The sequence below is a fragment of the Bradyrhizobium sp. 25ACV genome (genome assembly GCF_054863005.1).
This window is the reverse complement of the sequence record NZ_JAVAYO010000004.1, coordinates 228226-285896: the sequence shown is the minus strand read 5'-3', so window position 1 is coordinate 285896 and position 57671 is coordinate 228226. Positions and strand designations below refer to the sequence as shown.

At 61.5% G+C, this 57671-nt stretch carries 34 protein-coding genes and 1 pseudogene (1 of these 35 running past the window's edge); 19 read left to right on the top strand and 16 right to left on the bottom strand.

Features of this window, described 5'->3' with window-relative positions; translation table 11 throughout:
* The first annotated feature begins 142 nt into the window (after positions 1-142).
* Positions 143-1246, top strand: coding sequence for an acyltransferase family protein (locus tag RAD04_RS11415; RefSeq protein WP_461623866.1), 1104 nt, complete (start codon positions 143-145; stop codon positions 1244-1246).
* A gap of 24 nt (positions 1247-1270) precedes the next feature.
* Here the strand turns inward: RAD04_RS11415 and RAD04_RS11410 are convergent, their stop codons facing one another.
* Positions 1271-2632 (bottom strand): polysaccharide pyruvyl transferase family protein, encoded by a 1362-nt coding sequence (locus tag RAD04_RS11410; protein WP_461623865.1) that lies wholly within the window; start codon positions 2630-2632, stop codon positions 1271-1273.
* A 19-nt stretch (positions 2633-2651) separates the two neighbouring features.
* Positions 2652-4109 (bottom strand): lipopolysaccharide biosynthesis protein, encoded by a 1458-nt coding sequence (locus RAD04_RS11405; RefSeq protein WP_461623864.1) that lies wholly within the window; start codon positions 4107-4109, stop codon positions 2652-2654.
* Positions 4110-4377: 268 nt separating this feature from the next.
* Between RAD04_RS11405 and RAD04_RS11400 the strand changes: the two genes are divergently transcribed.
* Positions 4378-5475, top strand: a complete 1098-nt coding sequence (locus RAD04_RS11400; protein WP_461623863.1) for a glycosyltransferase family 4 protein — start codon at positions 4378-4380, stop codon at positions 5473-5475.
* A 21-nt stretch (positions 5476-5496) separates the two neighbouring features.
* Here RAD04_RS11400 and RAD04_RS11395 read toward each other — a convergent pair whose 3' ends face one another.
* From RAD04_RS11395 to RAD04_RS11380, 4 genes are read right to left on the bottom strand one after another with little or no spacing between them, the layout of a single operon-like run.
* A complete protein-coding gene (locus RAD04_RS11395; protein ID WP_461623862.1) occupies positions 5497-6588 on the bottom strand; it encodes an acyltransferase family protein in 1092 nt (363 codons plus the stop codon).
* Complete coding sequence (locus RAD04_RS11390; protein ID WP_461623861.1) at positions 6585-7691, bottom strand: acyltransferase family protein; 1107 nt, start codon at positions 7689-7691, stop codon at positions 6585-6587. The genes RAD04_RS11395 and RAD04_RS11390 overlap by 4 nt, the downstream gene beginning before the upstream one ends.
* A gap of 9 nt (positions 7692-7700) precedes the next feature.
* The gene (locus RAD04_RS11385) at positions 7701-9038 is read right to left on the bottom strand and encodes a hypothetical protein (protein ID WP_461619603.1); all 1338 of its coding nucleotides are present in this window, start codon (positions 9036-9038) and stop codon (positions 7701-7703) included.
* A 7-nt stretch (positions 9039-9045) separates the two neighbouring features.
* Positions 9046-10248, bottom strand: a complete 1203-nt coding sequence (locus tag RAD04_RS11380; protein WP_461624078.1) for an acyltransferase family protein — start codon at positions 10246-10248, stop codon at positions 9046-9048.
* A 720-nt stretch (positions 10249-10968) separates the two neighbouring features.
* Between RAD04_RS11380 and RAD04_RS11375 the strand changes: the two genes are divergently transcribed.
* The 3 genes from RAD04_RS11375 (at position 10969) to RAD04_RS11365 (ending at position 14416) form a co-directional block, all read left to right on the top strand.
* On the top strand, positions 10969-11463 hold the full coding sequence (locus tag RAD04_RS11375) for a hypothetical protein (protein ID WP_018323195.1): 495 nt from the start codon (positions 10969-10971) through the stop codon (positions 11461-11463).
* A gap of 32 nt (positions 11464-11495) precedes the next feature.
* Complete coding sequence (locus RAD04_RS11370) at positions 11496-13727, top strand: Wzz/FepE/Etk N-terminal domain-containing protein (RefSeq protein WP_461623860.1); 2232 nt, start codon at positions 11496-11498, stop codon at positions 13725-13727.
* 401 nt (positions 13728-14128) lie between these two features.
* The gene (locus RAD04_RS11365; RefSeq protein WP_091956176.1) at positions 14129-14416 is read left to right on the top strand and encodes a hypothetical protein; all 288 of its coding nucleotides are present in this window, start codon (positions 14129-14131) and stop codon (positions 14414-14416) included.
* A 42-nt stretch (positions 14417-14458) separates the two neighbouring features.
* Here RAD04_RS11365 and RAD04_RS11360 read toward each other — a convergent pair whose 3' ends face one another.
* The gene (locus tag RAD04_RS11360; protein WP_461623859.1) at positions 14459-15889 is read right to left on the bottom strand and encodes an undecaprenyl-phosphate glucose phosphotransferase; all 1431 of its coding nucleotides are present in this window, start codon (positions 15887-15889) and stop codon (positions 14459-14461) included.
* A gap of 614 nt (positions 15890-16503) precedes the next feature.
* Here RAD04_RS11360 and RAD04_RS11355 point away from each other — a divergent pair.
* A complete protein-coding gene (locus tag RAD04_RS11355; RefSeq protein WP_461619751.1) occupies positions 16504-17241 on the top strand; it encodes a metallophosphoesterase family protein in 738 nt (245 codons plus the stop codon).
* A 60-nt stretch (positions 17242-17301) separates the two neighbouring features.
* Here the strand turns inward: RAD04_RS11355 and RAD04_RS11350 are convergent, their stop codons facing one another.
* Positions 17302-17595 carry a hypothetical protein gene (locus RAD04_RS11350; protein WP_028141812.1) on the bottom strand — a complete coding sequence of 98 codons (294 nt, stop codon included), beginning with the start codon at positions 17593-17595 and terminating at the stop codon, positions 17302-17304.
* Positions 17596-18156: 561 nt separating this feature from the next.
* Here RAD04_RS11350 and RAD04_RS11345 point away from each other — a divergent pair.
* On the top strand, positions 18157-18423 hold the full coding sequence (locus RAD04_RS11345; protein WP_091956179.1) for a hypothetical protein: 267 nt from the start codon (positions 18157-18159) through the stop codon (positions 18421-18423).
* 138 nt (positions 18424-18561) lie between these two features.
* Here RAD04_RS11345 and RAD04_RS11340 read toward each other — a convergent pair whose 3' ends face one another.
* Both RAD04_RS11340 and RAD04_RS11335 read right to left on the bottom strand, forming a co-directional pair.
* On the bottom strand, positions 18562-29949 hold the full coding sequence (locus RAD04_RS11340; RefSeq protein ID WP_461623858.1) for a VCBS domain-containing protein: 11388 nt from the start codon (positions 29947-29949) through the stop codon (positions 18562-18564).
* 29 nt (positions 29950-29978) lie between these two features.
* Positions 29979-30518, bottom strand: coding sequence for a hypothetical protein (locus tag RAD04_RS11335; RefSeq protein WP_461623857.1), 540 nt, complete (start codon positions 30516-30518; stop codon positions 29979-29981).
* 307 nt (positions 30519-30825) lie between these two features.
* On the opposite strand from RAD04_RS11335, the gene RAD04_RS11330 reads away from it, so the two are divergent.
* Both RAD04_RS11330 and RAD04_RS11325 read left to right on the top strand, forming a co-directional pair.
* The gene (locus RAD04_RS11330; RefSeq protein ID WP_461623856.1) at positions 30826-31926 is read left to right on the top strand and encodes a helix-turn-helix transcriptional regulator; all 1101 of its coding nucleotides are present in this window, start codon (positions 30826-30828) and stop codon (positions 31924-31926) included.
* Positions 31927-32136: 210 nt separating this feature from the next.
* A complete protein-coding gene (locus tag RAD04_RS11325; protein ID WP_461623855.1) occupies positions 32137-32844 on the top strand; it encodes a hypothetical protein in 708 nt (235 codons plus the stop codon).
* Between the two features lie 172 nt (positions 32845-33016).
* Here RAD04_RS11325 and RAD04_RS11320 read toward each other — a convergent pair whose 3' ends face one another.
* On the bottom strand, positions 33017-34453 hold the full coding sequence (locus tag RAD04_RS11320) for an OpgC domain-containing protein (protein ID WP_461623854.1): 1437 nt from the start codon (positions 34451-34453) through the stop codon (positions 33017-33019).
* 444 nt (positions 34454-34897) lie between these two features.
* Here RAD04_RS11320 and RAD04_RS11315 point away from each other — a divergent pair, with 444 nt between their 5' ends.
* Positions 34898-35560 carry a response regulator transcription factor gene (locus RAD04_RS11315; protein WP_018323185.1) on the top strand — a complete coding sequence of 221 codons (663 nt, stop codon included), beginning with the start codon at positions 34898-34900 and terminating at the stop codon, positions 35558-35560.
* Here the strand turns inward: RAD04_RS11315 and RAD04_RS11310 are convergent.
* The 4 genes from RAD04_RS11310 to RAD04_RS11295 form a co-directional block, all read right to left on the bottom strand.
* Positions 35555-37675 (bottom strand): MASE1 domain-containing protein, encoded by a 2121-nt coding sequence (locus RAD04_RS11310; RefSeq protein ID WP_461623853.1) that lies wholly within the window; start codon positions 37673-37675, stop codon positions 35555-35557. The two genes, RAD04_RS11315 and RAD04_RS11310, sit on opposite strands and share 6 nt — an antisense overlap.
* A 1790-nt stretch (positions 37676-39465) precedes the next feature.
* Complete coding sequence (locus RAD04_RS11305; RefSeq protein ID WP_461623852.1) at positions 39466-39768, bottom strand: hypothetical protein; 303 nt, start codon at positions 39766-39768, stop codon at positions 39466-39468.
* 620 nt (positions 39769-40388) lie between these two features.
* Entirely contained in the window at positions 40389-40955 is a 567-nt protein-coding gene (locus RAD04_RS11300) for a hypothetical protein (protein WP_461623851.1), read from the bottom strand.
* A gap of 23 nt (positions 40956-40978) precedes the next feature.
* Positions 40979-42580, bottom strand: a complete 1602-nt coding sequence (locus RAD04_RS11295; RefSeq protein ID WP_461623850.1) for a tetratricopeptide repeat protein — start codon at positions 42578-42580, stop codon at positions 40979-40981.
* Positions 42581-42869: 289 nt separating this feature from the next.
* On the opposite strand from RAD04_RS11295, the gene RAD04_RS11290 reads away from it, so the two are divergent.
* The 6 genes from RAD04_RS11290 (at position 42870) to terL (ending at position 54333) form a co-directional block, all read left to right on the top strand.
* Complete coding sequence (locus tag RAD04_RS11290) at positions 42870-43091, top strand: hypothetical protein (RefSeq protein WP_461623849.1); 222 nt, start codon at positions 42870-42872, stop codon at positions 43089-43091.
* Positions 43092-43335: 244 nt separating this feature from the next.
* Positions 43336-49206: an ATP-binding sensor histidine kinase gene (locus RAD04_RS11285; protein ID WP_461623848.1), complete on the top strand. Its 5871-nt coding sequence runs from the start codon at positions 43336-43338 to the stop codon at positions 49204-49206.
* Positions 49207-50627: 1421 nt separating this feature from the next.
* On the top strand, positions 50628-50936 hold the full coding sequence (locus tag RAD04_RS11280) for a hypothetical protein (RefSeq protein ID WP_461623847.1): 309 nt from the start codon (positions 50628-50630) through the stop codon (positions 50934-50936).
* Positions 50937-51050: 114 nt separating this feature from the next.
* Entirely contained in the window at positions 51051-52514 is a 1464-nt protein-coding gene (locus RAD04_RS11275) for a site-specific DNA-methyltransferase (RefSeq protein WP_461623846.1), read from the top strand.
* Entirely contained in the window at positions 52511-52933 is a 423-nt protein-coding gene (locus tag RAD04_RS11270; protein WP_461623845.1) for a DUF5681 domain-containing protein, read from the top strand. Before RAD04_RS11275 ends, RAD04_RS11270 begins: the two co-directional genes overlap by 4 nt.
* Before the next feature lie 17 nt (positions 52934-52950).
* The gene (terL, locus tag RAD04_RS11265) at positions 52951-54333 is read left to right on the top strand and encodes a phage terminase large subunit (RefSeq protein WP_461623844.1); all 1383 of its coding nucleotides are present in this window, start codon (positions 52951-52953) and stop codon (positions 54331-54333) included.
* 351 nt (positions 54334-54684) lie between these two features.
* Here terL and RAD04_RS11260 read toward each other — a convergent pair whose 3' ends face one another.
* Complete coding sequence (locus RAD04_RS11260) at positions 54685-55077, bottom strand: hypothetical protein (protein WP_461623843.1); 393 nt, start codon at positions 55075-55077, stop codon at positions 54685-54687.
* A gap of 249 nt (positions 55078-55326) precedes the next feature.
* Between RAD04_RS11260 and RAD04_RS11255 the strand changes: the two genes are divergently transcribed.
* The 3 genes and pseudogenes from RAD04_RS11255 to RAD04_RS11245 all read left to right on the top strand — a co-directional run.
* Entirely contained in the window at positions 55327-56178 is an 852-nt protein-coding gene (locus RAD04_RS11255) for a YqaJ viral recombinase family protein (RefSeq protein WP_461624077.1), read from the top strand.
* Positions 56162-57293, top strand: a pseudogene (locus RAD04_RS11250) (ERF family protein). The gene RAD04_RS11255 and the pseudogene RAD04_RS11250 overlap by 17 nt, the downstream one beginning before the upstream one ends.
* Positions 57290-57671 carry the 5' portion of a hypothetical protein gene (locus RAD04_RS11245; protein ID WP_461623842.1) on the top strand. The gene runs 194 nt beyond the window's last position, so only the first 382 of its 576 coding nucleotides appear in the window; the start codon lies at positions 57290-57292; the stop codon falls past the right edge of the window. Before RAD04_RS11250 ends, RAD04_RS11245 begins: the two are co-directional and overlap by 4 nt.

Here is a 57671-nt window from a genome sequence, read left to right as displayed (position 1 = left end):
GCCGGCCGCCATCCACATTTGGATGGCACCCATGAATTCGGGCCGACCGCCGCGATAGCGCCGCATCGGCCGCGACTTTGCGAACTTGCGTCACAATTCGTCTCTAGAAGCGAGACGAACCGCGCAAGGACTCCGAGGCCCGATGGAAGCAAGTGAAGCAAGACGTTTTGTCGTTCTCGACTTCTACCGCTTCGTCGCCGCGCTCGGGGTCTTCATCTTCCACCTGAAGCTGATCGACACGGGCATTTCGCCGGCCTGGAACGGGTCCTACGGCCTGTTCGTGGACATGTTCTTCATCCTGTCCGGCTTCGTGATCTCCTATTCCTACCCGTCCGATGCACGTGGCGTGGCGGCCTATTCCCGGTTCATGATCCGGCGTATTGCGCGGATCTATCCGCTGCATCTACTGAGCTTGCTCATCTTCGTGGTGCTCATCGGCGTCGGCCTGGAGCGCACGGCCCGCTCGACCCCGCTGGACTTCCTGTACAACCTTCTACTGCTCCAGGCGTGGGGGGTCACCGATCATCTCAGCTTCAACTCGCCGTCCTGGTCGATCAGCGCGGAGTTCTTCTGCTATCTGATCTTTCCACTGCTGATGCTGCTTGCACGCAAGGTGCAACCGATCGTGCTCGGCGCGATCGTGGCCGCGCTCTATCTGGTCCTTGCCCACGGCCATTTGCCGATCTGGCAGGAACGGTCGCAGATGTATGGCGCCAATTTCGACTACGGGATGCTCCGCGCACTGCCGAGCTTCCTGAATGGAATCCTGCTCGCCATTCTATTCCGGATGTCGCATCCCTACCGGCACAAGCGGATGATCTTCGCCGGCATCGGCACGTTCGGCCTCTCCGTGCTCGTTCTCAACGTCTTCGCCAAGCCGGACCTCGCCATCCTGCTGTTCTCCTGCGCCATTCTGCTCACGGCGGTCGGCGAAAGCGCCTTCAAGGAGTTTCCAGGCGCCCGCCTGCTTGGACGGCTCGGCAACACCTCATATGCGATCTACATGCTGCACGATGCCATTCTCATTGCCGTGTTCAAGCCGCTATGGATTTGGCTCGGACTGCGTCCTGATCAGTTCGGCCTGTTCGCCCTGGCGTGTTGCGCGGTCCTGACCATCGCCGCGGACCGCACCTACGCCTATTTCGAAAATCCGGCGCGGCGCTTCATCAACCGCTGGGCCGACATTGGTGCCACGTCCTCACGCAAGCCGGCCGCAGCCGACACCCCCGTCCGGGCGGTCAACTGACGCCTGCCGGCGACATGAGGGCGTTCAGGCGACCTTGCCGCCGGCCTCCTGCACCGTCCGCATCGCGCTCTCGCCCAGTAGCGGTGCGATGTTGGCGCGGGACAGCTCCATGACATCCGGCAGCATCTGACGTACCTTCTCACCGACGACTTCGTGGGTGCCAAGGAACTGCAGCACAAACTTCTCAAAACTGTCGTCGACCAGGAATTGGGCCGGCGACAGCAACAGCGATTCGCTGACGCCAAAGTGAGCAAACAGGCCCTGGAACTTGTCCTGATAGGTAATCGCTGCGACGGGCGTTCCCTGCCCCAGCGCCGCAATCGCCAGATGCATGCGGCCGGTGATCACGCCGTCGACCAGACCGACAACGGCCTTGATCTCGCCCGCCGACAGCGCCTGATCGACATGATGCACGTGATCGCCGAGCGTGGGCTTCAGGCGGTCAGCCAGCGGCCGCAGGCAATTGTCGTCGGCGATCTCGGGGCGATAGTCGTGGGCGAGCAACAGCCAGCTTGCATTGTGCTCGCGAGATAGCCGCTCCATGGCGCCCGCGGCGAGCTCTATCATTTGCCGCAGCTTGGCTGGCTCCGGCTTCCTGAACAACATCGGATGAATGTTGAAGACGAAGACCTTGCGACCCTGCTCGCGCTGTCGCGCGATCGTCGCCGCGATCTGCTTCACTGCGGCCGTATCCGCCCGCGGCGTCAGCATGAACGCCGCATCGGCAACCAGACGGGCGCGTTTCCGCGCGAAATCGTCGAAACGCTGAAGAGATATTGTATCGCGCAGATTCAGGACCACGCCCGGGTCCAGCAGCCGGAACACCTCGCGTAGCGCCTTCGCCGGGCGGGAGTTGAAACTGAAGCCGAGCACGCTGACCTTGGCGCCGAATGCAGCCATCAGGTCGGCCACGAGCAGCATGCGCGCGGCATCCACCGGAGAATAGTAGCCGTCGAGCACGTCGGCCCCCAAAACCAGTCCGAAATCCGGCCTGGTGAGCGACAGCTCCTGCGCGACCGTCTCGTATGAGAACGGCTGTCTCCAGAGTTCGAGCGGCTTGAAACCCATCGCGCGCACGTCCGCGCTGGCCGCTGCGGTAGCGGTGACGATGTAGACCTCGAGGTTCGGATAGGTCTTCTTCACCTCCCCAGTGGCCGCTTCGATCATCGCCTCATCGCCGCGCGATTGACGAACGCTCCAGGGATCGGAGGGGAGCACGACGAGCCGGCGCGGAGTGTTGCGCGGCGCGGCGTTGACGCCGACGTCCCTCCGGGCGATCTGCCATCTGCGCAGCTCGAGCAGATCGAGTGCCAACGGCGTATTCTTCGCGCTGTTGAGCCAGCCTCGGAGCTGCCTGCGTACGGGCACCGGGATCAGTTGCTTCACGACATCCTCCTCGTCTTCATCAAGCGGTCGCACCGCGCTTCACGACGAAATCAATCAGGGAAAGGAGCTGCTTCCGCCAGAACAGCAGAATGCCTGTCAGATAAGTCGCGCCAAAACAGGACGACAGCAGTCCAATCCGCAAGTACGGGTTCATGCCCGGCGTCGCCTCCCGGCACAGCACGACCGCGCCGTAGGCCAGAGCGATGGCGCAAAGGCATCCCGCAATGGGACGCAGAAACTGGCTCCAGCTCAAGCCCAGCAGCCGGAGCGCCAGCGCGAATGTCACGGGGGTCACCACGAGCTGCGAGAACGCGAAGATCGTAGCCAGCTGACCAATGTCGCGCGACGGAAGCAGGAACATTGCCGGCACGACCGTACAGAATTTGAGGATGTTGAGCAGAAAGACGTAGTTCGGCTTGCCCAGAGCACCAAAATAGGCGCTGTTGACGAACTGCACCGTCTGGACCGCGCCAATCAGCATCAGCGGCCGCATCACCGCTTCGCTGCCACCCCACTTCGCACCGAACAGCAGCAGGGAGAACTCCGGCGCGATCGCCGCGAGCAGCACGAAGACCGGAGATCCGATCAGTGCGCCGAGACTGACGCTGCGCAAATAGGCGCCCGCGATGCGGTCCCGCTCGTGCGCGATTTTGGACAAGGCGCTCAGCGCCACGTCCATGACCGCCTGGGTGAGCAACTGCATCAGGATGATGTAGACCCTCGCGCCGACCGTGTAGATGCCGAGCGCGGCGACGCCATAGAGCGACAGGATGATCATGTCGATCGTCCGAACGATGGCGAAGTCCAGCAGCCTGTTCAGCATGACGTGGATGCTGTAGCCGGAGAGCTCGCGAAAGCTCTTCAGATCGTAGCCGCGCATCGGCAACCATCGCGGTTGGCTCCAGAGCCACAAGCCGCTGATCGCGCTCTGAACGACCACCTGGATCACGAGGCTGAGCGCACCGAACCCTGCATAGGCACAGGCGATCCCCACGACGCCGGAGATGGCTGTCGCCACCATGGTCCTGACCGCCAGCACCCGAAAATCCATCTGGCGCTTGTAGAGCGCCTCCTGGAACAGGGTCGCGGTGCCGATCGGAAGCGAGAGACTGGCGGCCGTCAGCAGCGGCGCCAGCCCCTTCACGTCGAACCAATGCTCGATATGCGTCGCGAGCAATGCGATCAGAACGGCCAGGAGCACTGAGGCTGCAAACGAGCAGAAGAACGGCAGCGTCACATCGGCGGGCTCGAGCGTCCGCCGCTGGATCAATGCATCACCGAAGCCGAATTCCGCGATGGAGCTCAAAAGCAGCAGGATAAAGGCGACCAGCGCCGCAAGACCGAAATCCGCGGGATCGAGCAGCCGTGCCAGCACCAGGAACAGCACGAACGACAATGCGCGGCCGCCCCAATTCTGCGCGAGCGACCAAAACAGCGCCACCACGACCTGATGTTGCCTGCCTCGAGTGACGTTCATCAACAATTCGACCCAATTCCGATCCAGACGACGCGACAATGATGATGACACGCCACCGCTTGTCGCCGCTCACAACGGCGACTGATTGCTCGCTACAATACGACGGAGTGATGGCAATCAGATGAGCGCCATCACGATTCCGATTTAGAGTGGAAGTGAGTTCAAATCGTGGACTACACTCCCATCGCTCTCTGCGATGTGATGCAAAATGGATGCCTTGATGAATTCGCCGGCCCCGCGTTCTCTCCGTAGCTCGAAACGCTTGCGCGTGGCGATCTACGCACCGCATTTTGCGGAATATTCCTACCGGCTCGCTTCGGGATTGGCTCACCATTGCGACGTCAGGCTCGTGCTCAACCGCAAGGACGCCAACCAGCAATGGGAACTGGCCGACATCGCTGTGGCGGCTCCCTTCGAGACCCGGGTTCGCGATTTGAGCCTGCGCCGCGGCGGCGTGATCGGCATCCCGGCTTCTTTCCTCGACATAATTTCGTTTCGTCCGGACGTCGTTCATTGTCACGAAGTTCCGGAGATCTATACGTCCAAGCTGATTCAGTTCCTTCGACCACTCGGCATTCCCCTGGTGCTGACCGTTCACGATGCTATCCCGCATTCGGAAGGCGGCTCCGGCACCTCGCCACGTGAAGACGGTTGGCGCGAACACATGCGTGCCGCCGCGTCGATCGTCACGACCCATGGCGAGAGCTGTATTGCGGATTTTCGTCGCGCCTCGCCCGACTTCAAGGGCGGAACGGTCTCCAGCATGCACGGCGTGCTCATGGTTCCACCGGCCCGAGATGCGGTCACCGCGCCCGAAGCCGCTCGCATCCTGTTTTTTGGACGAATGTGGGCCTACAAGGGCCTCGACGTCTTCATCGACGCGATCGACATGTTGGCCCGGCGCGGTGTGGCGCATGAGGCGATCGTCGCCGGGCGCGGCCCCGAGATGACACGGCTCGGCGCGCGGATGGAAGCGATGCCGACGGTCAAGACCATCAACGCCTACATTTCGCCTGCGGACACCGGACAGCTGTTTCAATCCGCCACCGTGGTCGCCTTGCCCTACAAGGATGCAACGCAGAGCGGCGTGCTTGCCTCCGCTTACGGCAATTCTCGTCCCGTCGTTGCAAGCGCCACCGGCGGCATTCCCGACGTCGTCACCGACGGCGTTAACGGGCTGCTGGTTCCTCCAGGGGATGCCCCTGCATTGGCCGATGCACTCGAACGCGTGCTGACCTCCAAGCCACTTGCCGCGACATTGACGGATGGCGCACAGCAGACCGCGGCCGGCATTTTGAACTGGGACCACATCGCCGAACAGCTGCTGGGGTCCTATCACAAGCTCGCAGGCCGTACCGTGAGCTGACCGCGACGGGCACGCGGTCGCTCAAACCGATTGCCCGACCTTCAGCGGTCGAAAGAACATGCCGCGGATCGCGCCGTCCAGCAGGCGCCTCAACCTGACCTCGATCAGCTCATAACTGATCGCGCTTGCGACCAATGACATCACCAGCCCGAGCACGATGAAGACCGCCCACAGCAGCCAGCGATCGACGCCGGCGGCGACCAGCTTCAGGCCGATCACCTGCAACGGGAAGAGCACGAAGGGATGCACGAGATAGAGGCTGTAGCTGATCTTGCCGACATATTGCAGGGCCGGGGCACTCAGAGCCCTGCCAAGGCCCGACTCCGGGGCAAGCACCATGCCGAACAGCAGGAATCCGGGAAGGAGCCCCACGAACGGGTGAAACAGCACGAGGCTCGCATACAGGGCGGCTCCGCAGGCGAGGCCCGCGAGCAGGCCGACCCGTCCGGGAATGGAGATGCGAAACCCGGTGGCGCTGAACAGCATGCCGATGCAGAAGAACGCCGTGATCGGCCAGTGCATCAGGCAGGCCAGACCCAGCAGGATCAGGGGCGCCGCCAGCAGCTTGCCCCCGCCGCGCCACATCGAGAATGTCAGCGCAAACCAGATGTAGAACGCCCACTCATAGGTCAGTGTCCAGGCATTCTGCTGGGCAATGGGCAAGCCAAGCGCGTCCTGCACGAAGAACAGATTGGCCGCGAATATCCCGAGATAGCTCGTCAGATCGATCCCACGGAAGAACTTGTAACCGACGATCGGACCTATCGCGAACAGCGCAAGGTGCAGGACGACGAACACCGGCATGATGCGCAGGACGCGGTCGAAGAAGAACCGCGGCAGCGAGCCGTGCCGCACCAGGCTCGCCGGGATCAGGAAGCCGCTGATCATGAAGAACAGCTCGACGCCATGCCCGCCGACATTGATCACCGATTGCAGCCAGAGCCAGAGCGGCGGCAGGAAGCCGGGATCCGGGATGTCGTACATGCCTCCCTTCGGCATGTCGTAGAAATGATCCATCAGCACGCTCAGCGCGGCAATCCCTCGAAGCCCCTGGACCGAGGGAACGAACGATCCGTCGTAGGCGGCGCCCGGCTGGTGCAGCGCGTTACTCACTCTGCAGCACCCTGAGTACTGAGGGCGGGCTCGAGAACGACCTTCTTTCGCCGTGCTGATCGGAACCTTTGTCCGAAGGCGATGCTGGGCTTCTCGACGAATGTAAACGTCATCCAGCTGACGAGGATCGACAACGCCAGGATCAGGGTCATGAAGATCGACCATCCGAGCGGCCCGTCGCCGAACCAGAAAAGGCGATGGATGAAGACGAGCACGAACGGCGACATCAGGTAGACCGAATAGCTGATCACGCCGACGAATGCCATCGGCCGCCACGCCATTCTCTCACCGAACACAGCAAAGCCGATGAAGACGAGCGCCGCGCAGACATAGGCCGATGCGATCGAATAGCTGTAGAAGAAGTTCTCGTGGTACACGCCTCCGAATCGCCGGTCGGCCAGGGTGATGGCGAAGATCGCATATAGGAGCGTGCAGACCGCCACGTGGGACCATCGCAGCTTTCCGCCGATGACGGTGTCGCGGATGATCTTGCCCAGGAACATCGCCGACAGGTTCAACCCGACCTCCATCACCGAGGAAACCGCCCTGTTCTCCACCAGGAGCGCGGCGGTGGTTCCGACCAGCGCGGCCGCAACGACGATCGTCACCGCCGTGAAGCGCCGGTTCAGCAGCCCCATCGCAAACAGAATGGTGCATCCGACATAGAACAGCAACTCGATCGCCAGCGTCCAATAGAACACCCAGAGGTTCGGGACGTTCACGAAGGTCTGCAACATCGTCACGTTCGCGGCGATCTGCCCGAGCGGATAGATCTTCGAATCCATCAGCTGCATCGTCACGAGCCCGACCACGAGCGAGGTCCAGTAGGCCGGGTAGAGTCGGAAGAAGCGGCTGATCGAAAAGTCCCGCACGGGCGTGGCGCTGTCCGGGAAGCTGAACGGAATGACGAAGCCGCTGACGAAGAAGAACAACACCACGCCGAACCGGCCAAAGTTCATGTAGTAGCCGAACAAATCGTGGATGGGCCAGTAATAGGCACCCGTCGGATGCTTCTCGACGATCACCTCGAACACATGCTGGACCAGGACCGACAACACGGCAATGCCGCGCAGCGTGTCGATGAATGCGAGCCGTTTATGCATTATTCGTTCTCACCTGCTTCCGCTCGCCGCCGGTATGTCCGGGCGGAAGCCTTCCAATGACGGCATCGGCGGCCGCATGACGATCGGCACGGCGTCGCCCGCCCGTGCGGAGGCCGCGCGGCGCGAAAACACGTCGCTGAAGCTCAATGCGATGATCAGGAGGCCGGACGCCGGGCCGTAGTTCAACACCGTGATCGTGAACAGGTTGACGACGAAGATCAGCGTCAGCTTGTACACGTCCGTCGCTCCGAATGTCGCCCTGAACACCATCACCATGAACGCGACGAACGGCAGACCGAACATCAGGTAGGTCCCGATGTAGAAATTGTCGACGGGCACCCAGAAGTGCGCGAGCGGCGAGAACAGCTTCTGCGGATAGTTGAAGCAGCCCGCGCCGCAGCCCGTCACCAGACCGATCGGCATGAGCTGGTTCATGTAGACGAACGGCAACTGCCAGCTGTTGTTGATGCGATCGACGATGCTGAACAGCGTCGAGTGCGGGACGGCGGCGGTGCCGGAAGCGATCACGATCATGAAGAACGGAACGAAGATCGCGGCAAAGGACCATTGCGCGATGCCCCTGATTGCGGGAAAGCGCGACTTCTCCGGCAGCATACGCACGAACACGAGCAGGAGCAGATAGAGCACGAGGACGATCATCGTCGTCTTGCTCGTGGTCAGCTTGATGACATAGACCGCGAGCGAGCCGAACAGAAGGCACCACGTCGTGCTCTTGCGAATCGAGGTGATCGCGAACGACACGAGAATGAAGAAGGCCGCCATGGTGTTGTCGGCCGCAAAACCCATGAGGCGCTGGTCGTCGCCGCCATAGGCCCACCACAGCCGGCCCGCCTCTCGGACTGCGCCAAAGGACTCATATTTATACCCGACCCAGGGCATGAGGTAGAACTTCGTCAGCAACACCCCGATGACCGAGAGGTAGAAGGTCACCGCGATGACCGACAGCAGCTTTTTGTACGAGCCGAGACTCGAATCACAGAAGCAGAAGCCGACGAATACCGGCAGCATCATCTTGAAGGACGAGATCGCCGCGTTTGCCGTTCCCATCATGAAATAGCCAAGCACGAGCGACAGCATGATCTGGACCAACACCAACAGGGCCAGGGTGCTGCGATTGCGCAGGATGCAATGCACGATGAACTGGATCAGGCACGCAAGCGCGACCGCATCGGGCAGATACCAGAGCGCATCCATGTGATAGATGCTGGTGTAATAGCGGATCACGCCGCCAAAGGCGTCGCGGACCAGATAGACCCCGAGCGCGATCGCCTCGATGCTGAGGCTGATCAGGATCAGCCGCGGCCGTTGCAGTGCGAGGATGCTCATGACCGACTCAGTTCGTCAGCCGCGCCGATGGCGCGGGGGATCGCGCGAAATCCCGACGGCTTCCGAGCACATTTCGCATGAACTTGCCGCCGGGAATTTCGATGTAGAGATAAGTGAAGTGCGAGACCGCTAGCACGGCAGCAAGTGAGACGACGAGATTCAGTGTGGCCGGCAGGCCCGCCCAGACCGAATCCAGGGCGGCGATTCGCCCCGCCCCCACGGCCCGCACGAAATATTCGGCGAGCAGCACTACGAGCGCGTGCACCATGTAGATGGAGTAGGAACGTTTCCCGAGCCAGACCAGCGGCGCGGCCACCAGCATCCGCGGCACCAGCAGCGCATCTGGAAAAGCCAGCAAGCTGCCGAGGAAGATCGCGAACGTCACCGGCGCGAGGAAGGTTGCCGCGGGATTGGTCTCCGCCAGGGACACCAGAACGATGCTGGCGATCATGGCGGCGAACTGCAGCACGCCCTGCACGGCAGGGCCCGGCTTGGCCGGCAGGCGATCGACGATTCTCACCGTCAGCACGCCCAGAAAGAAGCTCACGAAACAGCGCAGGATGCCGAAATCGGTCTGAAGCCCGAGGCTCCTCTTGTCCAGCACGAAGATGATGAAGACCAGACTGCCGATCGCAAGCGCCCCGCAGAGGACGTAGAACCAGAGCAGGGAACGCATGCGTTGGGCCAGCAGGACGATCAGGCCAAACACAAGATATGTGTAGAACTCGACGCTGATGCTCCAGCTCGGCGCATTCCAGCTGAGATAGTCGATGAACCCCATCGAATGCAGCAGCAGGACGTTGAGACCGAAGGAGTAGGCATTGTTCACTTCGAACGCCGCCGGCGCGGCCACCACGACACCGGCCATGACCAGACCGATCCGCAGGAGGCGAAACAGAAGATTTGCCATCAGCATGACGATGTGCAGCGGATAGACCCGCGCCAGGCGCCGCACCATGAACTCGCGCAGCGAGAAGCGCCCGAAGTCGCTTTCGACGTAGCTGAGCGACATGACGATCCCGCTGAGAACAAAGAACAGATCGACCAGCAGCCAGGAGCTCCTGAAGAACGAGCAATTGATCCACGCATTGTGCGGGAACGCTGCGAGGAAAGTCGGCATCAGCAGGAGATGGTGAATCACCACCGACGTCGCGGCGATGCCCCGAATGCTATCGAGCGGCAGGACATGCGCCTTCTCACGATGAATCATCTCCGTCACATCAACATTCCGTAGCTATTGCACCGCAGCAGTGTGTATCAGGTCTTGCGCGCGTTCAATCTCTGCGATCGCGGACTCGCATTCGACGCATGAGGGTCGACGATAATTTCAACGCTCGCAGATCATTCGGACATGCGAGCGCCAAGTTCACGCCACTTTTTGCTTGAGATCGAAGTGCGCCGGCGCGCAAATCAATTCGGACGTGATGATTGCGAGTATTTGCGTGCAAAGTGTGCGCTAAATTCGGCGCTGTTGCGATCAACGCGCCCGCAAGCACGTTGATCTCTCCGCAGGCACGATGCCGCGCATATCGCGCAGATAAATTTTCGCAGGCGGGGAACAATGAGTCGCATGACGACTTGTGTCGGTTTTGCGACGCATGCTCGCGACACTTCGACGTGCAATGCCTCTTGTTCGACGTGCAATGCCTCTTGTGTTTTCAGTTTGCAACATTCCTAGGCGCGTGCATGCCGATCTCGCAGGCATTGCATATCTTCATTTTGCAACCGATCGGGAAACAGGCAATGCACGCGTTGTCGTCGAGCACACGCACCCAGCTTTTGCGCCGCACAAAAATTGACACAGTTACCTGCCAAGTTTCGGGTGTTCTCCTATTGCAACAGGGAGGAAGGGACACGAATGGGTTGCGGACTAAGACGTCGTCTTGCGAGATCGCGATGGCTACCGATCGTCTTGGCAGGTTCTGCCTTGATGGTGTCGAGCATCGATGCTTGCCGCGCCCAGTGCGTCGAATTTACGGATCGTGCCTCGCAGCTCCAGCTCGACACGTTCGTAAAATCGCCCTCCTCGCTTCTGGAGCAGCTGCGCAATGACAAGGAGAAGCTGAGATATCGGCTCGCCACCTTTATCGCCACGAACCCGTCGGTGTTGCCGTCCGTGCAGACCCTCATCTCGGCGTCGACTTCAACCGACCGTTCAGCCATTGGCGCCGCGTTGAGGATCGCCGAAGGGCGGTGCACGTCGACGAAGCCGGACGCTGCGCGCAAGATCAGGGATTTCACGCAGCGGATCGGCGATCTCAACGTGCAAGCAGGTTATTCCGCCGCCGGAGAGGACGCCTCCGGCGCCCAGGCCCAATCGCAAGACAAGGGCCGTGCGCAACCGCCCCGAGGCGGGGCGCTGCTCGACGGCGAGTGGAAGACCAAGCTGGCCAACCCGTTCAAGCCCGTCCCCCTTCCGAATTGATCAGCGATCGTCAAAAGGCAGCGAATTAACAAATGTATCAGCCTAGAGAACATTTCCAGTCGGGCCACAGATTCGGCATCGAATTCGGCGGAGCAGTCCTCAGCTTCGAACGCGTGGCCGATGTCCTGCGCCGGCAATGGCCGATCATCGCGGTGTGCACCGGCGCTTCGCTGGCGCTGGTGTTCGTCTATCTGATCATGGCGCAACCCATGTACACGGCGAATGCCCGCATCATGATGGATACCCGTCAGGCGCAGGTGCTGGACAAGGACAGCAACGCCAACAGCGCCCTCATCGATACCGGATACGTCGACAGCCAGGTCGAGGTCATCAACTCGGACGACCTGATCCTCTCGGTCGTCCGTCGCCTGAAGCTGACGGACGATCCGGAATTCAATGGCTCCAATCCGGGTCTACTTTCCATCGCCCTCGGCAAGTTCATGGCGTTGTTCGGCTCCGGAGAACCGGCCTCGCAGGAGCGGCTCGAGCACGCCGTGGTCGAGCAGGTTCAGAAGAATCTGAGGACGGAACGCGTCCTGACGACCTATGTCTTGTCGCTGAACTATCGCTCGCGAAGCCCTGACAAGGCCGCCAAGATCGTCAACGCCGTCGCCAGCGCCTACCTTGTCGGCGCCCTGGAAGCCAAATATCAGTCCACCAAGCGGGCGACCGAATGGCTTCAGCAGCGCAGCATCGAGCTGAGCGAGCAGGCAACGGCCAGCGACCGCGCCGTGCAGACCTTCAAGGCCGAAAACAACATCGTCGGAACCAGCCGCGGCCTGATGTCCGAACAGCAATTGTCGGACCTCAACACCCAGCTGGTTCAAGCGCGGGCGTCGACGGCCGAAGCCAAGGCCCGGCTCGACCGGATCACCGCGATTTCGGACCAAGACGTCGCACAATCGACGGTGACCGATGCTCTCAACAACTCGGTCATCACCCGCCTGCGCGCGCAATATCTGGACCTCCAGGCCCAGTATGCCGACTGGTCCCGGCGCTATGGCAAGCAACATCTTGCTGCGGTCAATCTGGCCAACAAGATGGAGGAGCTGCGCAAGAACATCGCCGACGAGCTGCATCGGATCGGCGACGCCTATCGCAGCGACTATGAGATCGCAAAGAGCCGAGAAGCCTCGCTCGAGAAGAACGTAAAGGAACTCGTCGCCCAGGCCGGCGATACCGGCCAGGCTGCAGTCAAGCTGCGCGATCTCGAAAGCGCCGCCGACACCTACCGCAACCTCTACAACAACTTCCTCGAGAAGCTGCAGAGCGCCACGCAGAACCAGAGCTTTCCGCTCAGCGAGGCGCGCCTCATCAGCACCGCCACCAAGCCGGATCGCAAGAGCTCGCCGCGCACGGTCCTGGCGCTGGTGGGAGGCCTGGTGGGTGGCCTCTGCCTCGGCTTCGGCGCCGCCTTTGCCCGCGAACTGCTCAGCGACGTGTTGCGGACCCCCGGCGAGGTCGAGGACGAGCTCGGCGTGAAGTGCCTCGGGGTCCTGCCGGACATTCGTCCGCCGACGAAGACCGGCGCGTTGCTTTCGACGTCCGCGAAGACCGGTCCACCCGATCTGTCCCGCTACGTCGTCGACCATCCATTCTCGCGATTTGCCGAGACGTTGCGCAATATCAAGGTGTCGATCGACGTTGCGCGCCTGACCCGCGAGATCAAGGTGATTGGCATCGTGTCGTCCCTTCCCAAGGAAGGAAAGACGACGGTGGCGGCCAACTTCGCGCAGTTGATCGCCCTCACCGGGCATCGCACGGTCCTGATCGACGGCGATCTGCACACGCGTTCGCTCACGCGAGAGCTCGCGCCGAACGCCAAGAGCGGACTGGTAGAGGCGCTCAGCGATCCGGCCAGCCTCGGCTACCATGTGCAGCGAAGCAAGGAAACGGGCCTGGATTTCCTGCCGTCCGTCGTGGCCTCCCGCATGGTCAATTCGGCCGACGTCATTGGATCGAAGGCGATGGCCGATCTGCTCAAGGTGCTGAAAGAGCACTACGAGTATATCGTGATCGATCTTGCCCCGGTGATGCCCGTGGCGGATTCAAAGGCCGTCAGCTTCCTGATCGATGCCATGGTCTATGTAATCGAGTGGGGGCAGACGACACGAAGCGCTCTTCAGGAGTCGGTTTCCGGGTCGGAAGTCCTGCAGAAGAAATTGCTCGGCGCCGTGCTCAACCGCGCCAACCCGAAGATGCTCAAGCGCATCGAGGCGTACAAGGGCAAGCACCACAACAGCTATTACGTCGAGCATGCCTAGGCGGAGGCGGGGAGGCCGCGCCCAGCCGAATTGTAAAGACACCGGGCCCGCTGCCATTTGGCAGCGGGCCTTTTTTTCGCGTTTCTCGGAACTGTCGCCTGAAGAGGAGCGAGTGCGCCTTCGCACACGAGAGGGAAGATTGCGCCAAGCCCACTTCAGACTGGCGAGGCCTCCGTATTCGTCCGGAATCCACAACTTGCAGTTATTGTTCTAGCCAAAAGCAAGGATTGACGAAGGCGACGGTGGCTAGGACAGTGCGCCAATTGGCAATCATTCATCGGTAAGACGAGACAATCCGGTCCTCGATGCTTCAAAATGCTGAAACTTTGGGCATCTTTCTTTCTGGGTTCCCTGAGGATAACCTCGGCTGATATTTGTCGTTCATTTCCGGCGGGATCGGAATGCTGATCGTCCTGACGATTTTGACTATTTGGGTTCTGCTCAACATCCTGTTCGTGTTGATCGTGGTTCCCCCACGCAAGCCGCGTCGGCAGCCAATGGCGACGACGCTCTCACCCGCGCCCATCGACCCGAGTCAAAGGGAAATCGAGCAGGACGAACCCTTCTCGATCCGCCATGTCATCGTTTCCGTTGCGATGGGGGCTTTCTTCGTGCTGGTGCCGCCGTTGCTTGCCTTGCGCGACGCGATCATGCGGCTCTTCAGCAGGTCGTCGAGAGACGGAACCTGATCCCTTGAGGATCCGGTTCCGGACAGCGAAGAAATTGAACGACTAGTATGCTTCCTGGAACATCACTGCGGACGCCGTCCGGGCCATAATCTTCAGGTCGAGCCAGATACTCCAGTTGCTGACGTACCACACGTCATATTCGACCCGCTTCTCCATCAAATCGATCGTCGGCGTTTCCCCCCTGAACCCGTTCACCTGGGCCCAGCCGGTCAGGCCCGGCTTCATGTGATGCCGGTAGACGTACTTGCTGATGATCTCGTCATAGTAATTGTCATGGGCCAGTGCGTGCGGACGCGGCCCAACCAGCGACATGTCCCCGCGCAGCACGTTCCAGAGCTGCGGCAGTTCGTCGATGCTCGTCATACGAAGGAAGCGCCCGATCTTGGTGACCCGAGCATCCCTCTTGGTCGCCTGGGCAATCGTCTCGCCATTCTCGCAGACGGTCATGCTCCGGAACTTCCAGATCTCGAACGGCCTGCCATTGAAGCCGCGGCGCGACTGGCGAAATATGACGGCTCCCGGGGAATCCAGCTTGATCAGCACGGCAACGGTGAGCAGCAGCGGCGTCAAGATTACGAGCGCGAACAGGGCCACCCCGACGTCGAGACAGCGCTTTTGCAACCGCTCGAGAATGGTGAGAGGCGGGCGCTGGATTTCGACCGCTACGGTTCCACTGACCGGCAGGAAGGGACGAGCGACCAGATCGGCGACCGGATCGTCCGGCAGCAGGCGTATCGGCTGCGGGACGGCGCGCAGATATGGCCCGAGCTTGCGGAGCATCGGCAATTCGTTCCAGTCGATCGCAAGCAGGTATTCATCGACGTCGGACGAGCGCGACTGACGGATCACGTCGCGAATCTGCCGCTCCCAATGGCCATCATCCCGCTCGTCGCCGAGCACGAAATGGCGCATGACATCGAAGCCATTCCTCCGCAGGTCCTTGAAGCGGCTGGAGGTGAAGTCGAGCGGCTTGAGGCTGAGCAGGATCACCTTGCGATCGACCAACCGACTTCGCGCAAAGCTCGTACCGAACACCGCCTGCCAGACGAAGCGGAGGCTGACCAGACCAAGTCCGCCGATCACGGCGAACACGATGACGGTGCCGCGGGACAGATTGTCGGTTGATTTCAGCAGGAAGGCCGCGACAGCAAGGATCGTCAGCGACGTCAGCCAGATCAACACCGCCTTTCGAAGCTGCCAGACGATGTTGAGCAGCCGGTGCGTGGCATAGACGTCCCGGAAGTAGGCGACTGCGACGAACACCACGCCGACAAACAACCCCGCTCCCACCGAAGCGCCGTCGGTGGGCGAAGCGACGGCGGCGCCGTACAGCGAAGCCCCGGCGGCATAGCTCAACAAGATCAGCAGAAAGTCAGCCGCCATGACGACGATTTGAAATGGCCTCTGAAGAGCGCCACCTCGCGTCGACGACAGCGCGTGAGCGTTTTCAGAACCATAAGTTGCAACAGCCATTCGAACCTCTGCCTATCGAGAGTGTGCCTGACGCTCATCGTGATGCTGAAGACTCGTCACTGCCCCACGCGGAAAGTGTTGAGTGATCGCAGCGACATTGTGGCGTTGCACGCAAAACTTTTGCGGCGCACGGATCATGCGTCATGTTGAAATGCGCAGCGAAATTCGACGCGCTGAAAATGTCGTCACAGTGATGACATACGAGCGAACGCGTTGCCCTATTTTGAATCAAGTTCCACGTCCATCGCGATGCTTGGCCATCGCGCGAGCACCTCTTCGCTCATCTTTCAGGCGATGCAATCCTTCGACGAAGCACAATGAGTCATTTGCGAGAATTTCGATGATTTTCTATCTGGGCGTGCGATGCGAAATTGCGCCAAGGCATGCATCTTTGCTGCACTCTCGCCTTCAGCGATGCAATTCCCGCGGGCCGCGCCATTCGCGCTGCCGATCGCCGAACAAGGTCGGCAAAAACTGCCGCCCTTCTTTTGGCGTGATCGAGCCGGAGAACAAGGACGCTCCCTCACCGAATTCACCTCGTTCGTGTTAGATGGAAGCTCTCCGGTGCCGGCGACTTGGGGAAATTTTTTCGACCACCCGATCGATTGAGCGCCATGATATCTCTCGCCCGACCACGCCCGCCTATTCCCAAACCGCAATTGCCGGAGGGAGTCCGCATCTATGCGATCTCGGACATTCATGGATGCGCGCATCTCCTCCAGCCGATGTTGCGGGTGATCGACGCCGACGTCGCCTGCAGCCGGCCGCGCTACGCGGTCGAGGTCTTCATGGGCGATTACATCGATCGTGGCCCGGATACGCGCTCCACCCTCGACGTCCTGATCGAACGGAGCCGCCGGGGCAACGCAGTCTTCCTCAAAGGGAATCACGAGGCATTTCTGGTGAGGGTGTTCGAAGATCCCTCATTATTCGAGGATTGGATTGCCGTCGGCGGGACCCAGACGCTGATGTCCTACGGGCTTGCGCCGCCGGACCTGAAGCGCGACGAGCCGGCATCGATATTGCGCGATTTGATTCGGGCGATGCCCACCGAACATCTGGAATTCCTCGACAATCTGCGGCTGAGCTTCAGTTGCGGGGACTTCTTCTTCGTTCACGCCGGCGTTCGCCCGGGGGTTCCGCTGGCCGAGCAGACGGAGCGCGATCTGCTCTGGATTCGCGAAGAGTTCCTGCGGAGCGAGGAGCAGTTCGGCAAGTATATCGTGCATGGCCATACGCCGGTCCGTAGTGCCGAATTCATGGCGAACCGCGTCAACATCGACACCGGTGCCTATGCGACCGGCAACCTCACGCTGATGAGCATCCAGGGCAGCCGCATGCTCGCGGTATGACGTGGAGCCTTGGTTCGCGACGGCTTGCCCATCGGACTATGGCATCGACCTCGAGCGGATCTAGTTGAGCAAGCGGGGCTTTTCCAGCCGCGCACGTGTTTCAGCCATCCAATCGTTCCAGGCTCGCTCGTGCTTGACGTAAAGCTCCAGCCAGCGCTCCCCATGTCTGTCCTGGCGGACACGGCGCGCCTCGACAAGCAAATCGGCGCCGGGGCGGGAGCTCGGATTATCCAGCGCTTCGAACTCGACCGTCTCCGAGATCGTCAGCCCGACAAGCACGCGTTGTCCGGCGCCATCGACGATGTAACGCCGCGGCGCATCCTTCTTGGGTTCGCTCATCTCGTCATGCCCCATTCGTACCAGTGAGATCCCGCCAGCGAATCGGACGTTGCCTAAAAGGCTCGTCGGGCGTGGCCGAACGTCGAGGTGGGAGTCGGTCCGGCCATTCGGCGCGAGGCGCCGCGGGATGAGCTCGCAGGGCTTCGCTGCACGCGCCAAGCGCGTAGCGCGTATCCCAAGGTGAGGCCAGCGCCGAAAAGGAAAGCGGAGAGGAATGCAGAAGTCATAGGAGTCGCCCTAGATAGTCCGGGACTCATCAAGAGCGAGCAGTGTGTCGACATCATGGTTCTTGCCGACTTCGGGCGCCGAAAGATTGTTCATGCCTGACCTCTTACGTGCATGCGGCATAACCTCCCGTGCATCGACCGCTGCGATCAAGATCGCTCTATGAGAGTCACTCTATATAGAGAGATGCCCTCGCGATCCCGATCTGTCCAAAGGCAGCTGCCGTCGAACGGACCTGGCACGCCTTCCCACGAACAGGAAATTTCGGGCCAACCGGCCAATCCATGCCCTTGCAACCATTCGGGACCCGTCGCATTATTTCGCATCTCATATTACGAGGGATTCAATCCAATGACCGTCCGCGCTCTTATTCCATCCATTGCCCTGTCCGCTCTCGGCCTCGCTTTGACGGCATCCGTAGCGCCAGCCGCCGAGCTCGCGCTTGCGCCGGCACATCAGCGGGCGGCCTACGCCCAAACCGGGGTCGTGCTGTGGGATGACGTCTATCCGCCCGCGATCTACGGCCCGCAGCTTCGCTCCGTCGAAGAAGTCGCCGCCATGAAGGCGCAGGCCCGTCCGGTGTCCCAACGCTGGTGGGGCTATTGGTACGTCCGGTGAGCGCGGGAGCGCTTAGCTAAGAGCCCCCAGAGAGGCCAGCCACCTTCGACCCAGCCCCTTCGACTACAGACCGCCGCTCCACCGGATAACCGGTGGCGGCGGTTTTTGCTTGGGCGCCTCTCCGAAGCGGGTTCGCTCTTAGGCCAACAGGAAGTTGCCGTTGTGCAGTGTGCCCGTGACATTTTGCAGGCTCACGTCCATATCGCTCGTTCCGTCGCCGTCAATATCGATCTGAAGATAGTCGTTACCCGACCCGGAATTCTGCAAGTGAGCCGAAGCCTGGTTGGCGCCGAGCAACGCCGCATTCTCCACGTACTCGATGTGACCGCCGGCGACGCTGATGCCTGAGAACGTAAAGCTGTCGTTGTCAGCGTCGAAATTGTGAATGGTATCCGCAGCGCCGGCGGCGGAATCCGCGGTGCTGACGAAGCGGAAGTTGTCATGGCCCGCGCTGGCGAAGATCTCATCCGCACCCGCGCCGGCAGTGATCGTCGTGTTTCCTGACGCATTGCCGATCGTGATCCTGTCGAAATTCGCGGCGGCATTGACGGTTTCGACATTGGTCACCGTGATGTCATAGACATTCGCGTTGAAGTTCAGAGTGTCGTTGCCGTCGCCGAGATCGATCACGTTCGCCGGGCTGCCCTGCAACGTCAGAATGTCGTCCGACGAGCTCCCGTTGAGCAGATTCACGTTCCACAGATTGTCGAACGAATTGCTGCCTGCGGCGAGATTCAGGACGTTTGCCGTCCCTTCGCCGAGATTGACCGACACTCCGGACACGGTGTTCAGAAGCGTGACCGTATCGTCCGACGGGTTGAGATTGCCGGTAAAATCACTGCCGTTGAGGTTTTCGACGCCATTGATGCTGACCGAATTCACCCCATTGGCGAGCGACACCAGATCGTTTCCACCGCCCATGTCGATGACGATGCCGTCGACGTTATTCGTCAATCTGACTGAATTATCGCCTGAATTGCCGTTGATGTGCTCGACGCCGAGCGCGGCGAATGCCGCGAAGTTTCCGTTGAGAACGATCGTATCCTCGCCATCGCCGAGGTCGACCGCGACGCCGTTGACGGCTGCGATCGCGCCGGTGACAGTCAAGGTGTCGTCGCTTGCGGTTCCGTGCACGTGGTTGACGTCGTAGATGTTCACGAACGAGTTCGCGCCGGCGGCAAGATTCATCGTATTGTCGCCGTTGCCGAGGCTGATGTTCAGGCCTGTGACAATCGTCGACAGGGTGAGAACGTCGTTGACGCCGGGCGCCACACCGAAATCGGACCCGCCGACACCCTCGACACCGATTAGGCTGAGCGTGTTGGCGCCGCCCGCGAGATTGAGCTGATCATTGCCACCCCCGAGGTTGACGACCAGTCCGTTGGCGGTCGTCGTGAGGTTGACGAACTCGTCGTTGCCGTTGCCGACAAGGTTTTCGACACCCGAGAGGTTGAGCGTGTAACCGTTACCGAAGATGCCGTTAAGCAGGACGGTATCGCCCGCCCCGGCGCCCAGATTGATCCCGTGTCCGAAGATATTGGCTCCGACGCGAAGATAATCATCTCCAGCCGTTCCGATCACGGGTGCCGTGTTAGAGAACTGTTGCGTCGAGAGGTCGATCGGGCTGCCCGAAGCTCCCGACGCCATCAGCACGATGGCGTCGCTGAACTGCAGCGCTTCGACGTTGGTCAGAGTGTCGGTGCCGTCGCGGTTCGCAACATTGTCTTGAACCTGGATCGTTCCCGCCGTCGTCACGGTGTATTGCGATTGCGTACCCGAGAAGATCGCCATGTCGGAGCCGGCCTCGCCGTCGATCGTATCGTTGCCGCCCTGGCCGGTGATGCCGTCATTGCCGCCGCCTGCGTTGATCGTGTCGCCACTGCCGCCGCCGAAGAAGAACTCGTTATTCGAGCCGCCGACGAGCGTGTCGACCTGGTTCGAACCCTGGACGCTGTTGACGCCTCCCGTGATGAAGTCTGCGCCGGCCGCACCGCTCACAAGTCCCGTCGAAAGATCGACGGAAACTCCGCCCCCGCTCGCCTGAGAATACGAGACCCGCGTATTGCCGTTGCCGGTGATGGTGTCGTTTCCGAGCAGGCCTTCGAACAGGTTGAAGGTGCCGAACGATCCGGCCGAAGTCACGCCGTTGAATCCGGTGGCATTGTAGGTGTCGTTGAGATTGCTGCCGGTCGCGCTGTTGACGCCCACATAGGTATCGGTGCCGACAGAACTGCCGCCGGCCGCGGTCCCAGCCTGCAGGTTGATCGTCACCGCGTCGGTCGCGCTTGAATAGATGATGCGGGTGTTACCGTTGCCGGTAATCGCATCGTTGCCGGCCAGGCCCTCGAACTGGTTGAAGTTGCCGTTGTTGCCGACATTGTTGGTTGCGCCGTTCTGGAAACCGACGGCGCCGAAATTCGTGGCCATGAAGACGTCGTTGAACGTGGTGCCCTGGGCACCCTCGATTCGGCGGAACGTATCATTGCCGATCGAACCGTCACCGGTCGCGGTGCCCGCTGTGAAGTTGATGGTGACCGGGCCGGTGGAGAAGTAGATGTTGTTGTAGCTGATGACATCGAAGCCACCGCGGCCGTCGATGAAGTCGTCACCGGCAAGTCCGGTGAAGGTCTCCGTGGCCGTGGCGATGTCGCTGCCGCTGATGGTGTCGTTGAACATCGAGGCCATCACGGCGTTGACGCCGCTGAACGTATCGTTGCCCGTGGACAGGTCACCGCTTGCAGTACCTGCCAGCAGATCGACCGTCACCGCGCCGGTGGCGTTGGTGAATGCAACGCGCGTGTTGCCGTTACCGGTGATGCTGTCGTTACCTCCCATGCCGATGAATTCGTTGAAGGTCAGGTTGGAACCGGCATTTTGGCTGCCCCCGCTGAAGCCAACGGCGTTGAAGACGTCGGCAACGTTCGAGCCGCGCACGGACTCGACCGATCGCAGCGTGTCGGTGCCGACCGTCGCGGCGTCGCCTGTCACGGTTCCCGAGGCCAACTGAACGTTGATCCCACCCACTGCGGCCGGATCGAGCGCGTAGTCCGCCCGGTCGAAGCCCGCCCGGCCGTCGATGAAGTCGTCGCCGGCCCGGCCTTCGAACGTTTCCACTGTTCCTGGGCCATTGGCACTGCCGAGCAGTTGGTCGCCAGAACCAGAGCCGACAACACCCGCAAAGCCCGAACCCACCAAGGTATCGGAACCGACCGAAGCATCTCCCGTCGCCGAGTGGGCCGTCAAATCGACGGTCACGCTGCCCGTTGCACTGGCATACGAGATGCGCGTCAGGAGCGCACCCACGCCGTTCATTGCGCCCGTGATGGTGTCGTCCCCTCCGCGGCCTTCGAACTCGTTGAAGCCCACATTGGTGCCGGCAATACCGCTATCGCCCGCAAAACCGGTCGCGTTGAACGTGTCGGCATAGTCGCTGCCCACGATCCCCTCGACGTTCACCAGCGTGTCAGTGCCGACCCCTGGACCTGTCACGGAGCCTGCCGCGAGATTTGCGGTAATGCCTCCCGTTGCAGCGACATAGTCGGCGCGGTCGAAGCCGAGGCCGCCGTCGAGCAGATCGTTGCCGTCGAGGCCCTTGAGGCGATCGTTGCCGCCGAGGCCGCTCAGGATGTCGGCATAGGCGGTGCCGACCAGTGTATTTGCGCCGGCGTCGCCGGTGAGATTCACGCCCTGCCCCAGGATGAAGTCGGCAGCCGTGAGGTTCGACAGCGTCACGTTCAGCAGCGTGAGGGTGTCGCCATTGCCGAAGTTAATGACCGTGTTCGGCCCTTGTTGTGTAGAGAGCGCCTGAATGTCGGCAAGGGTTGAAACACCAGGGATTCCCGTGAGGTCGATCTTGTCGGCGTCCGTCTGCAGGAAGTCGCCGATGGTGTCCGCGCCGCCGCCGGTGGCGTAGACAAAGGTGTCTGCACCGATGCCGCCGTTCAGGCCGTCGTTGCCGGCACCACCGCTGAGCAAGTCGTTGCCGCCGTTGCCGAACAGCTGGTCGTTACCACCAGAACCGGTGATCGTGTCGTTGAAGTTCGATCCCGCGACGTTGGTCACCCCTCCCAAAAGGGTGTCATGACCTACCGAATTATCGCCGTCCACAGTACCGCTTGCGAGATTAACGGTCACGCCGCTGGTCGCGTTGGCGAACAGCAGCTGCGTGCTGCCGTTGCCGGTGATGAGGTCGTTGCCGGCGAGGCCCTGGAATGAATTGAAGCCGATGAAGCCGGTCGCGTCGTAAGTATCGGCGAAATTGCTGCCATAGACGCTGTTGACGCCCGTGAAGGTGTCATGCCCGACCGAGACGTCACCCGTGACCGAGCCGGCGTTCAGGCTGACCGTGACGCCGCCTGTGGCATTCGTGTAGAGCAGTCGTGTGCCGCCGTTGCCGGTGATCTGGTCATCACCGCCGAGGCCCTCGAACTGGTTGAAGCCGCCATTGTTGCCGACATTGAGCGCACCGGCCTGACCATAGCCCGTTGCCACATAGCTGTCGGCGTAGCCCGTGCCCTGAATGCCCTCGATCGAACGCAGGGTGTCGGTGCCGATCGACGCGTCGCCGGTCGCCGTGCCCGCCGCCATGTCGACGCTGACGCCACCCGTGACCGTGCTGAGGCTGTTGTAGATCGCCGTGTCGAAGCCGGCGCGGCCGTCGATATAATCGTCGCCGCCAAGACCGGTGAAGTTGTTGTTGAAGCTGCTGCCCAGCAGCGTATCGGCGAAGGTGGAGCCCTGCACCGCATTGACGCCGGTGAAGCTGTCGGTGCCCTCGGTCGCACCTATGGCGCTGCCGGCAACTGTGACCGCATTCGTGGTCCCGACGGCGCTGGTCTCGAGGTCGACGCTGACGCTGGAGGCCGCGATCTGGTAGTTCAGGCGGGTGGAGCCGTTGCCGATGATGGTGTCGTTGCCGCCGGCGCCGGCGAAGTCGTTGAAGGCGCCGGAGGAGCCGACGTTGGTCGCCCCGGCCTGACCGAATCCGGTCGCGTCGAACGTGTCGTCAAAATTGGTGCCGCGGGCCGCCTCGACGTTGCGGATCGTGTCGGTGCCGACGGTCGCATCGCCGTTCACGGTGCCCGCGGCGAGGTGAACATAGATGCCTGAGGTGGTCGTCGTATCCGAATTGTAGGTGACCTGATCGTAGCCGCCGCGGCCGTCGATATAGTCGTCACCGCCGCGACCTTCATAGGTCTCGTAGGTAAAGGCCGCATTGTCGCTGCCGTAGATCGTGTCGTTGGAGGCGGAGCCCCAGATCGTCGAGACGTTGGAGAAGGTGTCGTGGCCGACGGAGGCATCGCCATCGGCGGTCCCTGCCCCGATGTCGACGGTGACCGCGCTGGTCGCGCTCAGATAGGACAGTCGCGTTACCGCCTGCCCGAGGGCGTTGAGATCGCCGACGACGCTATCATCGCCACCGCGCCCCTCAAACTCGCTCTGGCCGGCGGCCACGCCGGGCAGACCGGTCGAGCCGGTAAACCCGGTCGCGTTGAACGTGTCGGCATTATTGCTGCCGACCACGCCTTCGATGTTGACCAGCGTGTCCGTCCCGACGCCGGGTCCCGAGATGGTGCCGGCCGCGAGGTTGACGGCGATGCCGCCGGTCGCATCGGTATAGACGGCGCGGTCGAAGCCGGAGCCGCCGTCCAGGAGATCGCTGCCGCCGAGGCCTTGGAGGCGGTCGTTGCCACCGAGTCCGCTGATGGATTCGGCATTGGCGGTGCCGACAAGGTCGTTCGCGTTCTCGTCGCCGACGATCGGCGCGGCGGGCGTGCCGAACAGGAAATCGCTCGCCGTCAAGCTGCTCAGATTGACGTTCTGAAGCGTGAGGCCGTCACCCGAGCTGAAGGTGATGACCGTGTTGGGGCCGTTCTGCACCGCATGCGCTTGCAGGTCGGAGAGGCTGAAGATGCCGTAGACCCCGGTCAGATCGATCTTGTCCTGGCCATGCACGAAATCCTGGATGAAGTCGAAGCCGCCGCCGCTCGCATAGACAAAGGTGTCCACGCCGGCGCCGCCACTGAGGAAGTCGTTGCCGGCACGACCATCCAGGATGTCGTTGCCGAGATTTCCGGAGAGACTGTCGTTGCTGGCACTGCCGACGACGGTGTCGTTGAAGTTGGACCCCAGAACGTTGAATACGCCACCGGTGATGATGTCGTGGCCGACCGAGCCGTCGCCATCGGCCGTGCCCGCGGTGAGGTTGATGCTCACATCGCCGGTCGCGTTGCCATACTGGATCTGCGTATTGCCATTGCCGGTAATGGTGTCGTTTCCGGCATTGCCCTGGAACGAGTTGAAACCGTTGGCGCCGGTGAAACCCGTTGCGTCGTAAACGTCATCAAGACTGCTGCCCATGGCGCTGTTGACGCCGGTGAACGTGTCGTGACCGGTCGAGCGGTCACCGGTGGCGGTGCCACCCGCGAGATTGATGGTCACCCCGCCGGTCGCGTTGGCGAAAATCAGGCGCGTGTTGCCGTTACCGGTGATGACGTCGTCACCACTCAGCCCTTCGAACTGGTTGAAGGTCCCGTTGTTGCCGATATTGGCCCCACTCGCGCCGTAACCGGTCGCGTCGTAGGTGTCGTCGAAGTTGGTGCCCTGAATGCCTTCGATCGAACGAAGTGTATCCGTGCCGTTCGACGCATCTCCGGTGACGATGCCGGCCGCCATGTCGACGGTGATGCTTCCCGTGATGAAGAAGATGTTGTTGTAGGACGAGACGTCGAAGCCGCCGCGACCGTCGATATAATCGTTGCCGGCAAGGCCGGTGAATGTGTCGTTGGTCGCCCCGCCCAGCAGCGTGTCGTCGAACATCGATGCCTGAACGGCGTTGACGCCGCTGAATTGGTCGGTTCCGACGGATGAATCGCCGGTGGCAAAGCCCGTGACGAAGTCCACCTGGACGCCAGCCGTCGCGTTGTTGAAACCGAGCCGCGTGAAGCCGTTTCCGGTGATGATGTCGTCGCCGCCATTGCCGGTGAACTCGTTGAACGTCCCGTTGGAGCCGGCATTGACGCTGCCCGAGCCGAAACCGGTGGCATTGTAGGTATCGACGAAGTTGGTGCCGCGGATCGCCTCGATCCCGCGCAACGTGTCCGTTCCGATGGTGGAATCGCCGATGACAGATCCGGCGGCGAGATTGACCGCAATTCCCGTCGTCGTGTTCGAATCGACATTGTAGTCGACGCGGTCATAGCCACCGCGGCCGTCGATGTAGTCGTTGCCCGCAAAGCCCGAATACACCTCCGCGGTGAACATCGGATTGTTGCTGCCCAAAATGGTGTCGTTATACGCAGAGCCCCAGACGCCGTTGAAGCCGGACCCGACGAGCGTGTCGTGACCGACCGATGCATCACCCTGTGCATAGCCGGCGGCAATATCCACCGTCACCGCGCCGGTGGCGCTGACATAGGACACGCGCGTCAGCTCGGCACCCTGGCTGTTGGTGTTGCTGATGATGGTGTCGTCGCCGCCTTTGCCTTCGAACTCGTTGTAGCCGACGGGGCTACCCGGGACGTGGGCGTCGCCGGTGAAGCCCGCCGCGTTGAACGTATCGGCAAAGTCGCTGCCGATGGCAGCTTCGATGTTGACGAGGGTGTCTGTTCCCACGCCCGCGCCGGACGCCGTCCCGGCCGCGAGGTTGATCGTGACGCCGCCAGTTGCGTCGGTATAGACGGCGCGGTCGAAGCCCGGGCCACCGTCGAGGATGTCGTCACCCGAGCCGCCGCCGAGATAGTCCTTGCCGGCGCCGCCAAAGAGGATGTCGTTTCCGTCACCAGCGCTGATGCGATCGTTGCCGTCCTGGCCGTCAATCAGATCGTTGCCTGCTCCGCCCGAAAGCACGTCATCGCCGAGCGAGCCGAACAGGGCATTCCCGACCGGGGTCAGCACGGCATTCGAAACCTCCGTGTCCAGATTTTCGACAAAGCGGTCTGTGAGCTGATCAATCGATTGTTGATCCGAAAAATCGGTCGCAGCCAGTTGGTCGGCGGCCGCGCCTTGAGCGACCTGACCGGCCTGCGCCAGTTCCGTGACGTTCGTGGCCGACTGAATGCTGTCGTTCGCGGCAGCAACCACCTCGACAACCGTCGCGGCGGCCGCCGCGTCGACGCCGGAGGACGTGACGACGCTCTGAACCGTTTCCGAAGACGCCAGATCGAAGACCGACGCGCCGGGCCCGCTCAGAGAGGCCGTAATGGCGGTTGCAATGGCTGCAATGACCGCGCCCGTCTCCACGCCGACGGCCGACACCTGGGCGACGGTGCTCTGGACCTGGATGGCCGCCGCGAGCACCGCGGTCGCGGTGGGATCGTTGTTTACCGCATCGGGCACCGGGTCGAACGACCTCAGGTCGACACCTCCGGTGAGATCGAGGTCGAAGGCGGCCGCCACGGCACTCATGGCCTGGTCCACCGTCAGCGGGTGCTCGTCGTTTGCCGTGCTATCGACCAGCGCAACGATCAATGTCGTCAGCGGAGTGATGACGGTGGAGCCCTCCGGCGCCCTCAGCACGCCGGCGACCTGCAACCCCGTCGAGATATCGACACCGCCGATACTCACGAGCGGACCGGAGCCGCCCGCCAGCGTAAAGCTGCCGTCAGCCCGCGTCGTCGTGTACGCCTCGCCTGCGTCAAGTATTCCGTTGTTGTTGGCGTCAGCAAATACGGTCGCGCCGCCGATATAGCCGTCGATATCCAGCGCGTTGATCTCGTTGGCACCGGACGTCACGGTCAGCGAGAGCTGGGCCGAGCTCACCGCCTGATGAACGCCGTCGTCGGAGATGGCGGTGACTTGCAGAGTGAACGGATCAGCGCTGCCGACGGCGTGGTTCGGGATCAGAACGACGTTCTGAATGGAGTCGCCCGTCACGAGCCAGACGCCGTCCCCGATCGCTGCGCCGTTCTGGACCGTAAAGCTCGACGGAACCCCCTCGATCTTCACCGACAAGGTGCTGCTCTGGTCGACCCTATCGGCCGCAATGTGAAGCGTGATGTTTCCGTCGGCGGCGCCCGATGAGTCCTGAACGCTCAGATTCGGCGCGTCCTGCGCGCCATGGATATTGAAGCTGACGCTCTTGGTCGTGCCGTCGACGGACGTGACGGTGAATGTCTCCGTCCTGGTGTCGTTGGCGCCGAGATATTGAATAGCGGCGTTATCGACCGAATAGGTGTAGTGGCCGTCGGCCAGCAGCGTCACCGTGCCGAAGTTACCTGGGGCCGTGATCGCGCCGGCCTGGAACGCGGCCTGGTTCTGGTCGGCATCGACGATGGACAGCTGCCCGGACGCTGTTACTTGGCCGTCCTCGGTGACGTCGTGATCGCCAACATTGCCGATGGTCGCGCCGTCGTTCTCGCCGTGGATCGTGAAGGTGACGTCCTTGGAGGTGCCATCCTGAGAGGTGACCCTGAACGTATCGATCTTGGTTTCGCCGGCTCCGAGATATTGCGCGGCGTTGTTGGCGACGGTGTAGGTGTAGCTGCCGTTGGCCGAGAGGTTCAGCGTGCCGAGATTGCCCGGCCCTGTGAGCACGCCGGCCTGGAACGACGACTGGCCCGCATCCGGGTCGCTGACCGAGATGCTGCCCACGGCGGTCAGATTCCCGGCGTTGTTCGCCGCAAGGTCTTCCGTCACATCGGCAATGGTGGGATCGCCGATCGTCGCCGCGTGATTGCCGCCGGCCGGGCCGTGAACGCTGAAGCTGACCTGCTTGGTGGTGCCATCGACAGCGGTCACGGTGAAAGTGTCGACCTTGACAGCGCCGGCCGCCAGATTATGCGCAGCGCTTTCGGCCACGACGTAGACATAGCTGCCGTCGCTCGACAGCAGCAGGAAGCCGAGATTGCCGGCAGCGGAGCCAACGGCCGGCTTGAACGTCGCTTCGCCCTGATCAACGTCTGTGATGCCGATGCTGCCGGACGCGGTGAGCACGAGCGCGGACGGATTGTCGTAGACGTCGTGAACCGTGGCTGTACCAATCACCGCGGCATCATTGACGCCCTTGATGACGAAAGAGACTTGCTTGGCCGTGCCGTCGAACGACTTGATCGTGAAGGTTTCGACCTTGGTGTCGCCCGCACCGAGATATTGCACGGCGCTGTTGGCGACCGAATAGCTGTAGGTGCCGTTGGCATTCAGCGTCAGCGCGCCCACATTGCCCTGCCCTGTGATCACGCCGGCCTGGAACGTGGACTGGTTCTGGTCGGCATCCGAGATCGAGATCGTGCCTGACACCGACAGCGTCGGCATGCTCGCGTCTTCGGTGACGGTGGTGAAGGCAGGCGCGCCGATCACGGCGGCGTCGTTGGTGCCGTGAACCGTGAAGGAGACCTGCTTGGTCGTGCCGTCCAGCGCGCTGACCGTGAACGTCTCGACCCTGATTTCGCCGGCGCCGAGATATTGAACGGCGCTGTTGGCGATCGAATAGGTGTAGCTGCCGTCGGCTTTCAGGGACAGGGTGCCGAAATTGCCCACCGCGGATCCCACGGTGGTCTTGAATGCCGATTCGCCCTGATCGACGTCGGAGATCGCGATCGTCCCGGTGAGCTTCAGGGTCGGATTGCGGGAATCCTCGGTGACATCGGCAGCCGAGGGTGTGCCGATGATTGCGGCATCATTGGCGCCCTGGATCGTGACGGTCGCCGTCGCCGTTGATGTCAGGCCGGCGCTGTTGGTTACGGTATAGGTGAAGGTCTCGCTCGCGGACTGGCCGGCGCGCAGCGACTGCAACGCCGCGCCCGGCGTATAGGCGATGTTGTGGCCGTCGGCGGCGATGCTGACCGTCCCCAAAATTCCGTGCGTATTGACGGAGGTGACGCGCAGCGTCCCGCCCGCGGGGTTGGCGTCATTGGCGAGCACGTTGATCGCGGTGGCGGCGGCATCCTCGCCGATCGTGACCGCATCAGCATTGGCGACCGGTTTCTGCACGAGCGAAACCTGGAAGACGGCGTCGTTGTAGTCGGCGTCGCCCGGCGCGGTGTAGCTGCCGTTGGACCTGCGCGTCGCGGCGGTGTCCTCCCAGGCGATGGTGCCGGTTGCGCCGTCGGCGGTGTCGCCGGCGAGCTTGGCTGCCGTCTGCTGGCTGCCCGTGACCGAGGAGGCATAATCGACGCCGCCCGCGTTCTTGGAGGTCTCGGTGAACAACGCATTGGCGCCGGCGCCCGTGAGCAGGTCGGGCTTGCCGGCAACGTAGATGACGTTGCCGTTGGCATCGACATCGGCGACCGCCCAGGTGCCGTCCGAGAGCTTGATGACCTTGATGGCGCCGGAGAGATCGTCGGCATCGTTGCGGCCCGGCGCCGCGCCGTCCGGAATGAGAAAGAACTGGATCTTGCCGAGATCGGCGGTGTTCACCGCGAAGTCGACATAGGAGACGCCGGGGGTGAGGGCGCCAGCCCCCTGCGAATCCGCATTTGCAAACAGAATTCCGCCGAGCCCTGTTGAGCTGTTGTACCAACCAAAGGTGTTGCGATAGGCCGCGGACTCCGAGACAAAACTGGCGCGCAAAATCGTCTGGTCGCTCATGGCGAGCCCCCCCTTTAACGTTCTGATGCTCAAAAATTCGCCGTCAGCCCAACGGCGCGAGTTGGAAATGAAATGGTCTTGTTATGGTTGTATCGGGTATCGATCGACAAGGCGTCGTTGCCCGACGTCGAACGGCGAAGTCCTGTCACGGAGCGACGAAGGACTTCTGATAATTGCAAATTGTTTCCATTGTTGCGTGACTGCGTCAAGACAGCACAGCTGCTAACCTTAAGCGCGGCGTGAATCGAACTGCGCAGCCGAGAAAGCGCGCGTCCCAGGTTTGCGATTGCGCCCGATTTCGGCAAACCAGGGGATCGAAGCTTTGCCGAATTGCAGCCCAATACGGGATGGAATGAAGCGATCGCCTTGCCTCCCCGGCTGGCCTTGACCAGATCGCTTAAGCTGCCGAGAAAATGGATTACGACCGTTGATAGCGCGGCTGAGCAATTCGCGCCGCGCCTGCCAACGCGAACTGCGTCACTCTGACGCGCCCAGATATCCCCGCAGATCGATATCGGGAGCCGAAAGCCGTCGCCGAGATCCGACTGACTCAAGCAAAGCAATGTCATCTCAATTCCTGGTGCGGCAGATATTCCTCCTCCATGGAATAGCGCCGGCACATCTGGACGCATGACCCGAATGGGTCATTCCGGTCCGGGCGCCGCCGCCTCCCGCTGCCATCCGCTAGACTTTCGTCAAGTGCGATTTTTCAGGAAAAACAGGCAAGGGGGGCTTGCTTCGAGCCGCCTCCTCGCGAAGCATCGCCGGTCAGGGAACGCATTCCAGGGCCTCAGATGTCGGGGACTTGCATGCATGCAGCAGGGATGCATGCGGGCTCGCAACGAAATGCGTGGGGTTAGGCGGAGGGGGCCGCGCTTGAAAGTCGACAAAATCGACGATGCCGAGCTGACGAAGGTCCTCAATCGACTTGGCGAAGCTGCCGTGAATCCGGAAGCATGGCGCGACATCATGGATGACATCTGCAAGGCGGTGGGCGCGTCGGCGGCCCTGCTCCTTCAAAGCGATATCCGGACCCCGGACGTTCCGCGCACGGCGTCGATTGCTGAGGCCACCGAGCTCTACTTCAGGAATAACTGGCACCTGAGGGACCCACGCGCCAGGGCTTTTCCGCGCATGATGGCAGGCGAGGTCGTGACCGACGTCGATGTGATGACCCCGGAGCAGATTCGCGCCGATCCCATGTACAACGAGTTGCTGTTTCCATCCGGATTCCGGTGGTTTGCCGGCATAGGCTTCTGGGCTGACAGCGCAGCGTGGGCATTGACCATCCAGCGAACCGGCCGCGAAGGCGCATTCGAGGCCGCCGACAAGCAACTGCTTGCCCAATTGGCGCCGCGCCTGACCGAGACGGCCACGCTCGCGACGGTCGTCGGCAGGGCCGCACTCACCGCGATGACCGATGTTCTGGACCGGGTCCGACAGCCCGCGTTGATCCTCAATCGGGAAGGAATGGTCCTGCGCACCAACGCGGCAGCCGAAACGGGATTCGACAACGAGATCCGCATCAGGGAGCGGCGCCTCATCCTGCGCGACAAGCATGCGATGACAAGGCTCGATCAGCTGATCAGCGCGTTGCGCTCCACGCCGGACGCCTCCGCCATCCCCGCCTCTCCGATCCTGATCCGCCGGACGACAAAGCCACCGGTCGTCTTGCGGATCCTGCCGGTGGACGGGGCGGCACGCTCCGTCTTCCTCGGAGCCCGCGCCATGCTGATCCTGTCCAACCTCACTCCACGCCCGGCGCCGGACCCGGCGCTGATCGGCCAGGCCTTCGATCTCACCCCGGCGGAATCCCGCCTGACCGCCCTGCTTGCAACCGGCGCATCGCTCGCCAGCGCTTCCGAGCACCTGCGCATCTCGCGCGAAACCGCCCGCAACCACCTCAAGTCGATCTTCTCGAAGACGGGCGCGCACCGCCAGTCGGAGCTGGTCACGCTTGTTTCTCAACTCGCTTGATTGCATCGTCCAGCTCGGGACAGTGACCGAGGTTTTGAACCGCGCGTGGTATCAGCCATCATCCGCGGCAAACACGAACGCGCCAATTCCCTGCGAACAGGGAAGTTTACAGGGAAAGCGCCCACCGCAGGACCCGCCTTGGCAACGAGAGGGAGGCATTTGCCTGAAAAATTTCGCGCCTTGGCGTGATCCCGGACCTGGCATAGCATTATGGAGTTTCATGCCTCCGGGGAGGCGGCTTTTGTGATGCGCCTGCAAACGCTCTCGTTTCGTGATTGGCTGGAGCACGCATTTGGACGCGAGGTTCGCTTTCAGCAAGCACCTTGGTACTTCGATCCCGAGCATGATTGGTGGGACCCGCCACCAGCAGAAGCCGTGTCTTATCTCACTCGGCTGTTTGAAGACCCGCAGACCGCGCTAGAGGGATTTGCTGACAGCCAAATCGCACAAGGCTTAACCTACCTCGTCAATACCAGCGCAAGCGGCGATAACAGATGGCTTTGTTCAACTGATGTGCCCATCAAAGATCGTGTCTGCTGCGTCAAGTCCATCGCGGAACTCTTTGCCAAATTATTCGAATCGCGGTGCACCCCCAGTTTGTCCCACCTGAGCGAAGCCGATGCCGGGACGCTAAACTGTGTCTGTTATATGTGGTGGGATGCATTTCCGTGCTTGGCTCTTGCCGACGATCCGCACCTGCCAACTCTCCACGATTGCGCGCTCCGCACGATGGAGCGCATCCTTCACCTCAACTCGATTGCTTGTCAGGAGAGCGCTCTGCACGGGCTCGGACACTGGCAACGCGGCTACAGTGACAAGGTGATCCCAATCATCGATCGCTTTTGCACGGTGCATGCTAAAGCTGACTTTCGGCTCTTGGCCTATGCTCAATCTGCCCGCTGCGGGTGCGTGCTGTGACCTTGGGGAAATGGCTCGATAGCAGCACGGCGGAACGCAAGATGGCGACCAAACCGTACGAGTCCCGTTGCTGAAACATTCCGCCTCACGCTGCGAAGAAACGCGATCCTTCACCTCCCGGTGATCTCTCTGAGCGGCTCGAGGTCTGCCGGCACTTTTCCGTGCCGATGTGTCAAACGCCATATTCCGCCGATGCAATGGGCGCTGTTGCATTCCTGGCCGCCGTCGCTGCAGGCGTCGGCGACGCCGCGATGACATTCGCCTTCGGCCGTAATAATCCGTCTGCGAGGCCAAACACCTGGTACACCCGGTGGGATTGCTTATCCGCGAACCAGCAATTGATGACGGGATTCCGGCCGCCGGCCCATCCGAGCTCGCGCAGTCCTCGGCGAAACGCCTCCAAGGGCCGCCAGTCAACGCTGCCCCAGGCGTCCGGCTGGACGTGCACGCCCGCAGCCAGAGCAACAGACGGCTGCAGCCTGGGCGTGATCTTGATCAAGTTCAGAAGCGTCGCTGCCACGATCATCATGAGGATCCCGCCAACGCTGAGCGTGATCTGCATCGCAAGCCCTTCCGATATGTCGAGCAGCGCCAGGAGGCTAGCGAGCGTCAGCAGGACGCCGAGGCAGAAGATTGGCAACGAGTGCTTGCCACAGAGGATGGCGCCGCGCATCACCGCACTCGTCAATGCTTGCCGATTGGGCGGCACGAACCATACCGCCACAACCGCTAGAGCCAAGAAATGCAATAGACGCAACGGATCGAGATTGGATTTGTCTGGCGGGTAAGCCAATTTGGTCAGCCCCTGGGGGATCAACGCTTCCAACGGCTTGACTTTCCAGCTCAATGCGATGACGAGGCTGAAGATCAGATAGAGAGCGGCAGGCACGAGCACCTTGCGAGACGTTAGCCAGGGGCGCACTCTTTCGCCCTCGACCATCATCCACGCACCAAGAACCGCCAATAGCTGCCAGGCCAGTGGATTGAAAGCCCAATGGCCGCTCGGCCACGCCGGCATGGACCAGCCGAACATTTGCACCAGCGCATAAAGCGCCAGCGAAGCGCCAAGCGTCACGTTCGGCATTCGGAGCAGCAACCACAGCAACGGCGCGAAAAAAAGGTGGAGAAGCACGAAGATCGGCAATACGTCGGTATTGACCGGACGGTATTGCAGGATCGCTGCGTGGGCGAGCGCCGAGCCCGGCTGGTCCAACAGAATCCGCGTATTGCTCTCATCAGCAAGACGGTCGCCGCCTGCGAGGTGAACCAAGATGGCGCAGGCGAGCGTCAGTAGCAGAAATGCGACATAGATGTCCCAACTTCGCCGCAGGGTCCGGCGGATCACGCTGGTCCACCCCTCGCAACTCCGTACTTTGCCGTAGGCCAGCGCGCAGGTGACTCCCGAGACGAACATGAACACTTCCGCGGCATCGCTGAAGCCGTAGTTCCGTAGCGTCAGCCAACTTCCAATGTTATTGGGGACATGATCAAGAAAGATGCACCAGAGCGCGATGCCGCGGCAGGCATCAATGCGAAGGTCGCGGCTGTTGACTTTGAGCTCCGGCAGAGCGCCCGCAAATTGCTTCGGGGATGCGGTCCGATCCTGCATTGGCTTGCCTCGTCCAGGGTACGCGCAGGCTTCGAGAGGAACGATCAAGAGGAACTGAATGTAACAAAAAGCACGCTGCGGATTCTGACAGCGCCGCAGTCCAGAATTGCTTCACACCGACCCGGCCACGACAGCAATTGCGCCAATGATGATATGGCCGGGCTGCGCACAACCCTCTGGTAGAGTGGCTGACTGCCGTCATCATCGTGCAAGCGCCGCAGCCTGTAAATCGGCCGGAGGTCGGTACAGAGAGGTGCCTAGGTCCTATGACCAAGGTATCGTCCGTCCTGTGGGGCCCGCGAGCTGCGCGCTTCACGTAGTCCGCTCCCCTCTTACCTGCCGGCGAACCGCTGGCCGGAGCCGAGATGGAAGATGGACGATTTCGAAGGTGGGTGTATGATTTTGCATTGATCTCCGGGCGGCCAGAAGACGGAGAGCTTTTTTATGAAGGTGCTTGTTGTTGACGATCACACATTGATTCGGGCCGCGCTGCACGCCGTGCTGAAGCAACTAAAGCCAGAAGCCGTCATATTCGAAGCTTCGAGCGGCCGGGAGGCCATGCACATCGTCGAGGAGCATCCCGACATCAGCCTCATTTTGCTTGATATCAATTTGCCTGATCGCGACGGCTTCTCCGTCCTTTGCGAACTGCGCGATCGCTATGCGAGGACTGCTGTCGTCATTCTCTCGTCCTCCGATGATCAAGACACAGTCAGGCGCGCCTTCAAATTCGGCGCGCTGGGTTTCATTCCGAAAACCACGGAACGCGAGGTGATGCTCAAGGCTATTGAATTGGTGTTCTCCGGCGGAGTTTACATCCCGTTGGAGATACTGGAGAAGACGGCGGGCCCACGGCATGCAAACAAGCCAGTAACGCCCGACTCGCTCAAGGGGGTCGGGTTGACCGATCGGCAAATTGAAGTACTTGCGCTCCTGATGAAGGGGAAGAGCAACAAGGTCATTGCCACGATGCTCAATATGGCAGTGCCTACGGTGAAGAATCACATCACGGTCGTTCTCAAGGCCCTCGGCGTAGCGACGCGTACCGAGGCCATCATAAAGGTCGGAAAAATGGGCTGGGAGTGGCCGCCGAAATCTGGATCATGAAACTGCCCCGGCGTCTCTCCCACCATCGTGATCCCTAAACAGCTTGTGCATGACAGCGCGGAGCTGCATTGGGTCAACCGGCTTATGCAGCAAAACGTATCCTCTATCCTTGGCGTCCCGCAGTGGTTCAGCTGCTGTATCGCCGCTGATGAGAATGGCAGGAATTGACGAGCCAAACGCCGCATTGATTTGTTCAATTGCCCTGATTCCGGTCTTCCCGCGTGCGAGATGATAGTCCGAGATGATGAGGTCGGGGCGCTGTTCGCGCTCAGCAAGTCGAACCAGTGCGGCTTCGTCGGATCCGGCGGCAAGAACCGAACATCCCCATTTGCTGAGCAATCCGCCCGTTCCCTCCTGCACGATGGGAGTATCGGCAATAACAAGAATTGCCTTGCCGTCGACTGCAAAAGCGCCGGGGTGTGGTAAGTCGGCGGGCGCTGCGGCTCTGACGCATTCGTCGACCATCGGAACCAGGATCGTGAATCGCGAACCGCGACCCACAGTCGAAGCGAGCTCAATTGGATGGTTGAGAAGCAAGCGAAGCCTGTCGACAATGGCAAGGCCGAGCCCCAGGCCGCCGGACCGGTTCTGCTCCGGAGCAGGAACTTGAAAAAACTCGCCAAAGATATTCTGCTTTTGATCCTCGGGAATGCCGGGACCGGTATCGTATACTTCGATGCGCAGCATTTCACCGCGCCGACGGCATCCGACCAGGATCCCGCCCTGCAACGTATAGCGTACAGCATTGGACACCAGATTCAGGAGTATGCGTTCGAGCAGCATGGCGTCGCTCCGCACCCAGGCGTCACTTGGCCTGACGCGTAAGCGCAAGCCTTTTTCACGCGTCGCCTGATCAAACGCCGTCTCACTTTTCTGCAACAGGCGCCCGATCGGGAATTCGGTAATGTAAGGGTTAAGCATCCCGGCATCGATTCTCGAAATGTCCAGCAGCGAATTGAACATTTCGTCCATTTCCTTGCGCGTTGCGTCGACCCGCTCGATCGTCCTCGCCCGCTCCCCCGGTTCGAGCGGCGTGCGCAGCTGGGCCACAAACAGCCCTAATGCATGTAACGGTTGCCGCAAATCATGGCTTGCCATGGCAAAAAAGCGTGATTTTGCGGCACTGGCGAGCTCCAGCTCTTGCGTTCGCTCTGCGACCTTCTGCTCGAGTTCGACGCGCGCGCGGCGCAGATGCTCCTCCGCTTTCTTGCGTACCTCGACATCGGCGCTCAGCAACAAGCTTGGAACGGTAATGCTGATCAAGAACATCAACACCAGCAGGAACGATGCGTTAAGGTCCGTGGTTGTGAACGGGCCGCCGCCCCTGAGCGTGCCCCAGATCGTGATGCCCGCAAGCATCAGGGCGACCGTCGCGGTATCGCGTGGACCGCGGCGCAGCGCCGCCCACAACATTGGCAAGATCGCCAAAAAACCCAGTGGATCTCGTCCGGGCGTTTGCTCGATCAAAGGGCTGAAAGCAATGAGTCCAACGACCGCCGCTGTCGTGAGGACGCCGACCGTCTCCTGAAGCGCATGGCGTTCGAAGTCATGATAGCGGCTTGATGCCCAAAGCACGATAACGGGAGTAATGAGCAGTGCGCCTGTCACATCTCCCAGCCACCAGGTGATCCACGCGTCGGCGAAACTCTTCTGTTCGATGTACCCGAAGATTGTCAGACTGGTCAGGCCAATGCTGGCGCTGATCGGCGTCGCGATGACGACGCAGATCACCGCAAACTTTGCGACAGAATCGGGGGTTGAAAACGTATTACATCCGCTCGACCACCGATTAATGAGATAAGCGCCGACAACCGCTTCGAGAGCATTACCGGCCGCAATCGCGATTGCGGTAGCAACCGAGCCCGCCGTCGTCGCATTTGCGATCAACGCTCCCGCAAAAATTGCTGGCCAGGTCCGATATCCCCCCAACAGCACCGCCGCCAGCGCGACACCTGTCGGCGGCCAAATTGGCGTTGAACTGGGATGAACGGAGGCGAGAGCAAGGCCACCTTTGGCCAAGACGAGATAGATGGCGCCGATTGCGACCAGACTACCGACATAGCTGACACCTCGGCTAGAATTTGTCTCGGGAGCTAATGATCGAGGATTGGACATCGTCCACGTCCTGGACTAGGCAAATGCTTCGTCGATCGAAACTGACTTTTGATCTATGGATCTAACATCGCTAGATGGATACGGGCAGATGCACTCAGGTCCAATTGATCACAGCAGTCCGCTGGCGGACTAAGAGACGGCACGTGCGATCGAGCTGGCCGACGTGCTGTTCAATCCCCGCGGATTGCGTCAGAGAACCAGCGGGACGAACAGGGCACCGTTGCACCCCGAGGAATTCGCGCCGTCTCGTGTTCACCCCGAGCTTTGGGGGGATGCATCGTACGACGAAGATAGGCGCTCCGAAAGCCGGATTTGGACTTGGATCAGGTCGCTGTGCGCGACAAAGGCCTATCTCTCGTTGGAGTCTGGGGACTGAACCACTTGCACGATAGCTTGCTGCGACGTGACGAGGAAGCGGAACTTCGCTCAGAAAATAGAAGCATCCCATGACCGACGAGGCGACGAGTCCGTTGCGTCGGCCGTGGCGTTTGCGATGGGCGATGCAATTCTCCCTTGATCGAACAACGGTAAAGAAGCCTGTGATCGAATGACATCGTTCGATGACTTGCACGGCGGTCATCATGTTTGAAGCGCTGCGTTCGCGCAGGCCGCTCTACAGCCCAAAGCCTCGGCCGATCTCCCGCATCAGCCTGAGCGCCGTGTCAGTATGGCGGCCATAGAACAACGCGCGATCAAGCTGCGAGAAGATGCCCATTCCAAATAGCGCGATAGCAACGCCTCTAAGCATGGTTGTAAACCGGGTTTGAACGATGCTGCGAAAGTTCAAAACGGCCCCAGCCGCAGGATGGGGTCAACAACCGGGGCCGGCATTCCCATTCCAATGTGCCGCAATCGTAATCGGCACGCACTCAGCTAGCCACAGGAAAGCTAACGAACCATTTCGCGTGTCCGAATTCGGTGCGATGCGCTTTGCTGTTGCGCAAGCCACAGCCCAACGCAAAGCGAGCGCCGCCCGCAATTAAACGGAGGCCGAACCAGAGTTGCCGCTGCGTGGCGCCCATCCTTCAGCGGCTTCTTCAGGTTGATTTTGTGGTGATCCGATTTTTGTCCGAGGACCCACGAGCCTCAAAGCCAGATGGCGACCATTCTGCAAGACCAGGCGAAGCAACAGGGTGTTGCGCCCGCGCTACATTTGGCTGCCAGACAAAACGAGAGTCGTAAACCGAACGGACACGTGCGGCCAAAGCAGAAAAACTGACATCCAGTGATATCAGCGCGGTGAAACCCGGTGGTCGCTTAAGTTGCGACCACCGGACCCAGCCTGGATCTGAATCGACAGGCAACCTAGCACTTTCGTTATATATCTGATGGCTGGAAAACGCGCATACTGGCACTGTGATTTGCTGAGCATTGTTTTCACATCGAAAGACGTTCATGCGAGCAATATCCCGCGATGATTTCCGAAGCTTGTTCGCGCTCTATGCATGCGCGGGCCGACCTGGCAAGCAGCGCGATCGTGCACCTCGGCTGCTGAAGCTACTTACCTCCGGCCGAGACACTTCCGATGATCTCCTCGATCATTGGTCAGAGCGCATTGAGGCTCCGGGACCGGAAATGGTCGGCAGCGTGTTCCGTCCATGCGCGCGCGGCGTGGCGGACCACAATGCAAATCACGACCATGCCAGCGCGTTTCTCCACGCCTTGCTCAAAGAGCTGGAACAAAGACAGCATTAGACGTCGTGGACTGGCCTCGACGGAGCTATGCTCAAACATCATTATGCACGCGGGCGGATATGGAAGACAAGCGACGGCTTAGCCTCTTTTCCGTGTCAGCCGCGCTTCCGCTCCGGACGCCGCAATTCCACGACCTCGTGCTGGTCGCTGGGATCCGATTGCTCTTTTTGTTTCACGATCTGCTCAAGCTCAAGAGCTTCTATGGCAAGTTCATCTGCCAAGCGCTCAAACAGCTCGCGCTTTTCAACGTCCGTTCCCCGCTGACTCATCAGGGCGAATTCTCTGGCGTCAGAGCGAAGCTTCTCTAATCGTCGCCTGAGGTCCTTCATGTTGTTTCGGCCCGCGGTTCTAGACCAATGCGCGGCGCGAACAATAAAGCCGTTGTTCGGATCGCGCATTAATCAACAACCGAAACGGGATATTGGTTCTTCATAATTGCCAATTAGTCGCTATTCACCGTGTGATATGTAGCCATCTCGCCGGTTGGACCACATCAGAGTCTCCGGCCGCAGTTTCGGACGGTGCCGCCTGAGGAGCTGGACCGGGGTTTCGCGACCACCCCGGTCATCCTGTCCTAGCCGCCGCCGATCGATCCGGTGCCAGCGGCTGGCCACAGGCCGTACGGTTCAGCCATCCGTGTCTGTGGACACGGCGCCGTCAGCGCGCACGAATGTTCGAAACCGCACAGACCCGAGTTTTGCGCCGGACTAGGCTGTGACCGCTTCGAGCGCTGCCAACGCGCTCAGGGCCTGACGGCCTCGGCGTCCTGGTAGGGTGGATGTCGAGGCCGTTTTCTATTGGGGCTCCGCTACGGCAGCTCCTTTTCGCGAGCGCGGCCAAGACGCTATTCTCCCTGGACGACGGAGCCAGCGCCTCTGCCTCCACCAAGAACTCCGCACCTGCGGATTTGGGTCAAAGATGTGGCACAGCAGTGTCGCACCGCTGACCGCAGCGCGCTCGGTGCGCGCATTAAGAAGGTCGTCGGCTCTGCGAACGACGGAAGCCGAATCGCTCTGAGTTATAGGCCAAGCGCGATCTCGGCCCATTTCAACATGCGGTCGCTATTGAGGAACGCCAGCACCGCCGGCTCCATTGACGCGGGCGCGCCCGGTCCAACCAAAGCCGTCGCGGCCACCATGTCGCAGCGCTGATTGAAGGCGAGTGAGAGCGCTGCGTTGCGATTTCCTTCAAGGCGATAGGCCCGACTGCGGCCGCGCATCGGACCGACGTTGATCTCTCGGCCGGCACCGAGCGGCGTTGCCTTGCCAATCAGCGCCAGGTCGCCCATTTGCTCGAGGTCGCCATCGTCGGCGACGCCAGTAGCGCAATTGCAAAAGCCGAGCTTGGCGCGAACGTAGAGCTGGACCTCGCCCCCGCAATCCCCGGCCTTGCAGCGGAACGCCTTTCCTTTGCCCCAAGGATCTGCGCTGAAGGGCCAGTCGATTTCCGTCCACACCGGGCGGACCTCGCCGGATGCCGCTGTTGCGCGCGCCGGTTCGCCGGATCGCAATATCCAGATCGCGGCGGCTGCGCACAGCAGCGCGGTGGCTGCGCTGATCGCAACGAATTTGGTTGTCAGGCGCATGGTAGCCTGCCGCGGCACTCTTGCTAATTCTGAGCCATGAACTTCCGTGCGGCCGCGAGGTCCTCCCGCGAGGAGTCGCCATTGCGCGCCATGTCGACGACTTTCGCGTAGTATTGACGGGCCTTCACAAGGTCACCCGCCTTCTCGGCGGCGTGAGCGGCGCCGATCGTCGCGCCAAATCGGTTCGGCTCCTTGCGCATGGTACTTTCGAACGCGACCAATGCCTCCGTCGCCATGCCGCGTTCAAGCAGCATGGTCCCGTAAAGCTCGCGTGCTGGGGCAAGCGGTCCCGGCGTCACGATGGATTTTTCGGTCTTGTCTTCGGCATCGGCGGCAAGGCGCATCGCTTCCAACGCGTCGGCCTGTTTTCCCTGGGCATTGAGCTGCCAGGCTGTGGCGGCCTGCCGCTGAATGTCGACGATCTCCGCCCAATAGGCATCCTTGTCCCGCTGCAGCTTGTCCCGCAGTTCCGCCAGTTTGACGATGTCCGCCGTTGCAGCGTCCGCATTGCCGGAGCGCGCGGCGCCAAGGGCGCGGGCGAAACAGGTGATCGCATCGACATAGGCAAACCGGCTCGGCTCCGCCTTCAGCGCGGCCGCGCCCTGCCAATCGCCGCGCTCGACCATGTAGCGCGCCTGGCTGGCCGCTATCGCGTAGGGACCGGCGCGGACCGCCGGCGCATAGCCCGTCGTCGCAACCATGTCCGCGATGACGTCGCGGGCTCGGCTGTCCTGCGCGAGCTGGAGCAGGGCGTAGACCATGTAGTCGTCGGCATGCAGCTGCTCGCTGGCGTCCTTGCCCTCCTTGGCAGCCTTGGCGGAACGGCTATTGGCCTCGATGGATTCGATCCAGTAACCGACGCGCGTGAAGATGTGCGACGGCATATGCAAAGCGTGCGGCGCCGCCGGCGCGATCTCGGAATAGCGCTTGGCAGCGTCGAGACCTTGTTCTGCGATCGCCGGATAGTCGTAGAGGTGGATCAGGTAATGCGCCACGCCGGGGTGGCGCGGCTGTCGCTTGAAGATCGGCTCCAGGATGGCAGCGCCCTTGAGCTGGTTGGCATAAGTCTTGTCGTTTGGTGACGCCGTGACGTTGAGCGTGATGGCGTAGGCGATCTGCGCCTCGTCATCGTCGGGATAGCGCGCGGCGACGGCTTCGGTTGCCTTGAGATAGGCCTGTGCGCGCTGGCCAAACGTCGTCGTCTCGTCGCCCGAATAGAAGGCCAGCAGCGCGTCGATATAGTCGCGCTCGCGTTCGCTCTTGGCGCCGAGTGCCCTGGCCTTCTGCAGCGCGGCCAGGCCCTCGGTGAGGTTCTCCTTCGGCGCGGGAAAATGCGGATTGTACAGCAGGCTGAGGGCAATGCCCCAATAGGCGATCGCGCATTCCGGATCGGCCTGCAACGTCTCCTCGAAAATCTCTTTCGCGGGCCGGTACCAGAACGAATGCTGATAGCGCATTCCGCGGTCAAAGCGCCGTTGTGCCACCTCGTTGCAGGAGGTCTGGAAGTGAACCTTGCCAAACTGCTCGTCGGTGCCGTCTTCCGCGCGGGCGGCAGGCGTGGCTGAGATCGAGCCCAAGGTAGCGACGGCGAGCAGAGAGACGGTTCTCAAGGCGAGCGCGCGCATCGGCCCCTCCGTTTCTGTTCAGAACAAATTTGCTCGGATGGCGCTGATAAAAATTGGGGCGCCGAAGTTCGTAGTGCTGAAATGGGCGATGGCAATTGCCGTTGTTGAAAGGATTTGCCCATTCGTGATGCGAGTCAATAGGAGCGTGTGGATGAGCGTTAGGGAAGCACGTCTGTCAGACTCCATCCGCCCACCAGCGAAATCCTAACGGATCGCGAAGCTAAGCCGCCATTCCACCCCACGCCGATTACCGCCGGAATACTGGCAGGCGCTCCTCGACGATCCACGCATGGCACCCGTAAATTTCCCAATGTCGCCTGCCTCGGGCCTGCGGCAACATGACAACATGAAAGCATCGAAGCCGAAGGAGTGGAGCGACCTCGAACGCAGGAAGCTTTCGGCAATGAGCCGCCGGCGGTACGGCGCGGCGGAGATTGCCGCAGCCCTTCGCCGGCATGTCGGCTCAGTCAAGCGGATGGCGCGAGAAATGGGGTTACTTCTGAAAAAATGACGATCGGACGAATTTCATCGATCTATTGCAAGACAGAACGCCTGTCCGCGTTCGACCGATGCCGCACCTGATCGGCAGCCGGAATTCAGGACCGCTCCGTTGTAGGCGAGCTTAGCTCGGCTGGCCACGCCGCTCCATCTGTGGCAAGCTCGATTTTATTCAACTAGCTCAACAGGTATCTCGCCACCCGACATCGGGTGCCGGAGAGGCCAGCAGTTGAACCCAGTCTTTCGGTTCGGCGCGCATGGACAGCGACTTCCAGGCGTTATGGGAGGACGACGACCGCATCTTTTGCCGGGCACCGCGCCAGGGCTCCGATGGTGGCCGCAAAACTGTGCTGGCCGTGCTTCCCGCCGAGCATGCCCCATCAACGAGCCGGGATCGCCTGGCTCACGAATATGCACTAAAGGACGAGCTCGACAGCGCGTGGGCCTTGCGGCCGCTCGAACTTGTCAGTCAGGGCGGCCGGCCCGTGCTGCTGCTCGAGGACCCCGGCGGCGAGCCGCTGGAGCGCCAGCTCCAAGCGCCCATGCAAGTGGGAACATTCTTGCGTCTCGCCGTCCACATCACGGCGGCTCTTGGCAAGGTCCATCAGCGCGGGCTCGTGCACAAAGACATCAAGCCGCACAACATCATCGTGAATAGCGCGACCGGCGAAGTCAGACTCACGGGTTTCGGCATTGCCTCGCGACTCCCGCGCGAGCGCCAATCACCCGAACCGCCTGAAACCATCGCGGGCACCCTCGCCTATATGGCACCCGAGCAGACCGGACGAATGAACCGCTCGATCGACGCGCGCAGTGATCTATACGCGCTGGGCGTCACCTTCTATCAGATGCTCGCCGGCGCGCCCCCCTTTACCGCAGCCGATCCGATGGAATGGGTGCACTGCCATATCGCCAGGAGGCCTGTGCCGCCCGCCGAGCGTCGGAAGCAAGTGCCCAATTTCCTTTCGGCAATGATCATGAAGCTGCTCGCCAAGACCGCCGAGGAGCGCTATCAGACTGCGGCCGGTCTGGAGAGCGATCTCCGGCGCTGCCTCGCCGCCTGGGAGGCTCGGCAGGGGATCGACGACTTCCCCCTCGGCGAGCGCGACATCCCGGACCGGCTGCTCATCCCCGAGACGCTCTATGGGCGCGCGCGAGACATCGAAGTCTTGCTCGCGGCCTTCGACCGCATGGTCCAGAGCAGCACGCCTGCGCTGGTGTTGGTCTCGGGATACGCCGGCATCGGCAAGTCAGCTGTCGTCAACGAGCTGCACAAGGTGCTGGTGCCCTCGCGCGGCCTGTTCGCCGACGGCAAATTCGACCAATACAAGCGCGACATTCCCTATGCCACACTGGCGCAGGCGTTCCGCAGCCTGCTCCGGGGCCTTCTGGCGAAGAGTGAGGTCGAGCTGGCGCCCTGGCGCGATGCCCTGCACAGGGCGTTAGGCCCGAACGGCGGGCTGTTGGTGGACCTCGTCCCCGAGCTGAGGCTCATCATCGGCGAGCCGCCGCGGGTACCCGACCTGGCTCCGCAGGATGCGCAAAGGCGCTTCCACCAAGTGGTGCGGCAGTTTATCGGCGTGTTCGCGCGAGCGGAGCATCCACTGGCGCTATTCCTCGACGACCTGCAATGGCTAGACTCGGCGACGCTGGACCTGCTCGAGGATCTAATGACTCAGGCGGATGTGAGCCATCTGCTGATGATCGGAGCTTACCGCGATAACGAGGTCGACGCCGCGCATCCTCTGCGGCGCAGGATCGCCGCCATCAAAAATTGCAGCGGCATCGTTGAGGAGATCGCGCTAGCGCCGCTTGCCACCGAGCATGTCGGGCAGCTGATCGCCGACTCGTTGCGTTGCGAGCCGAGTTATGCCGCGTCCCTGGTGCAGATAGTGCAGGAGAAAGCGGGCGGCAATCCGTTCTTCGCCATCCAGTTTCTTCACGAGCTCGTCGAGGAGCGTTTGCTTGCGTTCGATCATACGTCGTCGTGCTGGACGTGGGATCTCGATCTCATTCGCGCCAAGGGCTATACCGACAATGTGGTGGACCTCATGGTCGGCAAACTCGCGCGCCTTCCGGCCGACACGCAGGCAGCGTTGCAGCAGCTCGCCTGTCTCGGTAACAGCGCCACGATCACGCTGTTGGCCCTTGTTCTGGGAAGATCGGCGGCTGAAGTCGACGCAGCGCTGTGGGAAGCCGCGCACGAGGAGCTGGTCGAGCGACGGCAAGGGTATTACAGATTCACCCACGACCGGGTGCAGGAAGCCGCCTATTCAAGCAAACCGGAAGCCGAGCGTGCGGAAGCCCATCTCGCCATCGGCCGGCTGCTCGTGGCGAATACTCCCACAGAACAGCACGGGGACGTGATCTTCGACATTGTCAATCAGCTCAACCGCGGCGTTGCGTTGATCACCTCACGAGACGAACGAGCGAAGCTGACCGAGCTCAACCTGCTCGCAGCCAAGCGCGCCAAAGCGTCCACCGCCTATGTCTCGGCACTGACTTATCTCAAAGCCGGCGCGGCCCTGTTGCTGGAGGATTGCTGGGAGAGCAGGCATGAACTGGCCTTCTCCCTCGAGATCAACCGGGCAGAATGCGAGTTTCTGACCGGCGCCCTGGCGGAAGCGGAGCGACGCCTGATGGCTCTCTCAGCCCGTGCGGCCGGGCCCGTCGAGTTAGCCACGGTCTCATGCCTGCGCATTGACCTGTACACGAGGCTCGATCGGAGTAGCGATGCAATTGCTGTTGCTCTCGATTACCTCCGCCACCTGACCATCGACTGGCCGCCCCATCCGACGGAGGAGGAGGCGCGAGGTGAATACGACCGCGTCCGGTCCCAACTTGGCGGGCGCCGTATCGAAGCTTTGATCGATCTGCCCTTAATGAGTGATCCGGTGTCTCTCGCGACTCTGGGCGTGCTGACCAGGCTGCTGCCGCCTGCACTATTCACGGATTTGAACCTCTTTTCCTTGACCGTTTGTCGAGCGGTTAATCTCAGCCTTGAACACGGAAACTGCGATGCCTCGTGCGTCGCCTATATGAGGCTTGGGATGATTGCCGGTCCTCGCTTCGGCGACTACGAGGCGGGATTTGGATTTGGTCTGCTCGGCTATGAATTGGTCGAACGGCGCGGATTGACGCGATTTCATGCGCAGACCTACATGCTCTTCGGAGCGCACCTCGCGCCATGGACGCGACATGTCCGGAGTGCGCGTGATTCGCTGCTTCGGGCTTTCGACGTCGCAAACAAAACCGGCGATCTCACCTTCGCCGCGTACGCCCGCGTCAATCTGAATTCGAATCTGCTCGCAGCTGGTGACCCGCTCGCCGAGGTGCAACGCGAAGTCGAGAGTGGACTCGCGTTTGCGAAAACAGCACAGTTCGGGCTGGTCGTTGACGTTGTCGTCAGCCAACTGCAGCTCATCCGGACCCTACGGGGGCTGACGTCGAAATTCGGCTCCTTCGACGATGCGCACTTTGAAGAGCTTCAGACGGAGCGCCGGTTCGCCGAGAATGCCAACCTCATGCGAGCGGACTGCTGGTATTGGATCCGAAAGCAGCAGGCGCGCTTTTTTGCAGGCGACTACGCGGCTGCGATTGAGGCGTCACAAAGGGCGCAGCGGCTGCTGTGGACGTCTATATCGCAGCTCGAAACTGCCGAATACGAATTCTATCGAGCATTGTCCCTCGCGATGGCCTGCGCCTCCGCCGCGCCTGCCCAGCACCGGGAATACCTCGCGGCACTGGCGGTGCACCGGCGACAGATCCAAATCTGGGCAAAGAATTGTCCGGAGAATTTCGAGAATCGCGCTGCGCTTGTCGAGGCGGAGGTCGCCCGCTTGGAGGGCCGCGAACTCGATGCCGAGCGCCTCTATGAACACGCTATCCGCTCGGCCCGCGCCAATGGCTTTGTTCAAAACGACGCGCTTGCCAACGAACTCGCCGCACGCTTCTACGCGGCGCGCGGGTTCGAGAGAATCGCTCGAGCGTACTTGGCCGACGCTCGGCGTGCTTATTTGCGGTGGGGGGCTGATGGCAAGGTGCGGCAACTCGACCGCGTCCATGCCCACCTGGCAGAGGAAACAGCGGCGCCCGGTCCGACGAGCACGATCGAGACCCCCCTGGAGCAGCTCGACCTCGCCACCGTCATCAAGTTGTCGCAAGCGGTCTCGGGCGCAATCGTCCGGGAGAAGCTGCTCATCACCGTCATGCGCACCGCTATCGAGCACGCGGGCGCCGAGCGCGGCCTGTTGGTTCTGTCGCACGGGACCGAGTTGCGAATTGCCGCCGAAGCGACCACCGACGGCGACACGGTCGTCGTGCAGCTGCGCGACGAGCCCGTGACTGCAGCGCTCCTGCCGGAGGCGATCCTCAACTACATCTTGCGTACGCGGGAGAGCATCATTCTCGATGATGCCGCAGCCCAGAAACCGTTTTCAGCGGATCCCTACATCGTTCAGCGCCAAGCGCGCTCCGTGCTCGGCCTGCCGGTGATCGCTCATGCCAATTTCATCGGCGTGCTGTACCTGGAAAACAATCTGGCTGCGCACGTCTTCGCGCCGGGTCGGATCGCGGTGCTAAAGCTGCTCGCCTCACAGGCGGCAATCGCGCTGGAGAACGCTCACTTGTACCAGGATCTCGCAGAACGCGAGGCTAGGATTCGGCGCCTGGTCGAGGCCAACATCATCGGGATTATCATCTGGGAGCTTGGAGGTCGGATTCTGGAGGCGAATGATGCGTTTCTCCGCATCGTGGGATACGATCGCGAGGATCTCATTTCGGGCCTCCTACGCTGGACTGACCTTACACCGCCGGAGTGGCTCGACCGCCACATGCGATTGTGGATCCCGGAGCTAAAGATGATGGGGAGCGTGCAGCCGTTCGAGAAGGAATATTTCCGCAAGGACGGCAGCCGCGTGCCCGTGTTGATCGGCATGGCTGCATTCGACGAGCGACGAGATTACGGCGTCTCTTTTGTCGTCGACCTGACGGAGCGCAAGCGGTCGGAAGAGGCTCTGCGGCAGAGCGAGGAGCGCTTTCGCACCCTTGTACAATTCTCCTTCGACGTATACTGGGAATCCGATCCGCAGCATCGCTTCACCCGCCAGGAGTTCGGCGAGGGTCTTGCCGACGCGCCGGCGCTTGGCTCTGAAATTGGGAAGACGCGGTGGGAAGTGCCCTATTTGGAGCCCGACGCGGAGGCTTGGCGCAAGCACCGGGAGACTCTCGATGCCCACCTGCCGTTCCGTGATTTCGAGCTGGCGCGGCCTACGCCTGACGGCGGCAAACGCTACGTGTCCATCTCGGGACTGCCGGTCCTCGACAATGCAGGGCGCTTCATCGGTTACCGCGGCGTCGGACGGGACATCACCGAGCGCAAGCGAGCCGAAGAGACCTTGCGGGAGGTGCAAAGGGAATTGGCGCATGCGAGCCGCCTCGCCACCATGGGTGAGCTCACGGCCTCGATCGCCCATGAAGTAAGCCAACCGATCGCCGGCGCATCGATGAATGCCGATGCCGCCCTGCATTTCTTGGACAGAAACCCGCCGGATGTCGGAAGAGCCAGGGATACGCTTGGTTATGTTGTGAACGACACTGATCGAGCCCGCGACATCATCGGGCGCATACGTGATCTCATCAAGAAAGCACCGCCACTGAAGGATCGCCTGGATATCAACGAGGCGATCCGGGACGTGGTCGAGCTCGCCCGCAGCGAAGCGGTGAAGAACGACGTCGCGATGCAGACGGAACTCGGAGACGGTTTGCCACTCGTCGAAGGTGATCGGGTCCAATTGCAGCAAGTGATCCTCAACCTGATGGTCAATGCCATCCAAGCCATGGGCACGGTCGCGAGGGGATCGCGAAGCGTGCTCATTACGACCGCTAGGGCCGAATCTGACGGCATTATCGTCGCGGTGAAGGATTCGGGACCAGGATTGGCCCCGGACGCTCTCAAGCGCATCTTCGACCCCTTCTACACGACGAAGCCTGGCGGTCTGGGGATGGGACTGTCGATCTGCCGCTCGATCATCGAAGCGCATTCCGGGCGCCTGTGGGCGACCTCCAATGCGCCCCATGGCGCGACTTTCCACTTCACGGTGCCAGCCCATCCGGGCAGCGCGTCGTGACGATCCCGTATGGCTGCTTTTGATGTGTCATAGCGATGTCGGTACCACCGCTGTCGGCAATAACTTGCTCCACTGCCGATGCGAGCACGTCAAGGTGTTCAGCCCATCTGGCAAACAGCTCGCGCTTCTTGGGATCAGTCGCCAAGTCGCGAATAAGGCCGCACTCAGCGGCGCCTCGGCGAAGCTTCTCAGACTGGGCCTGCATGTCTCATAGCCAGCCGCCATGTTCCTTTGTTGGAACATTACAAATAGCTGTCCCGGTCACAAGTGAACACAGCGATTTCGCCGACTGGGACTAGCCTCAATTGCGTGGCGCTGCTCGGCGCCATCCGTCGGACCGCCTTGGCCCCGCACTGTCCCCTCCAGCCCCCAAGGGGCCAAGGCTGGCCCGAGGGGGCTTGCAGCATCAAGGTGAGAGCCTGCCATCCCGATCGTTAGGAGCGATGCCGCGAATTGGGAAACGCAAGACAGGCAAGAGATCGCACGGCAGCTCAGCAAAGCAGCAGATGGCGAGTGCCCACGCTGCGCTTCACATTGATCCAACCTCAACGCGTGGGGCGCGCGCCCGGACGGCGGCGCGAGAAAGAGTTCGTTAGCTTTCTTGTGGCTTGCTGGGAGCGTGCCGATTACCGCTGATTACGGCACACGGAATGGGAATGTCGGCCCCGGCTGTTTCTCCCAACCTGCGGCTGGGGCCGTTTTGAACTTTCGCTGCATCGTTCAACCCGGTCCACAACCATGTTTAGAGGCATTGCCATCGCGCTATTTGGAATCGGCATCTTTTCGCAGCTTGATCGAGCGTTCTTCTATGGCCGCAATACCGACGCCGCGCTAAGCTTGCGCGGGAGATTGGCCGCCCTGCTTGCAACCGACGCATCGCTCGCAACGCTGCCGAGCACCTGCGCATCTCGCGCGAAACCGCCCGCAACCCCCTCAAATCGATCTTCTCGAAGACGGGCAGGCACCACCAATCGGAGCTGGGTGACTTTCCTCTCTCAACTGGCTTGAGCGGTCGATCTGCTCGACGGCCGCTGGACGCGCTGAGCTAAGAGGGTCCAGCGCTCCTTTCGCGATTTCATGCCCGGTAGCGTCTCAGATACACAATCTGCTTGGTTGGCACCCGGCACCTTCAGCGGACCACGATCCCATCTCACTCGCCGAGGTGGGCAACTCGCCCGTCGCAACTTCTTTGACGCCGACCAAGTCCACGAGCTGCCCGCCTGATCGGTTGGCGCAAAATGTTGATCATGACACCGTAGACTTACGGGGTATCATGCGGTCTGGTACCGGACCATATGGTTGAGCTGACGTTGTGTTACCGAAAGTGCAATCGCCTCCGCCGATCTGGGTTGCCATTCGCGCCCGCTTGGCGCTCTTCGTAAACGGGGCGACATTTGAGTGCGCCAATGTACCGAAACAGAATGCCGCTCGAAGAGCTTGCTCTCGATATGCTTTTTGAAGCCTTTGGTGAGCATCGATACAATCGGACGCCGGAGGAATATCAGCACTTAGCCTCGCTCATCCCACCTCTTAAGCAGGCCTCTGACTTGATAAATCAAGGCCTCAAAAAGCTCAATGAACAGGGCGAACAGCGATCATTCTGCCATTTCAAGCCTGGCGATCTAAAACCTCGCTATGAGCCGTTTCCAAAGAAAATCTCGATTGAGACCCTTCGCAAGGCTCTCATCAATGCGGGCTTCAGAGACCCGAAATGGCGCAAGCAATCTTAAGTAACGGATTGTCCTAAGCTTTTATAAAATAGCGTTGCGCTTTAACGAATCGCGACTCGCGGCGGCCATTGTGGTGCATATGAACTGCTCCTTCATTCACTAGGGAGCAGCCACATGACGCTCGATCGAACAAAGGCCGCCCGCAAGCCACGGCCGAACAGAAGCACCGCGCTTTCCAATTCCCCTAAACGAACTAAGTATCTCGAACGTCCCATTGAAGACCATTTGGAAATTGCCAAGGCAAGCTCTCGCTTGTCCCCGGTTGTTCAGCGCGAACTAGAGCTGCTGCCACTCGTGTCCCTCAAGCGCGCGAAAAAGAACGCGCGAACGCACTCCAAGAAGCAGATCCAACAAGTCGCAAACTCGATCCTGCGCTATGGGTGGACCTATCCCATCCTGGCCGACGAGGATCGGCACATCATCGCCGGGCACGCCCGCTGGGAGGCGGCTAAGCAGCTCTCCCTCAAGGACGTCCCCGTTTTGGTGCTGCGCGGCCTCAGCGACGCGGAAAAGCGCGCGCTGGCGCTCGCCGACAACAAGATTCCGGCGAACGCAGGCTGGGATCACAAGCTGCTCGCCGAAGAACTCGGCGAGCTCGCCTCGCTCTTGCCCGACTGCAATCTCAGCCTCGACATCACCGGGTTCGAGCCGGCCGAAATCGACGGGCTGATGCTCGATTTCGGCAACTCGGAGCATGATTCAGCTGACGCGTCCTGCACGATCGGAGAGCAGCCCATCAGCCGCAGGGGCGAGCTGTGGCAGCTTGACGCGCATCGCGTGCTGTGTGGCGATGCCTGCGACCATAGCGATTGGGCAAGGCTGATGGGGTCCGATCGGGCTCGTATGCTGATCGCCGATGGGCCTTACAATGTGCAAATTTCCACAACGCTCGGCCGCGGCAAGATCAAGCACCGCGAATTTGCGGTTGCCTCCGGGGAGATGTCGCCGGTCGAGTTTACCGATTTTCTCACGCGCTGGATGCGCCTGGCCGCCCAATTCTCGCACGACGGGTCACTGCACTTCGCGTTCGTCGATTGGCGCCACATTGGCGAAATGCACAATGCAGGCCACGCCGTCTTCGGGCCGCTGCAGAACCTGGTAGTCTGGAACAAGACCAATGCCGGCCAAGGCAGCTTTTACCGTTCCCAGCACGAGCTGATCTTCGTCTACAAAAATGGCGATGGGCCGCATCTCAACAATGTTGAGCTGGGCCGCCATGGCCGCAACCGTTCCAACGTCTGGACCTATGCCGGCGTCAATACCTTCCGCAAGGACCGCCTCGATGATCTCACGGTGCATCCCACGGTGAAGCCGGTCGCCTTGATTGCGGATGCAATCAAGGACTGCACGCGGCGGGGCGATCTCGTTCTCGATCCCTTCCTGGGGTCGGGCACCACCCTGCTCGCGGCGGAGCGCGTCGGTCGCAAGGCCTACGGGCTGGAGATCGACCCCTTATATGTCGATGCCGCAATCCGCCGCTGGCAGAACATCACCAAGCGCGATGCGATCCTTTCCACTACCGGACAGACGTTCGACGAGGTGACCGCTGCGCGTTCCGGACCGGAGAGCAGCACATGAGCCGGCGCAAGCAATCAGGCCCGCCTACGGCCGAAGGAAATCATGGCGACGGTGTTGGTTACGGCCGTCCCCCTCGCGAGCATCAGTTCAAGCCGGGGCAATCCGGTAATAAGAATGGCCGACCAAAGGGATCCAAGAACGAGGCGACCATCATCAACGAAATTCTCAACCGAAAAATCGACATCCGTGACAAGGGAAGATTGCGCAAGATCTCCGTGCTCGAAGGCATCTTCACCAAATTTGCGGACGACGCGCTGAAGGGCAAGGACAAAGCGGCCGCCTTGCTTCTCAATCGCAAGCAGCAGGTCGAATCCATCGAACAGCCTGCAACGCCGCTGCTCGACACGGATGATCGGAAGGTCCTGGACGCTTACGCCGACCAACTGCGCGAGCAGTTCAAGAAAGGAGAATCTGAATGACCAGCCAGGATTTTGCATTGTTCACCGCCATCCTGCGCGCTGACTTCATCAGCTTTGTCCATCGGTGCTTCCTCCATCTCAACCCTGGCGCTCGATTCCTGCCCAATTGGCACATCCAGGCAATTGCCTATCAGCTTGAGCGGGTGCGCCGCGGCGAGATCACTCGCTTGATCATCAACATGCCGCCGCGCTACCTCAAATCGATCACGGTGTCGGTGGCATTTTCGGCCTTCCTGCTTGGACACGCGCCAGGCCGCCGCATCATTTCCATCAGCTACGGCGATGACCTCTCCGCCAAGCATGCCAGTGACTTCCGATCGATCGTGCATGCCGAGTGGTATCGCCGCGCGTTTCCGGGCATGCGCATCACGCGCAGCACCGAAACCGAGCTGGTCACGACTCGGCGCGGTTCGCGCCGGACGACATCGGTCTCCGGAACGCTGACAGGGCTCGGCGGCGATCTCATCCTGATTGATGATCCGCAAAAGCCGATTGATGCGCAGTCGGAGGCGCGCAGAACCAGCATCAACCAGTGGGTGACCAATACGCTGATGTCGAGGCTCGACAACAAGCAAACCAGCGCGGTGATCGTGGTGATGCAGCGCGTTCATCTGGACGATCTGTCCGGGTTTTTGGCCAGTTCATCCGATGACTGGCAGGTGCTCAGCCTGCCCGCGATCGCCGAGACCGACGCCGCGATCCCGATCGGCCCGGATCGATTGCACCTCAGGAAGGCCGGGGACGCGCTGCATCCGTCCCATGAATCGATCGAGACGCTGCGCAAGCTGCGCCAAACGCTCGGCCCCGACGTGTTCGCCGCGCAGTACCAGCAGGCGCCGGTTCCGGCCGGCGGCGCCATGATCAAGCGAGACTGGCTGCGATATTACGACGAGGTCCCCTCAAGGGAGGTGCTGGGCTGCCGCATCATCCAGAGTTGGGATACCGCCGCCAAGAATGGCGCCCAAAATGACTGGTCGGTCTGTACGACGTGGCTGGTCATTGACGGGAATTATTACCTGCTGGATCTTGTGCGCGGTCGGTTTGAGTATCCGGCCCTGCGCGACACCGCGCTCGAGCTCGCCAGGCGCTTCAAGCCGCACGAGATCCTGGTCGAAGAAGCCTCCACCGGAATCGCGCTGGCGCAGGAGCTCGGCGAGAAGGGCGATTGCTTCGTCAATCCCATTAAGGTGGACCACGACAAGGTCGGCCGGCTCTACGTCCAGCAGGGCAAATTCGCTGCCGGACGGGTCTGGTTCCCCAGGAACGCGCCGTTCCTGGCCGAGCTCGAGATGGAGCTATTGACCTTCCCGCAAAGCCGCCACGACGATCAAGTCGACAGCATCAGCCAGGCACTAGCCTACGAGGACAATGGCTACGATTACACGCTGAGCTGGCTGTGATGGCCTCAGGCCGCCGGGCGAGTCTCACGCCCTAACTCACGACCGGTCCGGACGTGAAGTTCAGCACGTCAAAGCGGGCGCTCAGCGCTCTCTTTGGCGGATGGCAAATGAAGAAGAACGGGTCGAACTGCTCGGTGGCATCCGTGCGGCGGATCTAGACGTCCACGTCGTGGAATTTGTCGCTATCATCCAGGCCCTGGGCGTTGATCTGAGTTATTCCGAGACTTTCTGTCTGCTCGTGGTTCGACGCCAGGCGCTAAGCCCATCATCTTCGGTGTGCAGTCGAGGAGCGTTGCCGCAGCCATTGAGGGGCTGCGGCCAATTTCCAGAACGAAGCCAACTGACCTTGCCTCAGCGCTCGAAGCTGAGCAAGCGAAGCGTCCGTCGCTGCTGCACCAACGCAGCACGGTCGTAGCGCTCCAGGCCTTGAAGGCCTTTCAGATCTGCCGCCAGCGGGCCGGTCAAAAGTGCGCCTAACATCGCCTGCCGCAGGCTGCGGATCCGCAGCAGCGCGAGCTTGGACCGCGCCAGCGCCATCGCCGCATCGGGCGTGATCGGATGCCCGAGCCCCGAAGCAATCGCGACGGCAAGATTCTCCACCTCGGGAGGATCGCTGATAATGCTCCGCGCCAGCCCATGGCGCAGCGCGTTGCGGCTGGACCTCGTCTTTCCAACTGCCGTTTTCGGCCCCGTGCTGCGCTTGGCATTGCCACGGTTGGCTTTGATTTGTCGAATGGACGCCATGTCCGAGGCCCTCGGCCGATGCTGATCGTGGCGGCCGAAAGCTCGCTCCAACGCATTGAGAGATCAAGGGTTTTCAAGCCCAAAGAGCAGCAATTTTGCTGCAGAAAGGACTGGCATTCCCACGCAAAAGGAGCGTTAATCATTAAACCGGCCGGCGGGCCCTTGGCCCCGGTCTCTCCCCTCGCAGTGGCGGGGCTTTTGGTGGTGCGGCGGCAAGCCGCGTCAACCCAGGAGAGACCGGTGAGCACGATTGCATCCGACGGCGCCGCGGCGCCCCACTCCGTCATCACATTCAACCGCCACGACCGCCGCGCCTTCATCGGCGGCTCGGACGCCCGCATCATCATGGGCCAGGACCAGGACGAGCTCCTGCGCCTGTGGCGGGAAAAACGCGGCGAGATCGCGCCGCAAGATTTGTCGCGCAACCTGATCGTTCAGCTTGGCAGTGCTACCGAAGACCTCAACCGCAGCTGGTACCAGAACGCCACCGGGTATGCGATCACCGACATCCAGAAGCGGGTGCGGCACCCCGTCCACGGCTGGATGGCGGCCACGCTGGACGGCATCGTCGCGCCGACCGGCGCGGTGTTCGAGGCCAAGTTCATGCTGCCCTGGGCCTTTACCGAAGAGGCAGCGGCCGACAAGCACATGGCGCAGCTGCAGCACAACATGTGGGTGGTGGCGGCGCGCGCGGCCGTGCTCTCGATCATCACCGGCGGCGGCAAATGGGTCGAGATCACCGTGCATGCCGACCCGCTCTATCAGCACCTGCTGCTGACCGCGGAAAAGAAGTTCTGGCGCTGCGTGCAGAGCGGCGAGCCGCCGCTGCTGTTCGCCATCGAAACCCCACGGCCGCGGCTTGCCGCCGTCAAGGTCGTCGACATGACCGCCTCCCATCTGTGGGCCGAATGCGCGGCGACCTATCTGCGCACCCGCGAGGCCCATGGCGAGCATGAGCTGGCCAAGACTGAGCTCAAGAAGCTGCTGCCGGAGGATGCCAAGGAAGCGTTTGGCCACGGCGTTCGCGCCAAGCGCTCCAAAGCCGGCGCCGTCAGCTTTGATCCGGTTGAGATGGAGACCGTCCATGCACCAGGCCAGTGAGCATATCGGGGCGATCGCGGCAGCCTTGGCCCGCGCGCAAGCCGACCTGACCAATCCGGAAAAGACTCTGACCGCTCAGATCCGCTCCCCGTTCCTGCGCGATGACGACCGCACCTTTCGCTATGCCTCGCTGGCGAGCGGCCTCGACATCGTGCGCAAGACGCTGAGCCAGCAGGAGATCGCCACCATCCAGACCACCCGGGTCGAGGAGACCACCGGCCACATCCACCTCACCACCCTGCTCGCCCATTCCTCCGGCGAATGGATCTCCTCGGACTGGCCGGTCTGCGCCGCACGGGATCGAGGCGCCGCATCGCATGGGTGCGGCGCTCACCTACGCCCGACGCTACGCCCTGTTCGCGCTGGTCGGGATTGCCGGCGAGGATGATCTGGATGCCCCGAATACGGCCGCCGGTTCCCCCGCACCACCTAACCTCAAGGCCTCGCCCGGCAAGGGCGCTCTCAACCGTGCCCCGGTGCTGCGGCCGGGGGAGTCCGCCGCACTCCGGGAGCAGCTGTTGCGCCAGCTCGAAGCGCTGCCTGCCAGCACCGATCTGCTCAGCTGGGCCATGGCGAGCCTGCCGCTCAAGAACAGCCTGCAGGAGCCGGATGCCCGGCACGTCGAGGCAGCTTATCAGGCCAAGCTTGAGGACGCTGGCCGTGCTCAGGCGGAGCAGACGGCCGATTTGAATGGCCCACCAAGCCTGCCAGCAGCGCTTGCTGCTGACGCCGAGGCCGTGCTGCAGCCAGCGCTCCCCGAGGCCGGGCTCGCTCATCCCAAGGAGCCGTCCCGCAAACGCAGCAAGGCGCACCTGTCGTTTGTTAGGGAGCAGCCCTGCCTGGTGTGCCGGCAAACCCCGTGCGATGCCCATCATCTGAAATTCGCTCAAGCCCGGGCGCTCGGCCGCAAGGTCAGCGATGAGTTCACTGTCCCGCTGTGCCGCGCGCATCACCAGGAGCTGCATCAGCACGGCAATGAACGGGCGTGGTGGGCGAACCTGCAGATCGCGCCGTTGCCTGTCGCGCAGGAGCTGTGGGCGGCGAGCCCGATCCACGGCCCGGCCGCCAAGACCGCGCCCCTGTCCGCCAACCTTGATTTGGAGGCGTCCCGATGAACGGCCTGTTCCCAACCGAGCGCGCACTAGCCATAACGGCGTTGCCGGTCGAATTTGAAGCGTTGGCGCCGCCGCCGCTGCTGCTGCCCGGGGAAAATCTCGAACACTACCAGGCGCTGCGGCAGGCGATCTTTGCCGACCTTGCGCCGCGGTCCGCCATCGAGTGGCTGCTCGCCATTGACGTCGCCGAGCTGTCCTGGGAGATTCAGCGCTACCGCATGTTGCGGCACAAGCTGCTCGAGACCTTTCGTCAAAGGGCAATTGAAGCGGCGCTGCGCCGCATCGACATGGTCGGGATCGATCCCGACTTCGAAGATCAAGCCGAATACTACACGCAGCGCAATGCCCTGAGCTGGCGCATTGATCCGATCGCCATGA

Coding starts and splice junctions, on each gene's coding strand:
- RAD04_RS11415 (WP_461623866.1), top strand. CDS start 143: ATGGAAGCAAGTGAAGCAAGACGTTTTGTCGTTCTCGACTTCTACCGC.
- RAD04_RS11405 (WP_461623864.1), bottom strand. CDS start 4,109: ATGAACGTCACTCGAGGCAGGCAACATCAGGTCGTGGTGGCGCTGTTT.
- RAD04_RS11390 (WP_461623861.1), bottom strand. CDS start 7,691: ATGCATAAACGGCTCGCATTCATCGACACGCTGCGCGGCATTGCCGTG.
- RAD04_RS11385 (WP_461619603.1), bottom strand. CDS start 9,038: ATGAGCATCCTCGCACTGCAACGGCCGCGGCTGATCCTGATCAGCCTC.
- RAD04_RS11380 (WP_461624078.1), bottom strand. CDS start 10,248: ATGATTCATCGTGAGAAGGCGCATGTCCTGCCGCTCGATAGCATTCGG.
- RAD04_RS11375 (WP_018323195.1), top strand. CDS start 10,969: ATGGTGTCGAGCATCGATGCTTGCCGCGCCCAGTGCGTCGAATTTACG.
- RAD04_RS11370 (WP_461623860.1), top strand. CDS start 11,496: ATGTATCAGCCTAGAGAACATTTCCAGTCGGGCCACAGATTCGGCATC.
- RAD04_RS11365 (WP_091956176.1), top strand. CDS start 14,129: ATGCTGATCGTCCTGACGATTTTGACTATTTGGGTTCTGCTCAACATC.
- RAD04_RS11360 (WP_461623859.1), bottom strand. CDS start 15,889: ATGGCTGTTGCAACTTATGGTTCTGAAAACGCTCACGCGCTGTCGTCG.
- RAD04_RS11355 (WP_461619751.1), top strand. CDS start 16,504: ATGATATCTCTCGCCCGACCACGCCCGCCTATTCCCAAACCGCAATTG.
- RAD04_RS11350 (WP_028141812.1), bottom strand. CDS start 17,595: ATGGGGCATGACGAGATGAGCGAACCCAAGAAGGATGCGCCGCGGCGT.
- RAD04_RS11345 (WP_091956179.1), top strand. CDS start 18,157: ATGACCGTCCGCGCTCTTATTCCATCCATTGCCCTGTCCGCTCTCGGC.
- RAD04_RS11340 (WP_461623858.1), bottom strand. CDS start 29,949: ATGAGCGACCAGACGATTTTGCGCGCCAGTTTTGTCTCGGAGTCCGCG.
- RAD04_RS11335 (WP_461623857.1), bottom strand. CDS start 30,518: ATGACATTGCTTTGCTTGAGTCAGTCGGATCTCGGCGACGGCTTTCGG.
- RAD04_RS11325 (WP_461623855.1), top strand. CDS start 32,137: ATGGAGTTTCATGCCTCCGGGGAGGCGGCTTTTGTGATGCGCCTGCAA.
- RAD04_RS11320 (WP_461623854.1), bottom strand. CDS start 34,453: ATGCAGGATCGGACCGCATCCCCGAAGCAATTTGCGGGCGCTCTGCCG.
- RAD04_RS11315 (WP_018323185.1), top strand. CDS start 34,898: ATGAAGGTGCTTGTTGTTGACGATCACACATTGATTCGGGCCGCGCTG.
- RAD04_RS11310 (WP_461623853.1), bottom strand. CDS start 37,675: ATGTCCAATCCTCGATCATTAGCTCCCGAGACAAATTCTAGCCGAGGT.
- RAD04_RS11305 (WP_461623852.1), bottom strand. CDS start 39,768: ATGCGCGATCCGAACAACGGCTTTATTGTTCGCGCCGCGCATTGGTCT.
- RAD04_RS11300 (WP_461623851.1), bottom strand. CDS start 40,955: ATGCGCCTGACAACCAAATTCGTTGCGATCAGCGCAGCCACCGCGCTG.
- RAD04_RS11295 (WP_461623850.1), bottom strand. CDS start 42,580: ATGCGCGCGCTCGCCTTGAGAACCGTCTCTCTGCTCGCCGTCGCTACC.
- RAD04_RS11290 (WP_461623849.1), top strand. CDS start 42,870: ATGGCACCCGTAAATTTCCCAATGTCGCCTGCCTCGGGCCTGCGGCAA.
- RAD04_RS11285 (WP_461623848.1), top strand. CDS start 43,336: ATGGACAGCGACTTCCAGGCGTTATGGGAGGACGACGACCGCATCTTT.
- RAD04_RS11280 (WP_461623847.1), top strand. CDS start 50,628: ATGCCGCTCGAAGAGCTTGCTCTCGATATGCTTTTTGAAGCCTTTGGT.
- RAD04_RS11275 (WP_461623846.1), top strand. CDS start 51,051: ATGACGCTCGATCGAACAAAGGCCGCCCGCAAGCCACGGCCGAACAGA.
- RAD04_RS11270 (WP_461623845.1), top strand. CDS start 52,511: ATGAGCCGGCGCAAGCAATCAGGCCCGCCTACGGCCGAAGGAAATCAT.
- RAD04_RS11260 (WP_461623843.1), bottom strand. CDS start 55,077: ATGGCGTCCATTCGACAAATCAAAGCCAACCGTGGCAATGCCAAGCGC.